This is a genomic window from Nocardia sp. NPDC057227 (assembly GCF_042669725.1).
Classification (GTDB): Bacteria; Actinomycetota; Actinomycetes; order Mycobacteriales; family Mycobacteriaceae; genus Nocardia; species Nocardia asteroides_A.
In genome coordinates, this window is sequence record NZ_JBHUXA010000003.1 from 111,454 (window position 1) to 166,754 (window position 55,301).

Annotated in this window: 57 protein-coding genes (1 of these 57 running past the window's edge); 21 read left to right on the forward strand and 36 right to left on the reverse strand. The window is 72.5% G+C overall.

From position 1 onward, the window contains the following. Positions 1-143 precede the first annotated feature (143 nt). Together ACFUJ1_RS06380 and bla are read right to left on the reverse strand one after the other, a co-directional pair. Positions 144-1,016, reverse strand: coding sequence for a TIGR03619 family F420-dependent LLM class oxidoreductase (locus ACFUJ1_RS06380; RefSeq protein ID WP_378643213.1), 873 nt, complete (start codon positions 1,014-1,016; stop codon positions 144-146). An 81-nt stretch (positions 1,017-1,097) separates the two neighbouring features. After that, entirely contained in the window at positions 1,098-2,069 is a 972-nt protein-coding gene (gene bla / locus ACFUJ1_RS06385; RefSeq protein WP_378643216.1) for a class A beta-lactamase, read from the reverse strand. Between the two features lie 168 nt (positions 2,070-2,237). On the opposite strand from bla, the gene ACFUJ1_RS06390 reads away from it, so the two are divergent. Both ACFUJ1_RS06390 and ACFUJ1_RS06395 read left to right on the forward strand, forming a co-directional pair. Further along, a complete protein-coding gene (locus tag ACFUJ1_RS06390) occupies positions 2,238-3,110 on the forward strand; it encodes a LysR family transcriptional regulator (RefSeq protein WP_378643219.1) in 873 nt (290 codons plus the stop codon). 59 nt (positions 3,111-3,169) lie between these two features. After that, on the forward strand, positions 3,170-4,072 hold the full coding sequence (locus tag ACFUJ1_RS06395) for a serine hydrolase (RefSeq protein ID WP_378643760.1): 903 nt from the start codon (positions 3,170-3,172) through the stop codon (positions 4,070-4,072). Positions 4,073-4,126: 54 nt separating this feature from the next. Here the strand turns inward: ACFUJ1_RS06395 and ACFUJ1_RS06400 are convergent, their stop codons facing one another. The 4 genes from ACFUJ1_RS06400 to ACFUJ1_RS06415 form a co-directional block, all read right to left on the reverse strand. Further along, positions 4,127-4,576: an SRPBCC family protein gene (locus tag ACFUJ1_RS06400; RefSeq protein WP_378643221.1), complete on the reverse strand. Its 450-nt coding sequence runs from the start codon at positions 4,574-4,576 to the stop codon at positions 4,127-4,129. Between the two features lie 45 nt (positions 4,577-4,621). Continuing rightward, positions 4,622-5,605, reverse strand: coding sequence for a glycine betaine ABC transporter substrate-binding protein (locus tag ACFUJ1_RS06405; RefSeq protein ID WP_378643226.1), 984 nt, complete (start codon positions 5,603-5,605; stop codon positions 4,622-4,624). 34 nt (positions 5,606-5,639) lie between these two features. After that, positions 5,640-6,626, reverse strand: coding sequence for a TauD/TfdA dioxygenase family protein (locus ACFUJ1_RS06410; protein WP_378643229.1), 987 nt, complete (start codon positions 6,624-6,626; stop codon positions 5,640-5,642). 95 nt (positions 6,627-6,721) lie between these two features. After that, positions 6,722-7,315, reverse strand: coding sequence for a TetR family transcriptional regulator (locus tag ACFUJ1_RS06415; protein WP_378643232.1), 594 nt, complete (start codon positions 7,313-7,315; stop codon positions 6,722-6,724). Between the two features lie 99 nt (positions 7,316-7,414). Here ACFUJ1_RS06415 and ACFUJ1_RS06420 point away from each other — a divergent pair, with 99 nt between their 5' ends. Further along, positions 7,415-8,077 carry a hypothetical protein gene (locus ACFUJ1_RS06420; protein WP_378643762.1) on the forward strand — a complete coding sequence of 221 codons (663 nt, stop codon included), beginning with the start codon at positions 7,415-7,417 and terminating at the stop codon, positions 8,075-8,077. Here ACFUJ1_RS06420 and ACFUJ1_RS06425 read toward each other — a convergent pair. Together ACFUJ1_RS06425 and ACFUJ1_RS06430 are read right to left on the reverse strand one after the other, a co-directional pair. Further along, the gene (locus ACFUJ1_RS06425; protein WP_378643235.1) at positions 8,062-8,985 is read right to left on the reverse strand and encodes a TIGR03564 family F420-dependent LLM class oxidoreductase; all 924 of its coding nucleotides are present in this window, start codon (positions 8,983-8,985) and stop codon (positions 8,062-8,064) included. The genes ACFUJ1_RS06420 and ACFUJ1_RS06425 overlap by 16 nt on opposite strands. 16 nt (positions 8,986-9,001) lie before the next feature. Continuing rightward, on the reverse strand, positions 9,002-9,334 hold the full coding sequence (locus ACFUJ1_RS06430) for a hypothetical protein (protein ID WP_378643237.1): 333 nt from the start codon (positions 9,332-9,334) through the stop codon (positions 9,002-9,004). A gap of 485 nt (positions 9,335-9,819) precedes the next feature. On the opposite strand from ACFUJ1_RS06430, the gene ACFUJ1_RS06435 reads away from it, so the two are divergent. The 8 genes from ACFUJ1_RS06435 to ACFUJ1_RS06470 all read left to right on the forward strand — a co-directional run bounded on the left by ACFUJ1_RS06435 (position 9,820) and on the right by ACFUJ1_RS06470 (position 18,668). After that, the gene (locus tag ACFUJ1_RS06435) at positions 9,820-10,839 is read left to right on the forward strand and encodes a helix-turn-helix domain-containing protein (RefSeq protein WP_378643239.1); all 1,020 of its coding nucleotides are present in this window, start codon (positions 9,820-9,822) and stop codon (positions 10,837-10,839) included. Continuing rightward, complete coding sequence (locus ACFUJ1_RS06440; protein WP_378643241.1) at positions 10,836-11,852, forward strand: hypothetical protein; 1,017 nt, start codon at positions 10,836-10,838, stop codon at positions 11,850-11,852. The genes ACFUJ1_RS06435 and ACFUJ1_RS06440 overlap by 4 nt, the downstream gene beginning before the upstream one ends. Positions 11,853-12,069: 217 nt before the next feature. Beyond that, entirely contained in the window at positions 12,070-13,230 is a 1,161-nt protein-coding gene (locus ACFUJ1_RS06445) for an ABC transporter substrate-binding protein (RefSeq protein ID WP_378643244.1), read from the forward strand. A 3-nt stretch (positions 13,231-13,233) separates the two neighbouring features. Further along, positions 13,234-14,334, forward strand: coding sequence for a FecCD family ABC transporter permease (locus tag ACFUJ1_RS06450; RefSeq protein WP_378643246.1), 1,101 nt, complete (start codon positions 13,234-13,236; stop codon positions 14,332-14,334). Beyond that, on the forward strand, positions 14,331-15,125 hold the full coding sequence (locus tag ACFUJ1_RS06455; protein ID WP_378643249.1) for an ABC transporter ATP-binding protein: 795 nt from the start codon (positions 14,331-14,333) through the stop codon (positions 15,123-15,125). Before ACFUJ1_RS06450 ends, ACFUJ1_RS06455 begins: the two co-directional genes overlap by 4 nt. 10 nt (positions 15,126-15,135) lie before the next feature. Continuing rightward, on the forward strand, positions 15,136-16,428 hold the full coding sequence (locus ACFUJ1_RS06460) for an NtaA/DmoA family FMN-dependent monooxygenase (RefSeq protein WP_378643252.1): 1,293 nt from the start codon (positions 15,136-15,138) through the stop codon (positions 16,426-16,428). A gap of 3 nt (positions 16,429-16,431) precedes the next feature. Then, entirely contained in the window at positions 16,432-17,778 is a 1,347-nt protein-coding gene (locus ACFUJ1_RS06465) for an NtaA/DmoA family FMN-dependent monooxygenase (protein WP_378643254.1), read from the forward strand. After that, positions 17,775-18,668 carry an amidohydrolase family protein gene (locus ACFUJ1_RS06470; protein ID WP_378643257.1) on the forward strand — a complete coding sequence of 298 codons (894 nt, stop codon included), beginning with the start codon at positions 17,775-17,777 and terminating at the stop codon, positions 18,666-18,668. Before ACFUJ1_RS06465 ends, ACFUJ1_RS06470 begins: the two co-directional genes overlap by 4 nt. A gap of 63 nt (positions 18,669-18,731) precedes the next feature. On the opposite strand, the gene ACFUJ1_RS06475 is transcribed toward ACFUJ1_RS06470, so the two are convergent. Next, entirely contained in the window at positions 18,732-19,826 is a 1,095-nt protein-coding gene (locus ACFUJ1_RS06475) for a PLP-dependent aminotransferase family protein (protein ID WP_378643260.1), read from the reverse strand. A gap of 237 nt (positions 19,827-20,063) precedes the next feature. On the opposite strand from ACFUJ1_RS06475, the gene ACFUJ1_RS06480 reads away from it, so the two are divergent. Genes ACFUJ1_RS06480 through ACFUJ1_RS06490 form a run of 3 tightly spaced genes read left to right on the forward strand, consistent with a single transcriptional unit; the run spans position 20,064 to position 22,928 of the window. After that, positions 20,064-20,936 (forward strand): helix-turn-helix domain-containing protein, encoded by an 873-nt coding sequence (locus ACFUJ1_RS06480; RefSeq protein WP_378643262.1) that lies wholly within the window; start codon positions 20,064-20,066, stop codon positions 20,934-20,936. Between the two features lie 57 nt (positions 20,937-20,993). Next, a complete protein-coding gene (locus ACFUJ1_RS06485) occupies positions 20,994-22,358 on the forward strand; it encodes an APC family permease (RefSeq protein ID WP_378643265.1) in 1,365 nt (454 codons plus the stop codon). A gap of 42 nt (positions 22,359-22,400) precedes the next feature. Then, the gene (locus ACFUJ1_RS06490) at positions 22,401-22,928 is read left to right on the forward strand and encodes a peroxynitrite isomerase (protein ID WP_378643267.1); all 528 of its coding nucleotides are present in this window, start codon (positions 22,401-22,403) and stop codon (positions 22,926-22,928) included. Here the strand turns inward: ACFUJ1_RS06490 and ACFUJ1_RS06495 are convergent. The 5 genes from ACFUJ1_RS06495 to dxr form a co-directional block, all read right to left on the reverse strand. Beyond that, complete coding sequence (locus ACFUJ1_RS06495; RefSeq protein ID WP_378643763.1) at positions 22,922-24,703, reverse strand: penicillin-binding transpeptidase domain-containing protein; 1,782 nt, start codon at positions 24,701-24,703, stop codon at positions 22,922-22,924. The two genes, ACFUJ1_RS06490 and ACFUJ1_RS06495, sit on opposite strands and share 7 nt — an antisense overlap. A gap of 74 nt (positions 24,704-24,777) precedes the next feature. Beyond that, positions 24,778-25,641 carry a GNAT family N-acetyltransferase gene (locus tag ACFUJ1_RS06500; RefSeq protein ID WP_378643269.1) on the reverse strand — a complete coding sequence of 288 codons (864 nt, stop codon included), beginning with the start codon at positions 25,639-25,641 and terminating at the stop codon, positions 24,778-24,780. A 60-nt stretch (positions 25,642-25,701) separates the two neighbouring features. Continuing rightward, positions 25,702-26,832, reverse strand: coding sequence for a flavodoxin-dependent (E)-4-hydroxy-3-methylbut-2-enyl-diphosphate synthase (ispG, locus tag ACFUJ1_RS06505; protein ID WP_378643765.1), 1,131 nt, complete (start codon positions 26,830-26,832; stop codon positions 25,702-25,704). 123 nt (positions 26,833-26,955) lie between these two features. Next, entirely contained in the window at positions 26,956-28,158 is a 1,203-nt protein-coding gene (locus ACFUJ1_RS06510; RefSeq protein ID WP_378643271.1) for a M50 family metallopeptidase, read from the reverse strand. Positions 28,159-28,248: 90 nt separating this feature from the next. After that, entirely contained in the window at positions 28,249-29,397 is a 1,149-nt protein-coding gene (gene dxr, locus ACFUJ1_RS06515) for a 1-deoxy-D-xylulose-5-phosphate reductoisomerase (protein WP_378643273.1), read from the reverse strand. A 90-nt stretch (positions 29,398-29,487) separates the two neighbouring features. Between dxr and ACFUJ1_RS06520 the strand changes: the two genes are divergently transcribed. After that, on the forward strand, positions 29,488-29,757 hold the full coding sequence (locus tag ACFUJ1_RS06520) for a DUF2631 domain-containing protein (protein WP_378643275.1): 270 nt from the start codon (positions 29,488-29,490) through the stop codon (positions 29,755-29,757). Between the two features lie 21 nt (positions 29,758-29,778). Here ACFUJ1_RS06520 and ACFUJ1_RS06525 read toward each other — a convergent pair whose 3' ends face one another. Continuing rightward, positions 29,779-30,741 (reverse strand): LysR family transcriptional regulator, encoded by a 963-nt coding sequence (locus tag ACFUJ1_RS06525; protein ID WP_378643277.1) that lies wholly within the window; start codon positions 30,739-30,741, stop codon positions 29,779-29,781. A gap of 35 nt (positions 30,742-30,776) precedes the next feature. Here ACFUJ1_RS06525 and ACFUJ1_RS06530 point away from each other — a divergent pair, with 35 nt between their 5' ends. After that, positions 30,777-31,187 (forward strand): DUF5997 family protein, encoded by a 411-nt coding sequence (locus tag ACFUJ1_RS06530; protein WP_378643279.1) that lies wholly within the window; start codon positions 30,777-30,779, stop codon positions 31,185-31,187. On the opposite strand, the gene rlmN is transcribed toward ACFUJ1_RS06530, so the two are convergent. Further along, positions 31,184-32,293 carry a 23S rRNA (adenine(2503)-C(2))-methyltransferase RlmN gene (rlmN, locus tag ACFUJ1_RS06535; protein ID WP_378643282.1) on the reverse strand — a complete coding sequence of 370 codons (1,110 nt, stop codon included), beginning with the start codon at positions 32,291-32,293 and terminating at the stop codon, positions 31,184-31,186. The two genes, ACFUJ1_RS06530 and rlmN, sit on opposite strands and share 4 nt — an antisense overlap. Before the next feature lie 57 nt (positions 32,294-32,350). Between rlmN and ACFUJ1_RS06540 the strand changes: the two genes are divergently transcribed. Further along, on the forward strand, positions 32,351-32,716 hold the full coding sequence (locus ACFUJ1_RS06540) for a lipopolysaccharide assembly LapA domain-containing protein (protein WP_378610900.1): 366 nt from the start codon (positions 32,351-32,353) through the stop codon (positions 32,714-32,716). A 4-nt stretch (positions 32,717-32,720) separates the two neighbouring features. On the opposite strand, the gene ACFUJ1_RS06545 is transcribed toward ACFUJ1_RS06540, so the two are convergent. The 5 genes from ACFUJ1_RS06545 to rpsB form a co-directional block, all read right to left on the reverse strand. After that, positions 32,721-33,683, reverse strand: coding sequence for a phosphatidate cytidylyltransferase (locus tag ACFUJ1_RS06545; protein WP_378643284.1), 963 nt, complete (start codon positions 33,681-33,683; stop codon positions 32,721-32,723). Positions 33,684-33,734: 51 nt separating this feature from the next. Then, the gene (gene frr / locus ACFUJ1_RS06550; protein ID WP_378643286.1) at positions 33,735-34,292 is read right to left on the reverse strand and encodes a ribosome recycling factor; all 558 of its coding nucleotides are present in this window, start codon (positions 34,290-34,292) and stop codon (positions 33,735-33,737) included. 64 nt (positions 34,293-34,356) lie between these two features. Next, positions 34,357-35,085, reverse strand: a complete 729-nt coding sequence (gene pyrH, locus ACFUJ1_RS06555; RefSeq protein WP_378643288.1) for a UMP kinase — start codon at positions 35,083-35,085, stop codon at positions 34,357-34,359. 195 nt (positions 35,086-35,280) lie between these two features. Further along, complete coding sequence (tsf, locus tag ACFUJ1_RS06560; RefSeq protein ID WP_378643290.1) at positions 35,281-36,108, reverse strand: translation elongation factor Ts; 828 nt, start codon at positions 36,106-36,108, stop codon at positions 35,281-35,283. A 105-nt stretch (positions 36,109-36,213) separates the two neighbouring features. Beyond that, on the reverse strand, positions 36,214-37,101 hold the full coding sequence (rpsB, locus tag ACFUJ1_RS06565; protein ID WP_378643292.1) for a 30S ribosomal protein S2: 888 nt from the start codon (positions 37,099-37,101) through the stop codon (positions 36,214-36,216). Between the two features lie 364 nt (positions 37,102-37,465). On the opposite strand from rpsB, the gene ACFUJ1_RS06570 reads away from it, so the two are divergent. Together ACFUJ1_RS06570 and ACFUJ1_RS06575 are read left to right on the forward strand one after the other, a co-directional pair. Further along, a complete protein-coding gene (locus ACFUJ1_RS06570) occupies positions 37,466-38,083 on the forward strand; it encodes a M23 family metallopeptidase (RefSeq protein ID WP_378643294.1) in 618 nt (205 codons plus the stop codon). Between the two features lie 39 nt (positions 38,084-38,122). Beyond that, complete coding sequence (locus ACFUJ1_RS06575; RefSeq protein ID WP_378643296.1) at positions 38,123-38,641, forward strand: DUF1990 family protein; 519 nt, start codon at positions 38,123-38,125, stop codon at positions 38,639-38,641. A gap of 92 nt (positions 38,642-38,733) precedes the next feature. Here the strand turns inward: ACFUJ1_RS06575 and ACFUJ1_RS06580 are convergent, their stop codons facing one another. From ACFUJ1_RS06580 to ACFUJ1_RS06645, 14 genes are all read right to left on the reverse strand, one after another. After that, positions 38,734-39,060 (reverse strand): DUF202 domain-containing protein, encoded by a 327-nt coding sequence (locus tag ACFUJ1_RS06580; RefSeq protein WP_378643298.1) that lies wholly within the window; start codon positions 39,058-39,060, stop codon positions 38,734-38,736. Further along, positions 39,057-39,407 (reverse strand): YidH family protein, encoded by a 351-nt coding sequence (locus tag ACFUJ1_RS06585; protein ID WP_378643300.1) that lies wholly within the window; start codon positions 39,405-39,407, stop codon positions 39,057-39,059. The genes ACFUJ1_RS06580 and ACFUJ1_RS06585 overlap by 4 nt, the downstream gene beginning before the upstream one ends. Before the next feature lie 92 nt (positions 39,408-39,499). Then, on the reverse strand, positions 39,500-40,423 hold the full coding sequence (locus ACFUJ1_RS06590) for a tyrosine recombinase XerC (RefSeq protein WP_378643301.1): 924 nt from the start codon (positions 40,421-40,423) through the stop codon (positions 39,500-39,502). Between the two features lie 339 nt (positions 40,424-40,762). Continuing rightward, entirely contained in the window at positions 40,763-41,719 is a 957-nt protein-coding gene (gene dprA, locus ACFUJ1_RS06595; RefSeq protein ID WP_378643303.1) for a DNA-processing protein DprA, read from the reverse strand. Then, positions 41,716-43,224 (reverse strand): YifB family Mg chelatase-like AAA ATPase, encoded by a 1,509-nt coding sequence (locus ACFUJ1_RS06600; protein WP_378643305.1) that lies wholly within the window; start codon positions 43,222-43,224, stop codon positions 41,716-41,718. Before ACFUJ1_RS06600 ends, dprA begins: the two co-directional genes overlap by 4 nt. Further along, a complete protein-coding gene (locus ACFUJ1_RS06605; RefSeq protein ID WP_378643766.1) occupies positions 43,224-43,598 on the reverse strand; it encodes a YraN family protein in 375 nt (124 codons plus the stop codon). Before ACFUJ1_RS06605 ends, ACFUJ1_RS06600 begins: the two co-directional genes overlap by 1 nt. Positions 43,599-43,764: 166 nt before the next feature. After that, the gene (locus ACFUJ1_RS06610) at positions 43,765-44,070 is read right to left on the reverse strand and encodes a DUF2469 domain-containing protein (RefSeq protein ID WP_011210678.1); all 306 of its coding nucleotides are present in this window, start codon (positions 44,068-44,070) and stop codon (positions 43,765-43,767) included. A 46-nt stretch (positions 44,071-44,116) separates the two neighbouring features. Continuing rightward, entirely contained in the window at positions 44,117-44,851 is a 735-nt protein-coding gene (locus ACFUJ1_RS06615) for a ribonuclease HII (protein ID WP_378643307.1), read from the reverse strand. Positions 44,852-44,891: 40 nt separating this feature from the next. Further along, entirely contained in the window at positions 44,892-45,671 is a 780-nt protein-coding gene (lepB, locus tag ACFUJ1_RS06620; protein ID WP_378643309.1) for a signal peptidase I, read from the reverse strand. Between the two features lie 127 nt (positions 45,672-45,798). Next, positions 45,799-46,140 (reverse strand): 50S ribosomal protein L19, encoded by a 342-nt coding sequence (gene rplS / locus ACFUJ1_RS06625; protein ID WP_378643311.1) that lies wholly within the window; start codon positions 46,138-46,140, stop codon positions 45,799-45,801. 159 nt (positions 46,141-46,299) lie between these two features. Then, the gene (locus ACFUJ1_RS06630) at positions 46,300-47,166 is read right to left on the reverse strand and encodes a hypothetical protein (protein ID WP_378643768.1); all 867 of its coding nucleotides are present in this window, start codon (positions 47,164-47,166) and stop codon (positions 46,300-46,302) included. Positions 47,167-47,185: 19 nt separating this feature from the next. Beyond that, a complete protein-coding gene (locus ACFUJ1_RS06635) occupies positions 47,186-49,570 on the reverse strand; it encodes a Tex family protein (protein ID WP_378643314.1) in 2,385 nt (794 codons plus the stop codon). A 37-nt stretch (positions 49,571-49,607) separates the two neighbouring features. Then, complete coding sequence (locus ACFUJ1_RS06640) at positions 49,608-51,233, reverse strand: AMP-binding protein (protein WP_378643317.1); 1,626 nt, start codon at positions 51,231-51,233, stop codon at positions 49,608-49,610. After that, positions 51,230-52,876, reverse strand: coding sequence for an AMP-binding protein (locus ACFUJ1_RS06645; RefSeq protein ID WP_378643320.1), 1,647 nt, complete (start codon positions 52,874-52,876; stop codon positions 51,230-51,232). Before ACFUJ1_RS06645 ends, ACFUJ1_RS06640 begins: the two co-directional genes overlap by 4 nt. A 98-nt stretch (positions 52,877-52,974) precedes the next feature. Between ACFUJ1_RS06645 and ACFUJ1_RS06650 the strand changes: the two genes are divergently transcribed. Together ACFUJ1_RS06650 and ACFUJ1_RS06655 are read left to right on the forward strand one after the other, a co-directional pair. Then, a complete protein-coding gene (locus ACFUJ1_RS06650) occupies positions 52,975-53,835 on the forward strand; it encodes a LuxR C-terminal-related transcriptional regulator (RefSeq protein ID WP_378643321.1) in 861 nt (286 codons plus the stop codon). A gap of 60 nt (positions 53,836-53,895) precedes the next feature. Beyond that, complete coding sequence (locus ACFUJ1_RS06655; RefSeq protein ID WP_378643323.1) at positions 53,896-55,053, forward strand: PQQ-binding-like beta-propeller repeat protein; 1,158 nt, start codon at positions 53,896-53,898, stop codon at positions 55,051-55,053. Positions 55,054-55,203: 150 nt separating this feature from the next. Here the strand turns inward: ACFUJ1_RS06655 and trmD are convergent, their stop codons facing one another. Beyond that, positions 55,204-55,301, reverse strand: the end of a protein-coding gene (gene trmD, locus ACFUJ1_RS06660; RefSeq protein WP_378643326.1) for a tRNA (guanosine(37)-N1)-methyltransferase TrmD. 607 nt of this gene lie beyond the right edge of the window; the window shows 98 of its 705 coding nt (coding positions 608-705); its start codon lies beyond the right edge, outside the window; its stop codon occupies positions 55,204-55,206.

Genomic DNA, 55,301 nt, shown 5'->3' on the forward strand with positions numbered 1-55,301 from the left:
GCGACCGTGCGGCGCGAAATCGACTCGCGCGGGGCCGGATCGATCAATGCGGCAACGCTGCGGGCATCGGGCACCCGGGGGGAGCGGCGAGAATTGAAATCTGCCCGATCGCTCTGTCTTGCAATCGGATTCCGGCGCGCGGCTCAGCCGGTGTGCGCGATGACCCGCTCCGCGAACCGGGACAGGCTCGCGATCTTGGCGTCCAGGCTCTCGGTGTCCGGCTCCCGGGTGTACGGATTCCGGAATCCGACGATCACGTCGGTGACACCCTTGTCCGCCAGCCGGCGCACCCCGTCGACGGTGAAGCCGTCCAGCGCGATGACGTGGATCTCGAACTCCTCGCTCGCGCCGTATTCGGTTCGCAGCGCGTCGAGTTCGAGCAGCAGGCGGTCGAGTTCGTCCGGGTCGCCGCCCGCGTGCATCCAGCCGTCGCCGCGCTGGGCGGCGCGGCGCAGCGCCGGGCGGCTGTGCCCGCCGATCAGCAGCGGGACGGGCTCGGTCGGCACCGGCGAGATCTTGATCGGCGGCAGATCGTAGAACTCGCCGTGGAATTCGAAGTAGCCGCCCGCGGTGAGGCCGCGCAGGATGTCGAGGCACTCGTCCATCCGGGCGCCGCGCCGCTCGAACGGGACGTCGAGGAGCTGGAAGTCGTCCGGCCACGGGCTGATTCCCACGCCGAGGCCGAGGCGGTTGCCGCTCAGCGCCGCCACCGACGCCGCCTGCTTGGCCACCAGCACCGGCGGGCGGATCGGCAGCTTGAGCACGAACGGGGTGAAGCGCAGCGTCGTCGTCGCCGCGGCCAGGGCGCCGGCCAGGACGAAGGTCTCGACGAAGGGCTTGTCCTCCAGGAACTCCCGGCTGCCGTCCGGGGTGTACGGGTAGGTCGCGTCGGAATCGCGGGGGTAGGCGATGCTGTCGGCGATCGCCATCGAGGTGTACCCTACGGCCTCCGCGGCCCGCGCCAGCGGGACGTAGTAGGACGGGTCGGTCATCGTCTCCGCGTAGGTGAACCGCATCGTCGGCCTCCGTTTCGATCGGCGTCGCCCCGCCATTCGATCATCGGAGACGGCGGGGCGTCCTCGATTCGCGCGACTAACTCACGCGGCGAGCGCGGTGACGACGGCGGCGGTGGCCTCGGCCAGCGCGGCGTCGGCGGGGGTGGCGGCCGGGTCGCCGGTGGTGCTGTCGGTGAGCAGGACAAGCAGCAGCGGGGTGCCGTCCGGGGACCAGAGCACGCCCGCGTCGTTGACGGTGCCGAAGTTGCCGCCGCCGGTCTTGTCCGCCGCGGTCCAGCCCGGCGGGAGGGCGGCGCGGATCCGGCGGGCGGAGGTGGTGCTCGCGGCCATCCAGTCGGTCAGGGTCCGGCGCTGGCCCTCGGGGAGGGCGCTGCCGAGCAGCAGGGCGTCGTAGCCGGTGGCCAGGGCCTCGGCGGTGGTGGTGTCGGCGAGCGTGCCGCGCTCGGCCAGGTTCAGGTCGGGCTCCCAGCGCTCGAGGTTCGTGGCGCGGTCGCCGACCGTGCGGGCGAAGGCGGTGAGCGCGGCGGGGCCGCCGATCCGGCGCAGCAGGAGGTTGCCCGCGGTGTTGTCGCTGCGGGTGAGCGCGGCCGCGCAGAGCTGCGCGTAGCTGAGTTCGGTGCCCTGCGCGGCCTGGGTGATCGGGGAGTTCACCACGATGTCGTCGGGGCGCACCTGGACGGTGTCGCTCAGGCGCAGCGCGCCTTCGGACTCCAACCGCAGGATCGCGGCGGCGGCGTAGACCTTGAAGGTGGAGCACAGGGCGATCGGTTCGCCCGCGCGGTGCGTGACGGTGCGGTCGCGGTGGCGGGCATACACCGCGAGGCGGACGGCGTGCCGGTCCTGGATCGCGGCGAGTGCGCTGTCCAGCGCCGGGTTCGCCGGGGTCGTGGCCGGAGCCGCGGGGGTCGAGGCCAGCGGTTCGGTCCCGCAGGCGGCGAGCGCGCCCGCGGCGAGGACGGTGGCCAGGAAGCCGCGGCGGCTCGGGTGGTGCGCCGGAGTGGAGCCGGAAGCGGAATCGCGCGGCACGGCGGAAACGAGGCGAGAGTCGGTCACCGGGTCAGCGAAGCATCGGACACCGGGTGCGGGCCAATACGCTGGGTCGCCGCGAGCCGGTCGGGCTGGATATCACCGCAGGTCGATGCCGCCGATCCGGCCGCTGCGCAGCGCGACGCGGGTCCCGGCGGCCGGGCCGCCCGGTATACCGCTGCTTCAATGCAGGGCATGGACCTGCTCCGCCACCTCCGGTTCTTCGTCGCGGTCGCGGACGAGGGGCACTTCGGCCGCGCCGCCGCCGCGCTGGACATGACGCAGCCGCCGCTCTCCCAGGGGCTGCGCAGGCTGGAGCGGCACCTCGGGGTCGAGCTGATCCGCCGCACGCCGCGCGGCGCGGTGCTCACCGCGGCGGGCACCGGGCTGCTCCCGCGCGCCCGGCTGCTGGTCGACGACGCCGAACTGCTCCGCGCCGAGGCCGCGCGGATCGCGCGGACCAGGGGCAGCCTGCGCTGGGGCGCGATCCCGGCGCTGCCCGCCGCCCTGGTCACCGCCTGCGTGGCGGCGCTGCGCGCGGCACCGGCGGCGCCGTCGGTGGTGACCGTGACCGGCAGCACCGTCGACCTGGTGGCACAGGTCCGCTCCGGCGCCTGCGATGCCGCCGTGCTGGAACACCCGGCGCTGGTGGACGGTGTGGTCGCGGGCCCGGTGGTGAAGCTGCCGCGCGCCGTCGCGGTCCCGCGCGACCACCGCAGCGCGGCCGCCGAGCGCCCCGGCTTCGCCATGCTGGCCGGGCTGCCGTTCCTCACCACCGCGCGGGCAGGCAACCCGCCCGCGCACGACGCCGCCCGCGACCTGCTCCGCGAACGCGGGCTCGACGTCCCGCTGCACACCGCCGACGACGACCGCGCGCTGCTCGCCGCCGTCGCGGCCGGAGCCGGCTTCGGCTTCAGCGCGCTGCCGCCTGCCGAGACGCCGGGCGTGGCCTGGCTGCGGCTCGCCCCGGACGCGACCGCGCTGCGGGTCAGGGTGATCCACCGCCCCGGCGCCGAGGACGCCGCAGCCGCCCTGGACGCCGTCCTCTTCCGCGAGCGCCTGCGATGAGCGACGACGCCCCCGAACGCGCACCCGCGGTGGCGGCTCACCGGGACCCGGCACAGCCGGTGCGCGCGGCGGCCGCGCAGCGCATTCGCGCGGTCTTCGCGGACGCCGGGTGCACCGGCTGGCTGCACGCCCGCCGCTGCGACGGCTCCGACCCCGAGGTCACCGTGCGCGGCACCGAGCGAGTGGTCACGGCCTCGGTCTACAAACTGCCGCTGGTCCTCGCCTTCTGCCGCGCGGTGGACGAGGGCAGGCTCGACCCGGCCGAACGGCTCACCGTCGACCCGGCGGAGTGCACCACCGGCCCGACCGGCCTCGCCGCCATGCACGACCCGGTGACGCTGAGCCGCCGCGACCTCGCCACCTCGATGATGACCGTCTCCGACAACGCCGCTGCCGACGTGCTGCTCGGCGAGGTCGGGATCGCCGCGCTGCACGACCTGCTGGACGAGCTCGGCCTCACCGCGACCAGGATCGTCGGCGGCACCGCCGACCTGCACCGCGCCCTGGTACGCGACACCGACACGCACAGCACCGCCGAGGCCTTCGCCGCGCTCGCCGACCTGGACGAGGCGTGGTCGGTCTCCGCCTACGACCCGGCCTTCACCAGCGCCACCACCCCCGAGGAGACGACGCGGCTGCTGCGCGCGGTCTGGGCGGGCGCGGTGCTCTCCCCCGGACAGACGGCGTTCGTGCAGCGGATCATGCGCAGGCAGGTGTGGCCGCACCGGATCGCCGCCGCCTTCCCGCACCGCGGGGTTGCGGTGGCGGGCAAGACCGGGACCATCGGCACCATCCGCAACGAGGCGGCGGTGATCGAGTTCCCCGGCGAGCACCCGGTCGCGGTCGCGGTCTTCACCCGCGCGGCGCGGGCCGACCCGGTGCTCCCGGTCGTCGACGCCGCCATCGCGGAGGCGGCCCGGATCGCCGTCACGGCGCTCCGCAGACCACTGCCCGAGCCGTGACGGCGCCCCCGGTGCGAGCCGGAGCGCCGGCGGGCCGCGGGCGTCGTGCTCCGGCTACGCCCGCTTCTCGGCGAGCGTGGCGAGCCGGTCGATCGAGGCGGTGAGCTTGTCGGCGGTGGTGGCGCGGGCGCGCACCTCGCGCTTCTCGTCGTGCAGGTTCGTCCAGTCGTAGGTGTGCGTCACGGTGGTGCGGTCCTCGCCCGCCGCGGCGAGTTCCCAGCGCCACAGCTGCCCGATCGGGTCCTTGCCCGGCTCGGCGGGCTTCCAGGCGATCAGCCTGCCCTCCTCGAACTCCACCACGTGGTTCTCCCGCACCGCGCCCGCGGTGAGGGTGGTGCTGAACACCTCGCCCACCGCGCGGACCCGGTGCCCGGGCGCGGATTCGGCCAGATTGTCGTTGCCGTCCCAGCTCGGCTGGGCGGCCGGGTCGGCGATGAGTTCGAATACCTCGGCCGCGGGCGCGGCGATCTCACGGGAGGCTCGGACGATACGGGTCTCGGTCACGGCCCCGATGCAATCACCGGTCGCGGCGGCCGACAACCATTCGGCTCACGCGGCGACGAATCCCCGGTCCCGCAGCCAGTCCCGCGCCACGTCGGCCGGGTCCTCGCCGACCACGTCGACCCGGCGGTTCAGCTCGGTGATCTCGTCGTTGGTGAGCGCGTCGGAGACCGGCGTCATGATCCGCTCGATCTGCGGGTACTTCGCGGCCAGCTCGACCGGCAGCGTGACCGCCGGGTTGTAGTGCGGGAAGAAGCCGAGGTCGTCGGTGAGCACCACCAGATCCAGCCCCTTGACCCGGCCGTCGGTGGTGTAGACCTCGCCGAACGGGCAGTCGGTGCCCGCCGCGGTGGAGTTGTAGATGATGCCGGTCTGCAGGACCGGGCGCTGCACCGAGTTCGGGTCGAAGCCGTAGGCGGCGGCCATGCCGGGGTAGCCGTCCCTGCGCACGTTGAACTCGGTGTCCACGCAGGTGCGGGCGGCCGCCGGATCGCGCTTCGCCAGCTCGGCGTACTGCGAGAGCGTGGTCACGCCGGTGCGCTCGATCACCCCGCGGGAGGCCGCGAGGGCATAGGTGTTGTCCATGGGCGCGAGCGCGACCCAGTCCATCCCGTTCTCCGCGATGTCCTCGTCGCGCACCGCGACGAACTGCTCCTGCGGGTCCTTGAGCGGGTTCTCGTGGCCGAGGTAGTTGATCCAGCCGTTGCCGGTGTACTCGTAGGTGAGGTCGACCTGCCCGGTGATCTGCGCGTCCCTGGTGCTGCGCGAGCCGACGATCGCGGTCAGGTCGCGCACGTCGGCGCCGGCCGCCTGCAGCGAGAACGCCAGGATGTAGCCGAGGATGACCTGCTCGGTGAACTCCTTGGAGCCGACCGTGAGCTCGACGCCGTCCAGCCCCTCGTCGGTGGCGATGCTCGCCGGGCCGACGTCGAAGGGAAGGGTGGAGCCGGACTGCAGACCGCAGCCGGTGCAGACGGCGACCAGCACGGCGAGTGCGCCGACCAGCGGCGCGAGAATCCTGCGTCGGCGCACGGTACTGCCCTCCGATCCGGAATGGCCTCCGAGCCTAACGGAGACCGGCGGGTTCCGGGAGGGACGACGCACCGACACCGGGCAGCAGCGGCGCGGCGACCACCGGTGAGTAGTTGTCCGGGTCGCCCGCGACGGTCGTGCTCCGCCTGCCGCGGACGTCGACCGGGATGTCGCCCGCCAGCGTCACCCGGTGCAGCCTGCGGCGGTGCTCGCCGAAATCGGCGACGCCGTAGTGCTGCGTGGCGCGGTTGTCCCAGAGCGCGACGTCGCCGTCGCGCCAGTCCCAGCGGACCGTGTTCTCCAGCCGGATGACCCGGTGCTGGAGCAGGTCGAGCAGGGCGCGCGAATCGCGCGGCGAGACGTCGAGCAGGTGCTTCACGAACTGGCCGAGCACCAGCGACTTGCGGCCGGTCTCCGGGTGGATCCGGACCACCGGGTGCCTGGTCTCGAACCGCTCGGCGGTGAACTCCTGGTAGTAGGCGTTCTCGCCGTAGCTGCTCTCGCGGCCGTGCTCGGCGTAGTCGTAGCGGTTGGTGTGCAGCGCCCAGAGCTCATCGGCCAGCACCTGGAGCGGGGCGGGCAGCGCGTCGTAGGCGGCGGTGGTCGAGGCCCAGACCGTGGTGCCGCCGTACGGCGGCAGGGTGACGGCGCGCAGCAGCGACGCCTTCGGCACCCGGTCCACGAAGGTGACGTCGGAGTGCCAGGCGTTGGCGGCGCCCTCCAGCTCCAGCAGCAGCGCGCCGCGCGACTTCACGGTCGGGTGCGGCTCGGTCGGGGTGCCGAGCCTGGCGGCGGCCTCCCACTGCGATTCCCGGTCCAGGTGGTGCTGGTCACGGAAGAAGAGCACCTGGTGCTCGGCGAGCGCCACCTGGATCGCGGTGGCGGTGGCATCGTCGAGCGCCGCGCCCAGGGTCAGCCCGCGCACCTCGGCGCCGAGCGCGCCACCGACCTTGCGGATGTCGAGTACCGGCAGGTCGTCGCGGGTCAGCGCTGCGCGGGGAAGGGGCGCCACGGCCGTCATCGGATCCTCCTCGAACTCGACATCTAGCGATCCCCCGGAATCTAGGGGCGCCGCCGAGCCCACGGAACCGTTGCGATCACCGTGCGCGAATCACGCTATCCGGCGGGTGCCGGTCCACCCGCCGCCTCGGCCGCGTTGTCGGCGGTGAGCCGGTACACCACGCGCTCCAGCGTCGGCAGGATGGTGGAGATCTCGACCGTGCCGGTGGCGAACCCCCCGATCAGCGAGAGCACCACGTTGCCGAGGACCACCACGAGGTCCTCGAGGTAGCCGGGGTTCAGGTTCTGGATGACGTCGGCGACCCACGGAACCAGCACGGTCAGCCCCTGCTCGTCGAGGAGCTGCCCGCACGGCCCCTGCCTGGCGTAGTGGTAGGCCTCCAGCATCCGGGGCTGCCGCTCCCACGGCTCGAAGACGCAGCGCAGCACCCGCATGAGCGAGTCGCGGGTGGTCTCGCCGGGCGGGGCTGGCTCGAGTTCGGCGTAGGCCTCGTCCGCCATCCAGTCCTGGATGGCGCGCACGATCAACTCGTCCCTGGTGGCGAAGAGCTTGTAGACGGTGGTCAGCGAGACGTGCGCGCGCTTGGCGACGACCCGCAGCTGGACCGCGTCGTACCCCTCCGTCTGCAGCAGCTCCAGCACCACCGTCACGATCTGCCGCTGCGCCTCGGTGTCCTGCCCTCTCGCCACGCCCTTACGGTAACTTCGTTACCTGGTAACCGTGTTACCAATCGCCGTCTCCGGGCTACGCTGCCACCAAACTGGAACAGGTTTCAGGAAGTGGTGACGATGAAGCTGGTGCACGCGCTCTGGGGCCCGGGCGACCTGCTCGGCGACCCGGCCCGCACGGGCCTGCGCTCGGCCGGGGCCACCCGGATCCAGGTGAACCTCGCCGACGCCGCGGTGGCCGGTGCGCTGCTGCGGCTCACCACCTTCGAGGAGCCGGTGGCCGCCGTGGTGGCGACGGAGGTTCCGGACGAGGCGGCGGGCGCGCGGGTATCGGCGGTGCTCACCGGTTTCGCCGGGCGGGTGGCGGGCTGGTGGGTCGAGGAGCACCTGCCGCTGCCGCCGCCCGCGGTTCCCCCCGGCGAGCGGGCGCCGGGGCTGGCGAACATCGCCTTCCTCCGCCGCCCGGCCGAGCTGCCCTACGCCGAGTGGCGCTCCGCGTGGCTGGAGCACCACACCGCGGTCGCCATCGAGACCCAGGCGACCTTCGGCTACGTACAGAACCTGGTACTCGGCCCGGCCACCGACGGCGCGCCGGAGCTCGCGGCGATCGTGGAGGAGCTCTTCCCGATCGAGGCGCTCACCGACCCGCACGCCTTCTACGGCAGCGGCGGCGACGATGCCGAGCTGCACCGCAGGTCCGGCCGGATGCTGCGCAGCGTCGCCACCTTCGGCGCCGACCGCGACCTGGACGTGGTCCCGACCAGCCGCTACCTGCTCGGCTGACCGGCCAGTTCGCTCAGCAGCGCGCGGGTGCGGTCCGCGCTCTCGCCGCGGGTGAAGAGCGCGCCGACGAAATCGGTGGCGCCCGCCGCGGCGACCTCCGCGATCCGGGCCGCCACCTGCTCCTCGCCGCCGATCAGCGCCAGGTCGACCGGGCCCGCGACACCCTCGCGATCCATCATGGCGCGGTACGAGGGCAGGTTGCCGTAGAAGCCGAAGGCCTTGCCCGCGCGGGCGCGCGCGTCCTCGACATCGTCGGTGACGCAGACCGGCAGCGCGCAGACGACGCGCGGCGCGGGCTTGCCCGCCTCGGCCGCGGCCTCGGCGATCACCGGCGCGATGTGCGAGCGGACGGTGGCCGGGCCGGTCATCCACAGCGTGGTGCCGTCGGTCTCGCGGCCGGCGAGCCGCAACATGCGCGGGCCGAGCGCGGCGAGCAGCACCGGAACCCGGCCCTCGTTCGGCACGGTGAGCGCGAGTTCGGCACGTACCGTGTCGCCCTGGAACGAGGCGGGCCGGTTGTCCAGCAGCGGAAGCAGCACCCGCAGGTACTCGGTCATGTGGTGCGCGGGCCTGCCGAAGTCGTAGCCGTACATGGTCTCGATCACCGGGCGGTGCGAGAGCCCGACGCCGAGCGTGAGCCGGTTGTCGCCGAGCGCGAGCGCGGTGGTGCGGGCCTGCTGCGCGAGTGCGGCGGGGTGCCGCGGGTAGCTGGGCACCACCGCCGTCCCGAGCTCGATGCCGGGCACCCGGCTGCCCGCGACGGCGATGGCGGTCAGCGCGTCGACGCCGAAGATGTGCGAGAGCCACGCCGAGGAGAACCCCGCCGCGGCGGCCGCCGCCAGCTCGTCGGTCAGCCGGGTGAGGGCGTCGGGGCCCGAGGTCTCGCCGAGCAAGATGCCGATTCGCACGATCCGTCTCCTCCGCTCAGGCGGGCGAGCTCGCCCGCGCCGGTTCCGCGGGCCAGCATAGGCGCGCGGCGTCGCGCTCCTGGATCCGGAGGAAGAGGCGCAGCAGCACCTGGGTGAGGTCGAGGCCGAGTTCGGCGGCGCGGAGCTGGGCCAGTTCGACGGCCATGGTGTCGTGCACTGCGGCCGGGTCGCTGAGCACCTCGTCGAGCACCATGCCGCTGACGGCCTGATCGCGGGTGAGCGGGATGTCGGGCAGCCAGTCCAGTCGCCAGGTACCGAATCCGTCGAGCCGGGCCTGTTCCGGGCTGACCGTGCTGGTGATCGTGGTCGCGGTGGTGTGCAGTGCCATGGTCCCCTCCGTTCGCGCTGCGAATGCTCGATCGCGACCGCGCCGGTGTCGGGGGGCGGGCCGATGGTTCGCGTTGTCCGAGGACGAGCGGCAGGGGGATCGAGCGGAGAGTCACCGGAAAGGCCGGGAACCTGCCTCCTGCCGCAGCGAGGTGTCCGTGGTCGGTACCTCCTCGCTGCCGGGGGCGGATTGTTTACCTATGCTACCGAGCGCCTACTTGTGCCGTCAATTGTGCTTCAAAGCTTTTCAGTGACACTTCTTAGGCTTTCACCGATACTGGAGGTTGCGGTTGTGCGTCCTCGAGGGAGTTTCCGTGCCGCTTTTCCACCGTGGTCCCGAGTCCGGGCCACCCGCGCCGAGCTGCCGCGTCCGATCAGCGATTTCGGCGCGAAGGGTCTCGCTCCGCTTCGCGGCCCCGGGTGCCCTATGCTCACGCCCCGTGACACATCGTGTGCTTCGCTGTGCTGCCCGCTCGGAGGGCTCCCGTGACTGAGCCGGGCGAATCGATCGGCGCGCTCGTGCGCCGGCTGCGGACCGAGCGCAACCTGACCCAGGCGGAGCTGGCGCAGCGGGCCGGTTGCTCGCGCAGCCTGGTGCAGCAGATCGAGAACGGCTCCCGGGTGCCCCCGCTCTCGCTGCGCGAGCGGCTCAGCCTCGCGCTCGGCGAGGAGCTGCCCGGCGCGCCCGCGGAAGCGGGCGACACCGGGCTGCACGAGCTGCGGATGCGGTTCAACGTGCTGCTCGGCAAGGATCCGCAGGTGGTCGAGCGCGCGCTGCGAATCGCGCAGAGCCTGCTGGACGCGGCCCAGGTCCGGGACGAGATCGAGCCCCTGCGCCAGCTCGCCGACCGGCAACTGGAGCGGGCGGAGGAGATCCTGACCCAGATCCCGTCCCGCAGCGCCACCGTCTGGGAGTGGAACACGGTGAGCGACCTGCTCACCCTGCTCGACCAGGCCACGGTGTCGGTGCGGGCGATCCACCCCGTCGATCTCGGCACCATCGGCGGCGACGTCGGCGACGACTACCACGCCGCCATCCTGCGGCTCGCGGACAAGACGCAGCCCCCCGCGGTCGAGGTGCGCCGGATGTACGTGCTCGACGACATCAGCGACGTCTGGACCTACGACGACAAGCTCTGGCGGCAGACCAGGGCCGGGGTGCGGAGCGTGCTGGTCAAGCGCGAGCACGCGCGCAATGCCCAGGGCATGCTGGTCGTGGACGACCGCTACGTCGCCGTCGGCGAGTACGACTACTCGCAGCAGGCCCGCGTTGCCACCCGCTTCTCGGTGCTCAAGCACGATGTCGCCTTCGCGGTCAAACGCTTCGAGAAGCTGTGGGCGCTGCACGACACGGGCACCGCCGTGGTGGTGAACGAGGTGCTGGCCGAACCGGCGCTGGCCGGGTACAAGCGGCTCTCGGACGGCGACTGCCGGATGCAGTTCCGGGAGGCGCTGGCCGAGCGCTGGGCCCGGATCGAAGGGGATCCGGACGGGATCGCGGAGTGACCGCACCCGTCCTCCTGGCCGGACCGGAGCGCCCAGCGCGGGCGATTCGCGCGGTCGGTGTGCTGCGCGAGACCGCGCCGAACGAGAAGCGCGTCGCCCTCACGCCGGACGCGGTGCGCCGCCTCGTCGGGCAGGGGCTGAGCGTCACCGTCGAGACGAATGCCGGTGCGGCGGCGGGCTTCCCGGACCGCGCCTACCTGGCCGCCGGCGCCAGGGTCGGCGCCGCCGCCGAGGTCGGCCGAGCGGACATCGTCGCGTGGGTGAAGACGCCCGGCTACGACCTGGCGAGCCTTCGGCTCAGGCCGGGCACGACGCTGATCGGATTCCAGGACCCGCACCACCGCCCGGCCGAGATCGCCGCGCTCGGGCGGGCCGGAATCCGCACCGTCACCCTCGAGTTCGCGTCGCGGGCCCCCGATGCCGCCGCGTTCGACGCGCTCACCCCGATGAGCAGGCTGGCAGGCACGGTCGCCTACGCCGAGGCCCGCACCCTGCTGCCGCCCGCGACCCTGCGGCGCCCGCTCCGCGCCCTGATCCTCGGGCACGGCGCCGCGGGCCGCGCCGCGCTGCGGGCCGTCGTCGACACCGGCGATGCGCCACCGATCGTGGTCGGGGTCCGCGGCGACACCGCCGTCGAGGCGCTCGAGGCGGGCGCCATCTCCTTCGTCACCTCCGGCGGCCCGGCCACGATCGGCGCCCTGATCCCGCAGTTCCGTCCCGACATCGTGCTCTGTGCCGCGGTGCACCGCGGCGAGCGGGCCCCGCTGCTCGTCGACCGGGCGGCGCTCGATCTACTGACCCCGGGCAGCGTGGTGGCCGATCTGGCCGCCAAGGCCGGTGGCAACTGCGTCGCCACCCGCCGCGACAGCACCTACACCCTGCCGAACGGCGTCACCGTGACGCACCGCAGCAACTACCCGGCGGCACGTCCGGCCGAGGCCAGCCGCGCGTACGCGGCGGCCGTCGCGGCGATGATCCTGCACCTCGCCGCGGGCGGCGAACCCCAACGGTGAACCAAAACTGAACGAATCCGACAGGTCCGCTGGATTGTTCCGGCGGGCGCGGCCGGGGCACACTGCACCTCGTTCGCCGGAATTCGAGGGGTCTCCGCATGTGTTGTTGTAGCCCGTTCCCGCGGCGGTCCGTCTAGCGACCGCCCCGGCGCGCCGTCGCGCGCCCGTTTCGCACCCGCGCCGCAGCGGGTCTCTCTTCGACTCCTCAGGAGCCCCCATGTCCGTACCCTCCCCTGCCCGGAAACCGTTGAGCAGGCGCGCCTTCGGCCGGATCACCGCGGTCTCCGCGCTCACCGTCGCCGGCGCGGGCGCGCTGGCCGCCTGCGCCGACGACGCCGCGGTGGCGCCGACCGCCGCGGGCGCCACCACCATCACCGACGAGACCGGGCGGGTGATCGAGCTGAATCTGCCCGTCCAGCGCGCACTCTCGGGCCTCGGCGGCAACCAGTACATCCTGGAGCTGGTGCGCGCGGTCGGCGCGCAGGACCGGGTCATCGGCGCCACCGCCAGCCAGATCACCACCGACGGCTGGAGCGGCTACTGGGACAGCTTCCGCGGCATCGACAGGAACAAGCTGATCGCGGGCACCACCGGCGGCTTCAACTACGACCGCATCCTGGAACTCCAGCCCGACGTCCTGCTCACCGGAAGCAACAGCCCGTGGCAGGAGGCGGAGGGCAAGCTGAAGCCGTTCGGCATCCAGGTGGTGGTCTTCACCGCGTGGGAGCCGAGGCACTCCACGGTCAACACCGAGCTGCTCGGCAAGCTCTTCGGCGTCGAGGACCAGGCGGCGAAGTACCGCAGCGAGGTCCCGCAGGCCATCGAGAAGCTGCTCGCCGACCGGCTGAGCGGCCTGGCCGACCAGGACAAGAAGCGGGTCTACTTCGAGGGCGCGGTCGACTACATCGCCGGAATCCCCGGCGGCTGGGACTGGGTGATCCGCTACGCGGGTGGCCGGAACATCTACTCCGACATCCTGATCAACGGCGGCGTGGGCTGGAACGAGATCACCGTCGAGCCCGCCGACATCATCTCGCGCAACCCGGATTTCATCATCAAGAACGGCGTCCAGGGGCTGCCGCAGGGCTTCTACCAGCCGTGGGGCCGGGATCGGTTCGTCAGCACCGCGGAGTCGATCGTGAACCGGCCCGGCTTCGCCGGGCTGAACGCCATCCGGGACAAGAACCTCTGGGTCACCAACAACTACCTGATCAGCTCGGCCTCCAAGTGGGTCGGCGCGCTCTATCTGGCGAGCTGGCTGTACCCGGACCGGTTCCGCGGCGTCGACCGGGAGGCGTACTTCCGCGCCTGGGTGGAGCAGTACCAGCACACCACCTACATCCCGGACACCGAGTACTACTACCACCACGGGGTCTGAGCCATGACCGAGACTCTGGAACGCCCGGCGCCCGGCCTGCTCGCCCGGTACCGCGCGCTCACCCGCACCGACACCGGGCGGCGCACGGTGATCACCGCGGGCGCCGTGCTCACGGCGCTGGTGTCGGTGTGGGCGCTCTCGGTGGGCGGGGCGCTGATCGGGCTGGACGACGCGATCTCGACGCTCTGGGCCAAGGTCACCGCGAGCCCGCCCGGCGATGCCGCCACCGCGCGGGTCCGGTTGCAGGTGTGGGAGCTCCGGGTGCCTCGGGTGCTGCTCAGCCTGGTGGCGGGTGCGGCGCTGGCGGTCGCGGGCGTGCTCTTCCAGGGGTTGCTGCGCAATCCGCTGGTCAGCCCGTACACGCTCGGGATCGCGCCGGCCGCGGCCTTCGGCGCCTCCTACGTCATCGTCTTCCTCGGCCGGGAGACGGCGGGGCCGTCGGGTGAGCTGTGGATCGTGCTCGGGGCGCTGCTGGCGGCGGTGGTGAGCTCCGGCTTCGTGCTGGCGCTCGCGGCCACCAGGAGCAGCGACCCGTCGACGCTGATCCTGCTCGGCATCGCGGTCACCCAGTTCTTCACCGCCGCCACCGCGGTGCTGCAGTTCACCGCCGACCAGGAGACGCTGGCGGTGATCGCGCAGTGGATGTGGGGCTCGGTGAACGGCGCGGTCTGGCGCGAGGTGGTGATCGTCGGGCTGCTCTTCGGGCTGACCTACCCGCTGGTGCAGCGCAGGGCGGGCGCGCTGAATGCCATCGCCTTCGCCGGTGACGACGCCGCCAAGAGCCTCGGCGTCCCGGTGACCCGCACCCGGCTCTGGCTGCTCGGCCTCGCGGTGGCGCTCACCGCGGTGACCATCAGCTTCACCGGCATCATCGGCTTCGTCGGACTGGTCGCGCCGCACATCGCGCGGCTGCTCATCGGCTCCAATCACCGCTTCCTGCTGCCCTTCTCGGCTGTCATCGGCGGGCTGCTGCTCGTGGTCGCCGACTCCGCGGGGCGCACCGTGCTCGACCCGGCGGTGGTGCCGGTCGGCATCGTGGACGCGCTCATCGGCGCCCCGGTCTTCCTCTATCTGATCCTCGCCAAACGAAGGGCGACAACATGACCCTCGACATCACCGACCTGCACTTCGGCTACGGACGCAGACGCATCCTGCACGGCGTCTCGCTGCAGGCGAGGCGCGGCGAGCTGCTCGGGCTGCTCGGGCCGAACGGCTCGGGCAAGTCGACCGTGCTGAAGAACATCGCCCGGATCCACGAGCCGACCGAGGGCAGCCTGACCTGGGAGGAGAAGACCGCGCTCGGCAAGCTGAGCCGCCGCGAGCTGGCGCGGCTGGTGGCCTACGTGCCGCAGGCCATCGACGTCTCCTTCGACCTGGAGGTGCGCGAGGCCGTCGTGCTCGGCCGCACCCCGCACTTCGGCGCGCGGCCGAGCGTCGAGGACTGGCGGCAGGTGGACCGCGCCATCGAGCTGCTCGGGCTGACCGAGCTGGTGCACCGCTCGGTCACCGAGCTCTCCGGCGGCCAGGCACAGCGGGTGCTGATCGCGCGGGCGCTGGCCCAGCAGCCGCAGATCCTGCTGCTGGACGAGCCGACCAGCGCGCTGGACATCAAGTACCAGCTGCAGACGCTGCGGCTGGCCCGCCGGGTGACCCGCACCGAGGGCGTGGCCGGGGTGATCGCCATCCACGACCTGAGCCAGGCCGCCCGCTACTGCGACCGCATCGCCTTCCTGCAGGACGGGCTGGTGCGCGCGGTCGGCACCCCGGCGGAGGTGTTCACCGCCGAGCTGATCGCCGAGATCTACGGCATCGAGGTCTCGGTGGTGCACGCCGAGGGGTCGGTGCACATCGTGCCGCGCGACCAGCTCGACGACCCCGTGATCGCCGCGGCCTGAGGAGGTTCCGATGTCCCGCCGACTCCGCCTCGGGCTGCTCACCAACGCGCCGGGCAACACCCGCCCCGGCGAGATCCCGCCCGGCGACACCCGCGGCCCTGGCAACCCGCTCGCGCACTACGCCCGGCTGGCCCGGCTCGCCGAGGCGGCGACCTTCGACCTGCTCTTCGCCGCCGACGCGCTCGGCTCCGACGCCGAGCTGGGCGCGAAACCGGAGCCGATCACGCTCTTCGCCGCGCTCGCCGCGCAGACCGAGCACATCGGGCTGGTCCCCACCGTCTCCACCACCTTCACCGCGCCGTTCAACCTGGCCAGGCAGCTGCAATCGCTCGATCACCTGAGCGGCGGCCGGGCCGGGTGGAACGCGGTCACCTCGGCGATCGGCGAGCACAACTTCGGCGATGCCCCGCTGCCCGCGCACGCCGACCGGTACCGGCAGGGGCTGGAGCACGTCTCGGTGGTGACCCGGCTCTGGGATTCCTGGCGGGACGGCAGCCAGCAGGGGCCGATCGACCACCGCGGCGAGTTCTACCGGGTGGCCGGGCCGCTGCCGCTGCCCCGCTCGCCGCAGGGCAGGCCGGTGCTCTTCCAGGCCGGGTCGTCGGCGGACGGACAGGATTTCGCGGCCCGCTTCGCCGAGGGCGTCTACACCGCGCAGCAGACGCTGGCAGGCGCGCAGCGCTTCTACCGCTCGCTGAAGGCGAAAACCGCGGCCGCGGGCCGGGATCCGGCCGGGCTGCTGGTGCTGCCGGGGGTGAGCACCACCATCGGCGGCACCGAGGCCGAGGCCCGCGCGCTGGACGCCGAGCTCTTCGAGGCCGGGTACAGCGCGCAGTCCCGGATCGGGCTGGAGCGGCACCTGGCGGGCGCCGACCTCTCCGGGCTCGGGCTGGACGACACCGTCCCGGCCGGGCTGCTGCCCCCGGTGCACGCCATCCAGGGGCGGCAGAGCCGGTACGCGCTGTTCCGCGAACTCGCCGTCGAGGAGGGCTGGACGCTGCGGCAGCTACTCGAACTGCAGCAGCGCTCGGCCGGGCACGGCCGCGCGGTCGGCAGTCCGGAGCAGGTGGCGGAGCGGCTGATCGAGTGGTTCCGCCAGGGCGGGGCGGACGGGTTCGTGATCATGCCCGGCCAGGGCCCCGGCGGGGTCGAGGCCTTCACCGAGCAGGTGGTGCCGATCCTGCGGCGGCGCGGTGTCTTCCGCACCGAGTACGAATCGACGACGTTGCGCGGCAATCTCGGGCTGCCGCCGGAGAGCGCCTACGCCGCCGTCGCGCCCGCCGATATCGCCAGGGCGGGCTGAGCCGTGCCGAAACACCTGGTGCTCAACGTCAACCTGCTCACCGCCGGGGCGCACCCGGCGGCCTGGCGCTCGCCGGGCGGCAACCCGCGCGCGCTCATCGATCCGGCGCATTTCAAGGCGGTGGCGCGGGAGGCCGAGCGCGGGCTGCTCGACGCAGTGTTCCTCTCCGACGCGGTCATGCTCAAGGGCGGCGGTGCGGGCATGCCGGTGTCGTCGCTGGACCCGGCGGTCGCGGTGACCGTGATGGCGGGCGCCACCGAGCACATCGGCTTCATCGCCAGCACCAGCGCCACCTTCCAGGAGCCGTACCACATCGCCCGCACCTTCGCCTCGCTCGACCACGTCAGCGGCGGGCGGGTCGGCTGGAACGTGGTCACCACCCGGGATCGGGGTGCGGCGGCCAACTTCGGCGGGCCGCCGGAGTCCGGCGAGCGGGTGCTGCCGCCCAGGGAACAGCGCTACGCCCGCGCCGCCGAGTCCATCGAGGTCGTCCAGGCGCTCTGGGACAGCTGGGAGGACGAGGCCCTGCTCGCCGACCCGGTCTCCGGGCGTTTCTCCGACCCCGCGCGCATCCACCCGATCGACCACCGCGGCGCGCACTTCCAGGTCGCCGGGCCACTCCAGGTGCCGCGGCCGCCGCAGGGCCGGATTCCGATCGTGCAGGCCGGCGGCTCCGAGGGCGGGCGGGAGCTGGCCGCCCGCTACGCCGACGCGGTCTTCACCGCGCAGCACCTGATCCCGCAGGCGGCGGAGTTCGCCGCCGACATCCGGCGCCGGGCCGCCCGGTACGGCCGCGACCCGCGCGGCATCAAGATCCTGCCCGGCGTCAACCCGATCATCGGCAGCACGGTGGCCGAGGCGCGGGCGCGCAAGGCCGAGCTGGACGCCCTGGTCGACGACGCGAGCCGGGTGCGCGGCTTCGCCGCCTTCCTCGGGCTCGATCCCGGGTCGCTGGAGCTGGACCGGCCGTTCCCGCCGGAGCTGGTGCCGCCGCTCGGCGATACCTACGGCTCCGAGGGGTTCACCGGGGCGCTGCGCACGCTGCTCGCCGAGCGGCCGCTCACCGTCCGGGAGCTGCTGGAACGCGGCACCTTCCACCGCGATCTGGTCGGCACGCCGGAGCAGCTGGCCGACTCGTTCCAGGAGTGGTCCGATGCGGGCGCCGCGGACGGCTTCAATCTCCAGTTCGCCCGCTACCCGGACCATCTCACCGACTTCGTCGACCACGTGCTCCCGGTGCTGCGGCGCCGCGGCCTGGTCCGCTCCGAGTACACCGACCGCACCCTGCGCGCCCGCCTCGGCCTGCCGAGACCCGCGAGCCGCTACGCACCCCAGGAGGTTTCCCGATGACCGAACTGCTCGACTTCCACGCCCACTTCCGGCCGCCGTGGTGGCGCGAGATCGCGCCGGCGAACGCGCGCACCGGCGGGCCGTTCGCCCTGCTCGACGACACCGAGGAGCTGCTGCGATTCACCCGCGAGGGCGGGGTGTCGCACCGGGTGCTCGGCGCCCCTGTCGACCTGCTCTTCGGGCCGGGCGAGGTGCCGCGCGAGCAGCTCGACCGGGTGAACGAGCACCTCGCCGGGCTGGTCGCGGCGCACGCGCCGCTGCTCGGCGGGCTCGGCACGGTGAACGCCTTCGCCGGCGCCGACGGCGCCGAGCAGGTCAGGGACGCGGTCGGGCGGCTCGGGCTGGCCGGGATCGTGATCGACTCCGCGCGCGACGGGGTCTCGGTCGGGGCGCCGGTCACCCGGCCGACCCTCGAGGCCGCCGCCGAGCTGCGCGTCCCGGTCTTCGTACACCCGGTCTTCGCCCCCGACACCGCCGCGCTGGAAGCCACCGCCGGCGCACCGGGCGTGTCGTTCGGCCGCGGCTTCACCAACGGGATCGCGCTGCTCACCCTGCTGCACCACGGCGTGACCGACGACCTCCCCAAGCTCGACCTGGTCTTCACCTCGCTCGGCACCGGCGCCCTGCTCTTCGCCGCCGACCACCTGGCAGGCAGGCAGCACCGCATCCACATCGACACCCTGCGGCTGAACCCCGCCGCGCTGCGCTACCAGATCGACGTCCTCGGCGCGGACCGCGTGGTGCTCGGCACCGACTGGCCGATCCGCACCGACGGCACCCGGCGCGACGTCACCGCCTTCTTCGACGCGGCCGAGCTCGACTCCACCGCGCGGGCGCTGGTCGGCGGCGACAATGCCCGCCGCCTCTTCGCCAGGGCCGCGGAGGGCTGAGCGCGGCGCGGAGGGGCCGAGCGATCCGGCCCCGCACCCCGCGCGGCGGCGAGGCGAGGGTGTTCAGCCCGCCCAGGCCGCGGCGATGCGCTCGACGCCGAGTTCGATATCAGCGCTGGTGGCGTTGCTGAAGCCGAGCCGGATCCGATCGGTGTGCCCGCCCGCCCCCTCGGGGTCGAAGTAGCGCCCGAGCGCGAACTCGACCCCGAGCGCCCTGGCCCGCTCGCGCAGCGCGACGAGGTCGAGCCCGGGCTCGGTGGCCCGCACCCACAGGAAGATCCCGCCCTCGGGCTCGTCGAACGCCGCCCGCTCCCCCAGCCGGGAGCGCAGCGCCGCGGTGAGCGCGCCGGACCGCTCCCGGTACAGCTCCCTGCCGTTGGCCAGCACGCCGTCGAAGAAGCCCGGTTCGGCGAGCACACCGGCCAGCGCCGTCTGGGTGAGCAGCGAACTGTGCTGGTCCACGTTGGCCCGCAGCCGGGTGAGCACCGGGAGCACCCACTCCGGCGCGACGATCCACCCCGACCGCAGCCCCGGCCCGAGCGTCTTGGAGAAGGTGTTCACCCGGACCACGGCGTCGCTCGCCAGCGGCAGATCCGGCAGCGCCGCCCCGGCGAACCGCAGCGAGCGGTACGGGTTGTCGGAGACCACCACGAAGCCGTACCGCTCGGCGAGCGCCACCGCCCGCGCCCGGTCGGCGGCGGCGAGCGTCGCGCCGGTGGGGTTCTGGAAGTCCGGGATGAGGTAGAGCAGCTTGATCCGCAGCCCGTCGCGCAGCCGCTGCTCGAGCGCGTCCAGGTCGAGCCCGGCCGCCGAACTCGGCACCCCGACGACCTGCGCCCCGTACTGCGCGAGCACCCGCAGCGCGACCGGGAAGGTCGGGTTCTCCACCGCGACGACGTCGCCGGGGTCGAGCAGCGCGGCGAAGAGCAGGCTGAGCCCGTGCAGCGCGCCGTTGGTGACCAGCACCCGGTCGGGGGTCGTCCCCTCGTGGTCGGCGATCCACGCGCGCAGCGGCTCGATGCCGGTCGCCACCGAGTACTGCAGCGCGGTGGCACCGGTCAGAGCGGTGGTGAAGGCATCGGCCAATTCCTTGGTAGGCAGGGCCTCGGCGGCGGGCGCCCCGCCGACCAATCGAACAGCTCCCGGCGGGAGCGGCACGACCGGACCGAACCCACCGGCCGGTTCGTTTGTTGCGGAACGGGAGAGGATAGCGCTGCTGGTCACGGCATATAACGCTAGAGCGGGCGACCGCGCGGGAACCCGGTTTGGATCGGCCGGATGCCAAGTCGCCGACACGTCGCGCGACCCGTGAACGGCGGCGCCGCCCGAGCGGTACCGTTGAGGTCTGCCCGCGCCGGATCCGTCCCGTGCGCGGGCCCGCACGGAAGGGGTGGCATGGCAGGCAAGCGCACGGTGCTCACCGTCGGGCTGCGCCGGCTGGCGGCGATGCTGCTCGAGATGCGGGAGGACGCGCGGCTCGGCAAGGAAGAGGTCAGCAGCCGCACCGGCATCAACATCACCACGCTGTACCGGATCGAGACGGCGCAGGCGCGGCCGCAGCGGCGCACGCTGATGGCGATGCTCGACCTGTACGACGTCGACGACAAGCAGCGCGAGGAAGCGATCGAGCTGCTCACCACGGCGCTCAAGCCGGGCATGGCGCGGGCCTACGAGGGCAGCGTCTCCGAGGTCTACGCGGCCTACATCAACTTCGAGTCCGAGGCGCTCTCGGCGCGGCACTACCAGACCTCGACGGTGCCGGGGCTGCTGCAGACCTACGAGTACGCCAACGCCGTCATCGACACCTCCATGCCGAAGCTCGAGGCGTCCATGATGGAGAGCAGGGCCAAGGCCAGGATGGACCGGGGGGTCAACCTCACCAAGGACGAGCCGCTGGAGCTCTGGGTGGTGATGGACGAGGCGGCCATCCGCCGGGTGGTCGGCGGCCCGGTCACCATGCGCGGCCAGCTGGAGCGGCTGCTGCAGGAGATCAAGCGCAAGAACGTGATCCTGCAGATCCTGCCCTTCGACGCGGGCGCGCACCCGGGCATGGCGGGCGCCTTCACGCTGCTCGACTTCCCGAACCCGGCCGATCCCGAGCTGGTCTACGTCGAGGGATTGGCGGGCGACGAACTGATCGAGGGGCACACCGAGATCCGCCGCTTCGGCGTCATCTTCGACCAGCTGCGCGCCATGGCGCTGAGCCCGCGCGACTCCGCGGCCATGATCGCCGCCGCCGCGGCGGAACTCGCCGAGATCGGCGACTGAAACCGCGGCGGATTGGGTAATTCCCTCTGCACCACCGAGTGCTGAAGGAGGTGCGCCATGGCCGAGGTGACCGCCGACAGCGCCACCGAACCCGAGCTGAAACGCGTCATGGGTCCGGGGCTGCTGCTCCTGTTCGTGGTGGGCGACATCCTGGGCACCGGGATCTACGCGCTCACCGGCAAGGTCGCCAACGAGGTGGGCGGCGCCGTCTGGGTGCCGTTCCTCGTCGCCTTCCTGGTCGCGCTGATCACCGGATTCAGCTACCTGGAGCTCGTCACCAAGTACCCGCAGGCCGCGGGCGCCGCGCTGTACACGCACAAGGCGTTCGGCATCCACTTCGTCACCTTCATGGTCGCCTTCGCGGTGATGAGCTCCGGCATCACCTCGGCGTCGACGGCGGCCCGCGCCTTCGCCGCCAACTTCGCCGAGGCGTTCGACCTCGGCATCGGCGACGGCATCGGCATCACGCTGGTCGCGCTCTCCTTCATCCTCGTGATCGCCGCGATCAACCTGCGCGGGGTGAGCGAGGGCGTCAAGCTGAACGTGGTGCTCACCTGCATCGAGCTGACCGGGCTGCTCATCGTGATCGCCGTCGGGCTGTGGGCGCTCGGCTACGGCAACGGCGACTTCGGCCGGGTCACCGAGTTCGAGACCGGCGACCGCTCCGCGCTCGGCGGCGTCATCGCCGCCACCACGCTCGCCTTCTACGCCATGGTCGGCTTCGAGGACTCGGTGAACATGGCCGAGGAGTGCAAGCAGCCGAGCAAGATCTTCCCCAAGGTGCTGCTCGGCGGGCTGCTGCTGACCGGCCTCATCTACGTGCTGGTCTCGATCACCGCGGTGGCGCTGGTGGAGCCGAGCGAGCTCGGCGCGGGCGACACCCCGCTGCTGAAGGTGGTCGAGATCGGCGCCCCCGGCTTCCCCACCGGCATCTTCGCCTTCATCACCATGTTCGCCGTAGCCAACTCGGCGCTCATCAACATGCTCATGGCCAGCAGGCTGCTCTACGGCATGGCGCGCCAGGACGTGCTACCGCGCGCCTTCGCGGCGGTGCACCCGCGCAGGCGCACCCCGCACATCTCGATCGTCTTCACCACCGTGCTCGGGCTGGCGCTCATCCTCTTCGTCGGCCAGGTCCCCGAACTCGGCGGCACCACCGCGCTGCTGCTGCTCGCGGTCTTCACCATCGTCAACATCGCGGTACTGGTCCTGCGCCGCGACCCGGTCGAGCACAAGCACTTCCGCACCCCGACCATCCTGCCCATCATCGGCGCGCTCACCTGCGGTTTCCTGGTCACCCCCTTCACCGACCGGAACCCGGAGCAATACCTCATCGCGGGCATCCTGCTCGGCGTCGGCGCCCTGCTGTGGGCGGTCAACCAACTCGCGCTGCGCAGGCAGGCGAAGCCGGTCGCGCCGTAGGCCCGGCGGGCAACCGGAAGTCGAGTGGCCTGCCGCCGTGGAGTGAGCCCGGGCGGGGGCTACCCTCGACCGGTGGCAGCCCCCACCCCAGCCCCGCACCCCGCCCTCACCGCACTGACCCCGCTACTCGGTGTCTGGCGCGGCAAGGGCCACGGCGAGTACCCGACCATCGACTCCTTCGACTATCTGGAGGAGGTGGAGTTCGGGCACATCGGCCGCCCGTTCCTCACCTACCGGCAGCGCACGCGGGCCGCCGACGACGGCCGCCCGCTGCATGCCGAGACCGGCTACCTGCGCTGTCCGGCGCCGGACCGGGTGGAGCTGATCCTGGCCCACCCCACCGGCATCACCGAGATCTACGAGGGCACGCTCGACACCGGAGACGGCGCGATCCGGCTGGAACTCCGGACCACCGGAATCGGGCTCAGCAGCACCGCGAAATCGGTGACCGCGATGGGCCGCTCGTTCACCGTCCGGGACGACGCGCTGGACTACTCGGTGCGCATGGCCGCCGTCGGCGAGCCGCTGACGCACCACCTCGCCGCCACCCTGCACCGCGCCGATCAGTAGTCCGGCGGCAGGGCCGTGAACATGTCCCTGGTCACCGCGACCGCATTGTCCGAACTGCCGCCCTTGACCAGCAGGGTGGCGAAGGCGAGATCGCCGCGGTACCCGACGAACCACGAGTGCGAGCCGCCGTCCACCTCGGCCTCGCCGGTCTTGCCGTAGACCTCGCCCTGGTCGACGATCCGCTCGGCGGTACCGCCGGTCACCACCTTGCGCATCATGGTGCGCAGCCCGTCGATCGCCGCCGGTGCCGGGTCGGGGCGCTCGCCGTCGACCTCGGTGGTGCGGCCACCGATCAACCACGGTGTCGGCGCCCGCCCGGTGGCGACGGTGGCAGCCATCAGCGCCATGCCGAACGGGCTCACCACCACCCGGCCCTGGCCGATGCCGTCCTCGGTGCGCTGCACCAACTCCTCGGCGGGCGGCACCGAGCCGGAGAAGGTCGGCAGCCCGGGGACGGTGTAGGTCGCGCCGACCCCGAGCGAGGCGGCGGCGCTGTGCAGCGCGTCGCCGGGCAGCTCGCTGGCGAGCTTGGCGAACGAGGTGTTGCAGGAGCGCTCGTACGCGGTGGCCATCGGCACGCTGCCGACGGAGAAGAGGTCGTAGTTCGGAATCGTGCGCTCGCCGATGGTGATCCGGCTCGGGCAGGGCAGCACGGTGTCCGGATCGGCGAGGCCGGCGGTCATGGCGGCGGTCGCGGTCACCGTCTTGAAGATCGAACCGGGCGGGTACTGGCCGATGGTCGCCATCGGGCCGTCCCGGTCGGTGGCCTCGTTCTGCGCGACCGCCAGGATCGCGCCGGTGGACGGCCGGATCACCACCATCATGGTCTGCTCGTCGCGGCGCACGTCCACCGCGCGCTGCGCCGCGTTCTGCACGAACCGGTCGACGCTCAGCGCGAAAGACGGCGCGGGCTGCGCGGCCACCTCGGTGAGCACGTCGGTGTCGGCGCCGTTGGCGTTCACCGTGACGACGCTCCAGCCTGCCCTGCCGTCCACCTCGGTGATCACCGTCTGCCGCACCTGGGTCATCAGGTCGGGGGCGAACTTCCGATCGGTCGGCACCATGTCCCACTCCGGGACGAGCGTGACGCCGGGCAGCCCGATGAGCTCGTTCGTGACCTGGTCCGCCTCCACCTCGTTCAGCGCGATCACGGTGTGCGGGCCGCGCGCGGCGCGGGCGGCGGCGAGGATCTTCGGCGGGGTCAGCTCGGTGTCGAAGCGGTGCAGCGCGCGGGCCAGCGTGGTGGCGGTGCTGCCCGGGTCGGCGGCGGCGCCGGTGTCGAAGGTGACCCGGGAGACCCGGCCCGGCACCAGCACGTCGCTGCCGGAGGACTCGTTCACCCTCGCCTTCGGCGCGGGGTCGGCGCGCAGCACCATGGACTGGGTGTCGCCGAGCCGGGGGTGGATGTCGGCGGAGGTCCAGCGCACCGCCCAGCGACCGTCGATCTTGCCCATCTGCAGCTGGCCGGTGTAGCTCCAGACCCGGTTCTTCGGCAGCTTCCACTCGTAGGTGTACTCCACCGTCGCGGTGTCGCCGCTGACCCTGGCCTGCCCCGTGGTCGCCGCCAGGCTCTCGGCCTGGAGGTTCTTCCACGCGGATTCCAGTGCGGGCCCGGCCTTCTCGGGGAGGCCGGTGAGTTCGGCGGCGTCGTCGGTGCGACGTTCGGCGAAGGCCTCGACGAAGGCGTCGGCGGCGGGGATCGGGCCCTGCGGGCCCGCCGAGCAGCCGACGGCGGCCAGCACCGTGCAGACCGTCGCCGCGAACGTGGTGACCATCCGGATCGACACGGCCCGATGGTAACCGGCGATCGACCGGCAAACCCCGATGGCGCACCGGGGAGTTCGGCCGCTCAGTCCAGCAGAACGGTGGCGAAGGTGGCGATCTGCTGGAAGCCGACCTTCCGGTACGCGCGGCGCGCGGCGCCGTTGTAGTCGTTGACGTAGAGGCTGGCGGTGCGGCCGGAGGCGACCACCGCGTTGGCGACCGCGGCGGTGCCGGTGGCGCCGTGCCCCTTCCCGCGGTGCTCCGGGTGCACCCAGACGCCCTGGATCTGCCCGGTGCGCCGGGAGAGCGCGCCGACCTCGGCCTTGAAGACGACCTCGCCGTCGTCGAATCGGGCCCAGGCCCGGCCGGATTCGATCAGCCCGGCGATCCGCCTGCGGTAGCCGCGGCCGCCGTCGCCCGCCCTCGGGTCGACGCCGACCTCCTCGATGAACATGGCGATGGCGGCCTCGAGGTAGCGGTCCAGCTCGTCCGGGCGCACCTTGCGCACCTCCGGGTCCGCGGTGATCACGGCGTACCCGGCCAGGGCGAGCAGCGGCTGCACGCCGCGCACCTCGCGCTCCGGACCCCAGTGCCCGGCCAGCGCCTCCCAGAGCGGCAGCGCCAGCTCGCGGCGGCCGACCACCGAGGAGCACATGCGCGGGAAGCGCAGCGCGCGCTCGGCGAAGGCCTTCACCGAGGCGGCGTCACCGCGCAGCGGCACCAGGTTCGCGCCGGAGAAGCACAGCGAATCGTCGGGGTCACCCCGGCTCCACAGCTCGCCGTAGCCGTACCTGGCATCCAGGCCGTACTCCTGCAATCGGGCCGCGACCATGCACGACGCGACCGGATCGGTATCGAGGACGCGCAGCACCTGCGCGAGATCCCGGTTCGCGAGCTGTCGCGCGGCCGGGTGCCGCGCCCGACGCGCCGGCTCCAGCAGACTCCGCACAACGCCAAGCCTGCCACGAACCGGGCCGGAGCGGTACAGCAAGTACCGAACCTTGATCTTCTACCCGACGGTAACCACCGGATCGCCGGATTCGGCTTCGCCCATCTGCTCGGCGATCCGCATGGCCTCTTCGATGAGCGTCTCGACGATCTGCGCCTCGGGGACGGTCTTGATGACCTCGCCCTTGACGAAGATCTGGCCCCTGCCGTTGCCGGAGGCGACACCGAGATCGGCCTCGCGCGCCTCGCCGGGCCCGTTCACGACGCAGCCCATGACGGCGACGCGCAGCGGCACCTCCATGCCCTCCAGCCCGGCGCTCACCTCGTTGGCGAGGGTGTAGACGTCGACCTGGGCCCGCCCGCAGGACGGGCAGGAGACGATCTCCAGCTTGCGCGGCCGCAGGTTCAGCGACTGCAGGATCTGCCCGCCGACCTTGATCTCCTCGGCGGGCGGCGCGGAGAGCGAGACCCGGATGGTGTCGCCGATCCCCTCGCTGAGCAGCGCGCCGAAGGCCACCGCCGACTTGATGGTGCCCTGGAACGCGGGCCCGGCCTCGGTGACCCCGAGGTGCAGCGGGTAGTCGCTCTGCGCGGCCAGCTGCCGGTACGCCTCCACCATGATCACCGGGTCGTTGTGCTTGACCGAGATCTTGATGTCGCCGAAGCCGTGCTCCTCGAAGAGCCCGGCTTCCCAGAGCGCCGACTCCACCAGCGCCTCCGGCGTGGCCTTGCCGTACTTCGCCAGCATCCGCTGGTCGAGCGAGCCCGCGTTGACGCCGATCCGGATCGGGATGCCCGCGGCCCCGGCCGCCTTGGCGACCTCCGCGACCCGGCCGTCGAACTCCTTGATGTTGCCGGGGTTCACCCGGACCGCGGCGCACCCGGCATCGATCGCGGCGAAGATGTAGCGCGGCTGGAAATGGATATCGGCGATCACCGGGATCTGCGACTTCTTCGCGATGGTCGCCAGCGCGTCGGCGTCCTCCTGGCGCGGGCACGCGACCCGGACGATGTCGCAGCCGGAGGCGGTGAGCTCCGCGATCTGCTGCAGCGTCGCGTTGATGTCGTGCGTCTTGGTGGTCGTCATGGACTGCACCGAGATCGGATGATCGCTGCCGACGCCCACACCGCCGACCATGAGCTGGCGGGTCTTGCGCCGGGGTGCGAGGACGGCCGCCGGTGCGGCGGGCATCCCCAATCCGATGGTGGTCACTGTCGGCTGCCTTCTTCCTCAGGTGCGTGGTCGAGCCGTTGCGCCATCGAGCTTAGTCGCGCTTCGCGAGTGTGCCCGGTGTGAGGCCGCCGACAGCCGCGATCAGGGGAACAGCTTGACCGGGTTCACGATGTCGGCGGTGAGCGTGAGCACCATGTACGCGCCGCCGAGCACCACCGCCGCGTAGGTGAGCGGCAGCAGTTTCAGGTAGTCGACCGGGCCGCCGGGGGCCAGCCCGCGCCAGGCGCGCAGCGAGTTGCGCGCCTTCTCGTAGAGCACGACGGCCATGTGCCCGCCGTCCAGCGGAAGCAGCGGGAGCAGGTTGAAGGCGCCGAGGAAGAAGTTCAGGCTGGCCAGGACCAGGATGAAGATGCCCCAGAGCCCGCGCTCGGCGGTCTCGCCGCCGATCCGGCTGGCGCCGTACACGCTGACCGGGGTCTCCGGGTCGCGCTCGCCACCGGTCACCGCGGTCCACAGCGCCGACACCTTGGCAGGCATCTGGGCCAGCGATTCCAGGGTGCGCACGAACATGTCGCCGGTGAAGGCGAGCGAGGCGGGAACGGCACCGAGCACGCCGTACTTCTGCGGCGGCTCGGCGCCGAAGGAACCGACGCCGACGGCGCTGACCTCGCGCGGGTTCTGGCCCTTGTCGTCGTAGCGCACGGTGCGCTCCGGCGTCACCGGAACGGTGAGCGTCGCGCCGTCCCGCTCGATCGTGTAGTCGAAGGTGCCGGTCTGCTTCTGGGTCTCGCGCTGGAAGTCCTTCCAGGTGCTCACCGCCACGCCGTTCACCGCGGTCACCACGTCGCCGCGCCGCAGCCCGGCGCGCTGTGCCGGGCCGGTGCCCGCGCACTCCTGCAGGGTGCCGTCCGGGTTGGCGGTGGCGACGCAGTTCATCGCGCCGAGCTTGGTCTCGACCGGGTCCAGCTGCGGCAGCCCCCAGCCGATCGCGAGCACCACCACGAGCAGGAAGCCGAGCAGGAAGTTCATCGCGATGCCGCCGAACATCACCACCATGCGCTTCCAGGTGGCCTGCCGGTACATGGCCCGGTCCAGATCCTCCGGCGGCACCTCGTCCAGCGCGGTCATCCCGACGATGTCGCAGAAGCCGCCGAGCGGGAGCGCCTTGAGGCCGTACTCGGTCTCGCCGCGCTGGAAGGAGAAGACCTTCGGGCCGAAGCCGATGTAGTAGCGCCGCACCTTCATGCCGGTCGCCTGGGCCGCCCACATGTGGCCGCACTCGTGCAGCGCGACCGAGATCGTGATGCCGAGGGCGAACAGGGCGAAGCCCAACGCGAACACCATCTGAACTCCAGTCCTCCTGCGAATTCCGACCCCCGGCGCCGGACGCCTGTGGTCAACAGTAGCGGTGCGGGACCGTACCAGCCCGGGCGATCAGGCCGATCGCCCGCGCACCGCGGCGGCGGCGAAGGAGCGCGCCCACCCGTCGGCGGCAAGCACCTCGGCCAGCGAGCCCGGCTCGGCCCGCCACTCGTCCGCGCCATCGACCGCCTCGGTGACGATCCGCACGATCTCCGGGAAGCGGATCGCGCCGTCCAGGAAGGCCTGCACCGCGACCTCGTTGGCGGCGTTGTAGACCGCCGTGACACTGCCGCCGAGCGTGCCCGCCCGGCGGGCCAGCTCGACCGCGGGGAAGACCGCGTCGTCCACCGGCTCGAAGGTCCAGGTGGCGGCGGTGCCGAAGTCGCAGGCGGCGGCGGCACCGGGGATCCGGTCCGGCCAGCCGAGCGCGAGCGCGATCGGCAGCTTCATGTCCGGCGGGCTGGCCTGCGCGAGCGTCGAGCCGTCGGTGAAGGTGACCATGGAGTGCACGATGGACTGCGGGTGCACGGTGACGTCGATCCGGTCGTACGGGATGCCGAAGAGCAGGTGCGTCTCGATCAGCTCCAGCCCCTTGTTCACCAGCGAGGCCGAGTTCAGCGTGTTCATCAACCCCATGGCCCAGGTCGGGTGCGCCTTGGCCTCGGCCGGGTTGACGTCCTCCAGCATCTCGGTGGTCCAGCCGCGGAACGGCCCGCCGGAGGCGGTGAGCACCAGCCGGTCCACCTCGTCGGCGCGGCCGCCGCGCAGGCACTGGGCGAGCGCCGAGTGCTCGGAGTCGACCGGGACGATCTGCCCGGGCGCGGCCGCGCGGGTCACCAGCGAACCGCCCGCGACCAGCGACTCCTTGTTCGCCAGCGCGAGCCGGGTGCCGGATTCCAGCGTCGCCAGCGTCGGCTCCAGGCCGAGCGAGCCGACCAGCGCGTTCAGCACCACGTCGGCCTCGGTGCGGCGGACCAGCTCGGTCGCCGCGGCGGGGCCCGCCAGCTCCAGGTCGAGCTCGTGCGCCGCGCGCGGATCGGCCACCGCGACATTGCGGGTCCCGGTCGCGGCCATCTGCGCGGCCAGCAGCTCGGGGTTCCCGCCGCGGGCGGCGAGCCCGACCACCTCGAACCGGTCGGGGTTGGCGGCGATCACCTCCAGCGCCTGGGTTCCGATGGATCCGGTGCTGCCCAGCAGCAGGACTCTCACGATGTCGGACACCGCCCCATTGTGGCAGCCCTGCTGGCTACGACATGCGGTCGTATGTCACGATATCGGGCAGTAGCCGTATCCCCGCCAGAAGGAGCGATCGTGGCCGCCACGGAACTCGAACCCGCCGACAGCGAGCGCGCGGTCGTGCACCGCGTCGACACCGCCGACGTGCCATCGGCCGCCTGGGGCTGGAGCGGGGAATCGCCGAAGACCTTCCGCATCGCGGGCTGGTTCGTCGCGCTCGCCCTGCTCGCCATGATCATCGGAAACCACAACGGCAGGGTCGAGGACATCTTCCTGGTCGGTTTCGCGCTCTCCATCGCGGGCCTGTTCGTCTACGACGCGATCCTCCGGCGTCGGCCCAGGTAGTTCCCGGCTGGAGCGCCGCGCTCAGCGGGTGCGGCGGCGGCCCTGCTTCGGCGCGGATGCGCGCGGGGCGCCGCGCTTGGCCGCGGCTTTCTTCGGCTGCGCGCGATTCGACTTCGCGGGCTCGGCCCGGGCCGACGGCGTGCGGGCTGTCTTCGCCGGCTCGGCGCGGGCCGATGGCGAGCGGGTGCTGCGCGCGGTCCGGCCGCGCACCACACCGACGAACTCCTCGACCGGCTCGGTGGTCGCCGCGCTCGGCCAGGCCAGCGCCACCTCGGTGCCGGGCAGGTCGGTGACGGTCCGGTAGACCAGGTCGCGCCTGGCGTGCAGCCGCGCGATGGAGTGCGGCAGCACCGCGACGCCGACCCCGGCGGCCACCAACTCCAGGATTCCCGCCGCGCCGTCGATATCGTCCCCGTCGTGCCGCTGCCAACCGGCCAGATCCGCCTCGGCGATCTCGTCGTACGCCGCCACCGGATGCTCTTTCGGCACCACGGCGACCGCCAGCTCCCGGTACAGCGAAATCACGCTCAGCCCGTCCCGATCCACCGGCAGCCGGACGAAACACATGTCGACCTCCCCCGCACGCAGCGCCCGCTCCTGCTCGGCCTGCGCCAGCGGCACCGTGGTCAGCGGGACCTCGGGGAACCGCTCGGCCCAGATCCGCTCCCACTTCGACACCGTCACCCCGGGCGCGAACCCGACCCGCAGCGCCGCGGCCTCGGGCTCGGCGACCGGCTGCGCGGTATGCGCGAGCACCGCCCGCGCCTGTTCCCGGAGCGCCGCCCCCGCCGCGGTCAGCTCGGTCGGCTGCGCACCCGGCACGAAGAGCCGCTCCCCCAGCTCCTGCTCCAGCTCGATCACCGTGCGGCTGAGCCGCTGCCTGGCGATGCCGAGCGCCCGCGCGGCGCGCGCGAAGTGCAGTTCGTCGGCGACCGCGACGAACTGCCGCAGCCGCTCGGGGTCGATCGAATCGGGGCTGCTCACCCGGGTGACAGTAGTGCACCGCCCCGGCGGATAGGATGCTCGGCGTGCCGAACCCGCAGACCATGAAACCGCTCACGGCCGCCGCCAAGCTGGGCATCTACCTGCCCGCCGCGCCGGAGGAGTTCCGCACGCACCCGATCACCCGCGAGGAGCTGACCGCGCTGCGCGAGGATCCGCCGGAGTGGCTGCGCGAGCTGCGCCGCACCGGCCCGTTCCCGCGCGACGTCGTCGCCCGCAAGCTCGGCGTCAGCAACAGCGGGCTGGCCCGCGCCGAGGTCTCCGACCACCTCACCGCCACCGAGATCGAGGCGCTGCTCGCCGACCCGCCCGCGTGGCTGCTGCGCGAGCGCGAGAACCTGCGCACCGTCGAGGCCGAGGCCACCAGGATCGACGAGGAGCGCGAGCGCAAGCGGGCGGCGAGCAACCGCCCGCAGAAGAACTACTAGTTCTCCGCGGCCAGCTGCCCGCAGGCGGCCGCGATCTCCTGGCCGCGGGTGTCGCGCACCGTGCACGGCACGCCCTGCTCGTTCACCCGGCGCACGAACTCCCGCTCCACCGGCTTCGGGCTGGCGTCCCACTCGCTGCCCGGGGTCGGGTTGAGCGGGATCAGGTTGACGTGCACGCGCGAGCCGAGCGCCCTGTGCAGCTTCTTGCCGAGCAGGTCCGCGCGCCACGGCTGGTCGTTCACGTCCCGGATGAGCGCGTACTCGATCGAGATCCGGCGGCCGGTGGTGTCGGCGTAGTAGCGCGCGGCCTCCAGCACCTCCGCGACCGGCCAGCGGTTGTTCACCGGAACCAGGGTGTCGCGCAGCTCGTCGTCGGGGGTGTGCAGCGAGACGGCCAGCGTCACCGAGAGCCCCTCGTCGGCCAGCTTGCGGATGGCGGGGGCCAGCCCGACCGTGGAGACGACGACATTGCGCTGCGAGATGCCGAACCCGTCCGGCGCGGGCGCGGTGATCCGGCGGACCGCGGCGACCACCCGCTTGTAGTTGGCCAGCGGCTCGCCCATCCCCATGAAGACGATGTTGGAGAGCCGCCCCTGGCCGCCCGCCACGTCGCCGTCGCGCAGCGCGGCCGCGGCGGCGCGCACCTGGTCGACGATCTCGGCGGTGGAGAGGTTGCGGTCCAGCCCGCCCTGGCCGGTGGCGCAGAAGGGGCAGGCCATGCCGCAGCCTGCCTGGCTGGAGATGCAGAGCGTGTTGCGGTCGGGGTAGCGCATGAGCACGCTCTCCACCAGCGTGCCGTCGCCCGCGCGCCAGAGCGTCTTGCGGGTGCTGCCGTCGTCGCAGGCGACGTGTTTGACCACGCTCAGCAGCGGCGGGAAGAGCGCTTCGGCGACCCGCTCGCGCATCGGGGCCGGCAGGTCGGTCATCTGGCTCGGGTCGGCCTGCAGCCGGGCGTAGTACTGCCTGGCGATCTGGTCGGCCCGAAACTTGGGCAGCCCGAGTTCGGCCACGGCGGCGCGCCTGCCCTCCGCGTCGAGATCGGCGAGATGCGTGCGCGGCATCCCGCGGCGCGGGGCATCGAAAACGAGCGGAAGGGAGGCGACCATAGTTCTGCCAGTGTCCCATCCGCGCGTAATCGCGCTGGTAGCGGGTATCCATGCGCCATGACCACTACGCCGGCACCCGAGCCGAATCCGCTGTCCGAGGCGACCGCCGATCCGCTCGGCGACGCCACGGGCACGCAACCTCGTGAAGTCTCCGCGCCGGTGCAGCGCAAGAAGGTCTCGGTCTCCTCGAAGACCGGCTACGCCTGGAGCGGCCTCGTCGCGGGCGCCGTCATCCTCATCGTGCTGCTGATCTTCATCCTGCAGAACCTGGACCAGGTGCCGGTGAGCCTCTTCTTCTGGGACTTCACCCTGCCGCTCGGCGTCACCGTGCTGCTCAGCGTGATCATCGGGGCGCTGCTGATGTCGCTGGTCGGCGGGCTCCGCATCCTGCAGCTGCGCCGCTTGGCGAAGCACCCGCGCTGACCCGCTACAGCAGCGCGGAGAGCACCAGCCAGGCGACGAACGCCGACGGCAGCATGGAGTCCAGCCGGTCCATGATGCCGCCGTGCCCGGGCAGCAGCGTGCCCATGTCCTTGATCCCGAGTTCCCGCTTGATCTGCGATTCGATCAGGTCGCCGATGGTGGCGACGGTGACCAGCCCGACGCCGAGCACGACGCCGATCATGGAGTTGGCCTCCAGCAGCAGCGTCACCGTGAGCAGGCCGCCGATCACCGAGAAGAGCAGCGAGCCGCCGAACCCCTCCCAGGACTTCTTCGGGCTGATCGACGGCACCATCGGGTGCCGCCCGAACAGCACGCCCGCGACGTAGCCGCCGACATCCGAGCACACCACCAGGATCATGAAGGTGAGCACCCGCAGGTTGCCGTCCGGCTCCAGCAGCAGCAGCACCGAGAACGAGGCGAGCAGCGGGATCCAGGAGAGCGTGAAGACGGTGATCGCCGTGTCCCGCAGGAAGTTTCGCGGGGCGACGCTCAGGCCGTGATCGAACAGCCGCCACACCATGCAGACCAGCACCGTGCCGGCGAAGGCGCCCGCGACCCCGTTCGCGCCGAACGGCCAGCCGAGCCAGAACACCGCCTGCCCGCCCACGATGAGCGGGACGCGCGGCACCAGGACGTCGGCCTCGCGCAGCCGCTTCGCCACCTCCCAGGTCGCGATGCCGATCGCGGTGCCCGCGACCAGGATGAAGACCTTCGGGACGAAGAGCAGAATGGCGATCAGCGAGAGCCCGAGCCCGAGCCCGACGCCGAGCGCCGCCGGTAGGTTCCGGCCCGCCCGCGAGCTGCGCGCCGCCGCCGGAGCGGGCTCCGGCGGCGCGGCAGCCGGGGTCGGCGCGAAGACCGCCCCGGCAGGCGGAGGTTCTGTGCCCGGCGGCGTCGGCTCCTCGGCCGCAGCGGCTTTCTCGACCACGATCGTCCCGTCGCTCAACTCATCGTTCCCGTTCGTTCCCCGACCCCGTGGCGGACCCGCGATCGGATCTCAGACCTCGAGCAGTTCGGCTTCCTTGTGCTTGACCAGATCATCGACCTGGGCCACGTACCTGGCGGTGGCCTTGTCCAGTTCCTTCTCGGCCCGGCCCACCTCGTCCTCGCCCGCCTCGCCATCCTTCTGGATGCGGCCGAGTTCGTCCATCGCCTTGCGCCGGACATTGCGGATGGCGACCTTCGCGTCCTCCCCCTTGCCCCTGGCCTGCTTCGCCAGCTCGCGGCGGCGCTCCTCGGTCAGCTGCGGGATGGAGATGCGGATGATGTCCCCGTTGTTGGTGGGGTTGACACCGAGATCGGAGTTGCGGATGGCGGTCTCGATCGGACCCATCTGACCCTTCTCGTAGGGCTTGATCACGACCATGCGCGGCTCCGGCACCGTGATGCTCGACATCTGGGTGATCGGCGTCAGGCTGCCGTAGTAGTCGACGACGATCCGGTTGAACATGCCGGGGTTGGCACGCCCGGTGCGGATGCTGCCGAGATCGTCCTTCGCCACCGAGACGGCCTTCTCCATCTTCTCCTCGGCGTCGAAGAGCGCTTCTTCAATCACGACCGTTTCCTCCACAGCATCGTCATTCCGGTTCCGCGGGCGAGTGCCGCGCGGGGTCGCGGTCTCAGGACCTGACCAATGTGCCGATCTTCTCACCGGCAACGGCCCGGGCGATATTGCCCTCGATCAGAAGATTGAACACCAGCATCGGCATCTGGTTGTCCATACACAGGCTGAAGGCCGTCGCGTCGGCGACCTTGAGCCCGCGCTCGATGACTTCCCGGTGCGTGATCTCGGTGTACAGCACGGCGTCGGCATCCAGCCGCGGATCGGCGCTGAAGACCCCGTCCACCGCCTTCGCCATGAGCACCACGTCGGCGCCGATCTCCAGCGCGCGCTGCGCCGCCGTCGTGTCGGTGGAGAAGTACGGCATGCCCATCCCGGCGCCGAAGATCACCACCCGGCCCTTCTCCAGGTGCCGCTTGGCGCGCAGCGGCAGGTAGGGCTCGGCGACCTGCCCCATGGTGATCGCGGTCTGCACCCGGGTGTCCACCCCCTGCTTCTGCAGGAAGTCCTGCAGCGCAAGGCTGTTCATCACGGTGCCGAGCATGCCCATGTAGTCCGAGCGGGCGCGCTCCATGCCGCGCTCCTCGAGCTCGGCGCCGCGGAAGAAGTTGCCGCCGCCGATCACCACGGCGACCTGCACGCCGGTGGCGACGACCTCCGCGATCTGCTCCGCGACGGTCAGCACCACGTCCGGGTCGAGCCCGACCCGGCCGCCGCCGAACATCTCGCCGCCCAATTTGAGCAGCACCCGGTCGTAGCCTCGGCGAGCGATCCCGGGGTCCGTCATCGGTGCTGATCTCCTTTGGAGCTGGTTCCGGCGGGCCGGAACGTACTGGCTGCGGGCGCTCCGGGCGCGCCGACGTACCCGCTCGAGCGGGGAGGGCGACACACGGATGCCCCTATCCTGCCTCATGCCCCGCGCGGGACGCCGAAGGCCCCCCGGTGAACACCGGGGGGCCTTCGGGTGCCTGGTGCGGCGGGGTCAGTTGGCGCCGACCTCGAACCGGGCGAACCGGGTCACGGTGACGCCGGCGTCGTCCAGCAGCGCCTTGACGGTCTTCTTCGAATCGGTGACGGAGGCCTGCTCGAGCAGCACCACGTCCTTGAAGAAGCCGTTCACGCGGCCCTCGGTGATCTTGGGCAGCGCCGCCTCCGGCTTGCCCTCCTCGCGCGCGGTCTGCTCGGCGATGCGGCGCTCGTTCTCCACCAGATCGGCCGGGACCTCGTCGCGGGTCACGTACTTGGCCTTGAGCGCGGCCACCTGCATGGCGGCGGCGCGCGCGGCCTCGGCGGCGGTGTCGCCCTCGCCCTTGTACTCGATCAGCACGCCGACGGCGGGCGGCAGATCCGAGGCCCGCTTGTGCAGGTAGGTGGCGACCGGGCCGTCCAGCGCGACGACCCGGCGCAGCTCCAGCTTCTCGCCGATCTTGGCGGCGAGCGCCTGCAGCGCACTGTCGGCGGTCTCGCCGTCGCCCAGGTCCACCGCCTTCAGCGCCTCCAGGTCGGCGGGCTTGGCCGCGGCGGCCGCGGAGACGATCTTGTCGGCCAGCGCCTGGAACTCGGCGTTCTTCGCGACGAAGTCGGTCTCCGAGTTGATCTCGATCAGGACGCCGCCCTTGGCGGCGACCAGGCCCTCGGCGGTGGTGCGCTCGGCACGCTTGCCCACGTCCTTGGCGCCCTTGATCCGGAGCAGCTCGACGGCCTTGTCGAAATCGCCCTCGGTCTCGACCAGGGCGTTCTTGCAGTCCATCATTCCGGAGCCGGTGAGCTCGCGGAGCCGCTTCACGTCGGCAGCGGTGTAGTTCGCCATCGGTGGCGAGCCTCCTTCGAGAAAGGGTGTGAATACCGGTCAGCGGTGGTCACGGTGGCAGTGCGCCGTGACCACCGCTGGAACAGCAGGTAACGAACCGGTCGATCAGGCCTCGGCGGGAGCCTCGGCCGGAGTCTCGACCGGTGCCTCGGCGGGGGCCTCCGCCACGGCCTCGGCCGGAGCGGCCTCCGCCGGAGCAGCCTCCGCCTCGGCGGCGGGGGCGGCCTGCGCGAGCAGCTCCTGCTCCCACTCGGCCAGCGGCTCGCCCGCGCCCGCCTCGGGCTTGTCGTCACTCGCGGAGCCACCGGCCCGCGCCTGCACACCCTCCGCGACCGCGGAGGCGACGACCTTGGTCAGCAGCGCGGCGGAGCGGATCGCGTCGTCGTTGCCCGGGATCGGGTAATCGACCAGGTCGGGATCGCAGTTGGTATCCAGGATCGCGATGACCGGGATGTTCAGCTTGCGCGCCTCGCCGACGGCGATGTGCTCCTTGTTGGTGTCGACGACCCAGATGGCCGACGGCACCTTCGCCATGTCGCGGATACCACCGAGGGTCCGGTCCAGCTTGTTCATCTCACGCGTGAGCATGAGGATTTCCTTCTTGGTGCGACCCTCGAAGCCACCGGTCTGCTCCATCGCCTCGAGCTCCTTGAGGCGCTGCAGACGCTTGTGCACGGTGGAGAAGTTGGTCAGCATGCCGCCGAGCCAGCGCTGGTTCACGTAGGGCATGCCCACGCGGGTGGCCTCGGCCGCGATCGATTCCTGCGCCTGCTTCTTGGTACCGACGAAGAGCACGGTGCCGCCGTGGGCGACCGTCTCCTTGACGAACTCGTACGCCTTGTCGATGTAGGTCAGCGTCTGCTGCAGGTCGATGATGTAGATGCCGTTGCGGTCGGTGAAGATGAACCGCTTCATCTTCGGATTCCAGCGCCGGGTCTGGTGTCCGAAGTGTGCGCCGCTGTCGAGCAGCTGCTTCATGGTTACGACAGCCATAGCCCTCGTATCTCACTTTCGTTGCCGGTTGCCGCAACGGGTCGGTGACCCGCTGCCCTGGCGTCATCGAATCGCCGGCCCGCCGGTGAGGGCGGGACCAGCCGACGATTCCCCGTCTTCGACGGACACCGATCGAGGCGAGCGATCAACCTGCGAAGAGGAAGCTCTGTTCGAACAGCGCCGAGGCGACGGGCACGATGGCGCGCGAAGTCGGTCGGTGCGATGCACGGACCGCTCGGCCAGTCTACGTCGGGGAACGTCCGGGAAGAAATCGCCCCCGGTGGTTTATCCCCAGGTAGCGGGTTGTCCACAGTCGCGCGGTGGGGTCTCGCGGGGGTCGGGCGGTTTCGGCAGGCTCGGTTCCATGCCTTCCTCCACCGCCCGAACCCTGCTGTTCTCCGTGGTCGTAGCCCTCGCGGCAGCACCCGTCGCCGGTGCCGCGCCGCCCGGCACATCTCCACCCACCGCACCTGCCGGTGCCGTTCCGAGCGCTGCCGCGCGTGCCGATGCCGCTGCCGCCGGGAGGCCGGGCACGCTCACCACCGAGCCACGCTTCGACTGGCCACTACGGCCGCGGCCCGTGGTCCTGCGCCGTTTCGACAACCCGGCGCACGACTGGCTGCCCGGTCACCGCGGCGTCGACCTCGGCGGGGTGCCGGGCGGCCCGGTGCTTGCCCCCGGCGACGGCATCGTGGTCTTCGCTGGCACCGTGGCGGGCAAACCGGTGGTCTCGCTCCGGCACGAAGGTGGCCTCCGCACCACCTACGAGCCGGTCGAGGCCGACGTCGCCGCCGGCGCCAGGATCACCCGCGGCTCCCCCATCGGCACCCTCACCACCGGCCACGAGGGCTGCCCAGTTCCCGTCTGCCTGCACTGGGGCGCCCGCCGCGACCCGACGATCCGCAACCGGCCGCAGTACGTCGACCCACTCGGACTCCTCCGCCTCGCCCCCCTGCGGCTGAAACCCCTGGTAGCGCCGTGAACCCTTCCCGCACCCGCGGCGGGCGGGCATGATCGCCCCATGCCCGACTCTCCCTTCACCTACCCCGATGTCGGCGCCACCCGTGGCCCGCTCCCCGCCGGCTACGACCACCTCGAGGTGCGCCGCGCCATCGCCAAGGGCGAGGACGAGTTCCGCCGCCTCGGCGACGCCGTGCTCGCCTACCGCATGCAGCGCGGCCTCGGCATCTTCCGCAGCGCCGACACCCCCGCCGCGCAGCCGGGCAGCCTCGTCATCGTCCGCCTCGGCGTCGGCCCCCTCGGCATCCCCGCCCCCTGCCGCGTCGTCTACGTCCTCGACGAGGGCGACCGCCGCGGCTTCGCCTACGGCACCCTCCCCGGCCACCCGGAATCCGGCGAAGAACTCTTCGCCGTCGAATACGACCGCCCCACCGACACCGTCTACGGCATCGTCACCGCCTTCTCCCGCCCCGCCGCCTGGTACACCCGCCTCGCCGGCCCCGTCGGCCGCCTCGCCCAGCGCACCGCGGCCGCGGCCTACCTGGCGACGCTTCGGCGCACCCCGGTCGGGTGGAAGTAGGGCCGCAGCCACTAACCCTCGCCGCGCACGCCGTGCGCTCCGCCCGACCGAGGTGCCGCAGAGCCACACCGCCGGGAAACAGCGCAGCCGGACTATCGAGCCGGAGCGATCAGTGTGATCAGCACAGCCAGGCAGCCGACCACGGCGACCACACCGGTCGCGAGCGCGATCGATCGAGCGGCCCCGCCGAACCGGCCGCGCCGGAGGTCTCGACCCCGGCGGAATCCGGCGACCGCCAGTACGCCCATGGCGACCGCCGCCGCGCAGGGCACGACCGCCGCCGGCGCCCAGCCCCGGTGCAGGGCCGCATTCGCGAGCAGGAGCGCGAGGGCGGCCGCGCCGATCGCTGTTCGCCGCCACGCCAGTACCGTGCGCTCGATCGCCAGCCCGGTATCGCCCTCGCCCGCGGCGTCGTTCATTCGACCAGCACCGCGATGGCGGCGATGAGGGAGATGAAGGCGATGCCGAACGCCAGGATCGGCACCATCACCGTCTCCGGCAGTGCCCGGCCTGCGTGCATCGCCCGCGTGACCCGGCGCCAGCGCAGCAGCGCGCCCACTGCCAGCACGACGGCGAGCGCGACGCAACTGACCGCGATCGCTCGCCGGAATCCGGTCACCAGGAACGGCTGGACCAGGGTGTGCACGGCGACGCCGCCCGCGAGTAGGCCGAGCGAAGTGCGGATCCAGGCCAGGAACGTGCGCTCGTTGGCGAGGGTGAACCGGTAGTCGACTCCCGGTCCCGGCTCGTTCTCGACCTCGTCCACCGCACTCCCTTCATCGCCCGGACGCCCGGACGCCCGGACGCCCGGACGCCCGGACGCTATCGCGCAATCTTGCCGCGGTGCGTGGAACGCGCTCATGCCCGCGGATGCGCCTGATCGTGCACCTTGCGCAGCCGCTCGATCGACACGTGGGTGTAGAGCTGCGTGGTCGCCAGGCTGGTGTGGCCGAGCAACTCCTGCACCACCCGCAGATCCGCGCCTCCTTCGAGCAGATGGGTCGCGGCGGAGTGTCGCAGTCCGTGCGGTGCGACGTCCGGTGCGCCGGGGATGGCGGAGACCACCTCGTGCACAACGGTCCGAGCCTGCCGCTGGTCCAGCCGCTTTCCGCGCCGCCCCAGCAGCAGTGCCCGCCCGGAGGACGGGACCGCGAGGGCGGGGCGCCCGAAGCGCAGCCAGTCGTCCAGCGCGGCGTCGGCGGGCTTGCCGAAGGGGGCGGACCGCTCCTTGTTCCCCTTGCCGAGCACACGGAGCACGCGGCGTTCGCGGTCGAGGTCGTCGATGTCGAGCCCGCACAGTTCGCCGACCCGGATGCCGGTGGCGTAGAGCAGCTCCACGATCAGCCGATCGCGCAGCGCCATCGGATCGCGTTGCGCCGCCCCCGATTCGGCGGCGTCCATCGCGGCGGCGGCGTGCTCGGTGTTCAGCACCGCGGGCAGGGTGCGCGGCCGCTTCGGGGAGGCGAGCCGCAGTCCCGGGTCGGCGGTGAGCCGTCCCGTGGCTGTGAGCCACGCGGTGAACGTCCGGGCCGATGATGCTCGGCGCGCCATCGTGGTTCGCGCGACCCCCGACGACGACTGCTCCGCGAGCCAGGATCTGAGCAGCGCCAGATCCAGCTCCCGCACGGCGGAATCCGCGGCCCGAGCCACCAGGTGCGCGAGCAGCGACCGCGCGTCCCCCACGTACGCCCGCACGGTGTGCGCGGAGCGATTGCGCCCCAGCGAAAGGTGCCGCTCGTACTCGGCCAACAGCGCGCACAGATCGTCGGGCAGAGCCTCCATCCCCCTACCGTGGCGTGTCACTCGCGCGTCCGCAAGAACCCGCGCCGCCCAGCCGCACGACCCCCACTACTCGCGGGCGCACGGCGGGAATGGGCGCCGGCGTGCCGCGCGTGTGGCGCGTGCGTGCGGCGCGGGCGTGCGGCGCAGGCGTGCCGCGCGTGCGGGGGGCGCAGGCGTGCCGCGCGTGCGGGGGGCGCAGGCGTGCCGCGCGTGCGGGTGGCGCAGGCGGGTGGCGCCGAAGACCACACTGTCCCCGCCGCGCAACCGCCACTGCTCGCGGGTGCGCGGCGGGGAGCGGGTGCGGTGTCCCGCGGACCCCCCGACGAGACTGCGGGCCACTCAGTTGCGCTGCGTTCGGCGCCGGCCGGAGCCCTGCGACCCGACATCGTCGAGGCGCAGGGGGCCGGCTTCGCTCATCACCTCCTCCACATCGGTGACGAGGACGGCTTCCCCTTCGCGGATCATGCGGTGACAGCCGACCGAGAGGGCCGAGGTGATCGGCCCGGGGACGGCGAGGGTCGGCCTGCCGAGGCGGCGACCCCACTTCACCGTGTTGCGGGCACCGCTGCGGACTCCCGCCTCGGTGACGAGGACGGCGTCGGCGAGACCGGCGATCAGGCGGTTGCGGGCGAGGAAGTGGTGGCGGTGGGCGGTGATGCCCGGCGGGTATTCGCTGACGACCAGCCCGGTCTCCGCGATCTCGGCGAGCAGGCGGTCGTGCTGCAGCGGGTAGGGACGGTCGATGCCGCAGCCGAGGACGGCGACGGTGGTGCCGCCGACGGCGAGCGCGGCGCGGTGCGCGATCGCGTCGATGCCGTAGGCCGCGCCGGAGACGACGGTCCAGCCGCGCGCCGCGAGATCGCCGGCCAGCTCGCTGGTGGCGTGCGCGCCGTAGCCGCTGGCGCAGCGGGTGCCGACCACGGCGACGGCCCGCTCGGTGCACGCGGTCAGCGACGCCGCGCCGCGCACCCACAGCGCGAGCGGCGCCGAGCCGTCGGGGTCGTCGACCAGCCGGGTGAGTCCGAGCATGCGCCAGGCGGGCCATTCGGGGTCGTCGGGCGTCACCACGCGACCGCCGAGCCGGACGATCGCGGCGAGGTCGTCAGCGACCCGGTCGGTAGCCCGGCGGGCCTCGGTCGGGCCGCGCAGCGCGTCGGGCAGGTCGCGTTCCCGCACGGCCCGCGCCGCCTCGATGACGCCGACGGCGTCGATGAGCGCGGCGAGCGGGGCGCACGGGCCGAGGACGACCCGGGAGAGGTAGACCCAGGCGAGCATCCGCTCCTCGGGGGTACTCACGCCGTGCCCCACTGCCGGAAGCGCAGCGCGGCGAGGACGTCGTGCTCGGTGGGCCTGTCGCTGCGGCGCAGATCGCACAGCGTCCACGCGACCCGGAGCGCGCGGTCGGCGCCGCGCGCCGAGACCCGGCCCACTCGCATCGCCCGCTGCACCGGGGCCAGCGTCTCGGCGGGCAGCGCCGAACGGCGGCGCAGCACGTGGCCGGGCACCTCGGCGTTGGTCGACCACCCGTCGGCGCGCCAGCGCGCGGCCGCGCGCTCGCGGGCCTCGACGACCCGTGCCCTGACCTCCGCGCTGGACTCCGCGGGCCCGGCGCCGAAGGGGGCGCTCTGCTCGCCGTTCATCCGGACCCAGAGGTCGATGCGGTCGATCAGCGGGCCGGAGAGTTTGCCGAGGTAGCGCCTGCGCGCGGCGGGCGTGCACCGGCAGTCGACATCCCGCGCCGGGGCGCACGGGCACGGGTTGGCGGCGAGGACCAGCTGGAACCGGGCGGGGTAGCGCGCGACGCCGTCGCGCCGGGCCACCCTGATCTCGCCCTCCTCGAGCGGGAGCCGCAGCGACTCCAGCACCCGTCCGCTGACCTCGGCGCACTCGTCGAGGAAGAGCACCCCGCGATGTGCCCGCGAGACCGCGCCGGGGCGCGCCATGCCGGAGCCGCCGCCGATCATGGCGGTCACGGAGGTCGAGTGGTGCGGTGCGACGAACGGCGGGGTGGTGAGCAGCGGCCGATCGCCGGCGAGGTCGCCCGCCAGCGAGTGGATGGCGGTGACCTCGAGCGCCTCGGAGTCGGTGAGCGGGGGCAGCAGGCTCGGGAGGCGCTGGGCCAGCATGGTCTTGCCGATGCCGGGCGGCCCGGTGAGCAGCAGGTGGTGCCCGCCCGCCGCGGCCACCTCGAGGGCGTGCCTCGCCTCCTGCTGGCCGGTCACCTCGCCCAGATCGCCGCCGGCGAACACCTGGCCGGGGCGGGTGCCGTCGGGTTCGGCGAGCACGCCGTCGCCGCGCAGCCAGGCGAGCAGGGTGCGCAGGTCGGGGGCGCCGAGGACCTCGATGCCGTCGACGAGCCCGGCTTCGCCGAGGGCGGGCTGGGGCACCACCACCGTCGGTACCCCGGCCATCCGGGCCGCGAGCACGGCGGGCAGGATGCCGCGCACGGGGCGCACCCGGCCGTCCAGGGCGAGCTCGCCGAGCAGCACGGTTTTCGCGAGCCGGTCGCCGGGGATGCTGCCGCCCGCGTGCAGCACCGCGATGGCGAGCGCCAAGTCGTAGACGCTGCCGAGCTTGGGCAGGGTGGCCGGGGAGAGCGCCAGGATGACGCGGCCGTCCGGCCACTTCTCGCCGGAGTTGACGACCGCGGCGCGGATGCGGTCGCGGGATTCCTGCAGCGCCGCGTCGGGCAGCCCGACCAGGTGCACCGAGGGCAGCCCCTGGCCGATATCGGCCTCCACCTCGACCAGCTGCCCGTCGACCCCGGCGACGGCGACGGAGTGCGCGCGTCCGAGTGCCATCAGAACACCGACTGCAGGTGGTCGACGACGGGCTGGTGGCCGCGCTGCAGCAGCACCGAAACCACGTCGAAGCGGAGCCGCCGCCACGGCCGCTCCTGCTCGGCCAGCCAGAGCAGGGCCAGCCGCCGGATGCGCTGCCGCTTGGCGAAGGTGACCGCCTCGGCGGGGACGCCGAAGCCGAGCCCGGTGCGGGTCTTCACCTCGACGAAGGCGGTGAGCTCCGGCGTGCGGACGATGAGGTCGAGCTCGCCGTAGCGGCAGCGCCAGTTGCGGGCGACGATCTCCATGCCCGCGGTTTCCAGGTAGCGGGCGGCGAGTTCCTCGCCGTACGCGCCGAGGGTGCGGCGATCCGCGCCGTTGGCCGGGCGCGGCACCGCGGCCGCGATGGCCGCGAGCGAGTGCGGGGAGAGCGGACTGTCACCTGCCAGAGTTTCGTTGGTCACGCCGGCAAGCCTGACGTGACCGCCGCCCCTTCCCGCCGCGCCGACCTGGGGAAACAGATTCCCTGTGGATCAGCGCGCCCCTGTGGACAACCGCGCGCTACTCGGGCAGCCGCAGGTCGGGTTTCTCCAGCTCCTCGATGTTCACGTCCTTGAACGTGATCACGCGGACGTGTTTGACGAAGCGCGCGGGACGGTACATGTCCCAGACCCAGGCGTCGCTCATCCGCACCTCGAAGTACACCTCGCCATCGGCGTTCTGCGGCCGTAGCTCGACCGAATTGGCCAGGTAGAAGCGCCGCTCCGTCTCCACCACGTACGAGAACTGACCGACGATGTCCTTGTACTCGCGGTACAGCGAGAGCTCCATCTCGGTTTCGTACTTCTCGAGGTCCTCGGCACTCATCGGGTGGGACGTCCTCCTTCTCGCCGCAGTGCGTCGTCGGGGGTAATCATCGCGCATGCGCGGGCGCGGCAGCCATCCGGAGGCCCTCCGCGGCCACCGGGGGCGGCGCTTCGCCGAGTTCGCGCACGTTCTTCCAGCTCCGCCGGTGTTCGCTGCACGGCCCGAGGCGCCGTAGCGCCTCGAGGTGCTCGGGGGTGTTGTAGCCCTTGTGCGCGGCGAAGCCGTAGCCGGGGAAGCGGCCGTCCAGCCCGGTCATGATCCGATCGCGGGTGACCTTGGCCAGGATGCTGGCGGCGGCGATGCAGGCGGCGGCCGCGTCGCCGCCGATCACCGGCAGCGAGGGCACCGTGATGCCAGGCACCCGGAACCCGTCGGTGAGCACGTACCCCGGGGTGTGCGCCAGCCCGGCGACGGCCCGGCGCATGCCCTCGATATTGGCGACGTGGATGCCGATGGCGTCCACCTCCCAGGCGGGCACGGTGACCACCGTCCAGCTCAGCGCGAGCCGGGTGATCACCGGGTACAGCTCGTCGCGGGCGGCCTCGGTGAGCTTCTTGGAGTCGTCGAGGCCGGCCAGCCGGTCGTAGGCCTTCGGCGGGAGCAGGCAGGCGGCGACCACGAGCGGGCCCGCGCAGGGGCCGCGTCCCGCCTCGTCGACGCCGGCCACCGGGCCGAGGCCGCTGCGGATCAGCGCGGCCTCCAGCGTGCGCAGCCCGCCTGCCGGACGCATGACGACGCGCGGCGGCCACTTCCCGGATCGGATCACTGAACTCTGCACCATGTCGATTATGCTGCGGCCACCGACATTTCGGCCGGCCGGCTCACTCCGCCTGCGGATCCTCCGCGCGCACCGGCCCCATCCGGCCGGGCGGCCAGATCTTGAAGACGGTCTTGCCGCGCACATTGTCGACCGGCACCGTGCCCTGCAGCTCGTCGCCGACGTGCGCGCGCGAATCCGCCGACTCGTTGCGGTTGTCGCCCATCACCCACAGGTGCCCCTCCGGCACGGTGACCGGCCCGAACACCCGGCCGGCCGGGTAGACGGCGTTGGCCTGGCCCTGGCGCCACGGGAAGTCGTCCTTGACGTACGGCTCGGCCAGCGGCTTGCCGTCCACGGTGACCCTGCCCTGCGCGTCGCAGCACTGCACGGTCTGGCCGCCGACCGCGATCACCCGCTTCACCAGGTCGTTCTCGTCCGGCGGGACCAGCCCGAACCAGGAGAAGAAGTTCTGCACGCCGCGCACAACCGCGTTGTCCGAGCGGATCGACCGGTAGCTGGTGTTCCAGCTCGGCGGGCCGACGAAGACGACGACGTCGCCCGGCTCCGGATCGGAGGTGAAGTAGCTGATCTTCTGCACGTAGATGCGGTCGCCGATGGCCAGCGTTGGATCCATCGACTGCGACGGGATGACGTACGGGCGCCCCACGAAGGAGACCATGAGCGCGGCGATCACGGCCGCGATGACGATCAGGACCGGCAGCTCCTGCCAGAACGGCCGCTGCTTGCGCTGCTGTTGCTTGCGCCGCGACGCCCGGCCACCCGCCCCCGACCTGCCCTCGCCCGCTCCGGACACGCCCACCGACCCGCTTTCGTCTGCCACGCCGAACAGAGTAGCCGTCGCCCGCGAGCCGGCCGCACACACTTCGGCCCGGCACCGCGAACGAATCGGGTGCCGGGCCGAAGGAGATTTCAGCGCGGAGCGCGCGAGCGCGCCCCGGCGGGGAAGCTCAGCGCTTCTCCTTGATCTTGGCGGCCTTGCCGCGCAGGTCGCGCAGGTAGTACAGCTTGGCCCGGCGGACATCGCCGCGGGTGACCACGTCGAGGTGGTCGATGTTGGGGCTGTGCACCGGGAAGGTGCGCTCCACGCCGACACCGAACGACACCTTGCGCACGGTGAAGGTCTCCCGGATGCCGCCGCCCTGACGGCGGATCACGACGCCCTTGAAGACCTGGATGCGCTCCTTGGAGCCCTCGATGACCTTCACGTGCACGTTCAGCGTATCGCCCGGGCGGAAGGCCGGGACGTCGCTGCGCAGCGACTTCTCGTCGACGAAGTCAAGGGTGTTCATTTTCGTCCTTAACGGTTCATGGTGGAACAGAGGACCCTGGCGGCACTGGCGTGCTCGGCCGGTTCGTGCTCGGTACAAGGGATGCCGGAGCCGGGAAACGGCCCGGGGCAACCCGAACAGTGTGCCAGACGAGCTGGTCCGCGCTGAAATCGGGGCCGATCAGCTCTTCCCCGCGGGCTCGCTCGGCTGGAGGTGCCGGTGCTGCGCGGCGGGCGCGGGCACCACCTTGCGGGCCAGCTCCTCCTCGGCCGCGGTGCGCACGTGGTCGACGTCGGGCTTCCCGGCCACCAGGTCCTGCACGAAGATCTTGGCCCGGATGACCGGGCGCCGGTAGCGCCGCTCGCGCACGACGGCGCGGGCCATCAGCCTGCGCCGCCGGTCCGCGTAGCGCCAGCGCGCCCACGGCGCGCCCGGCCTGCTCAGCCGCAGCGCCCCGACCACGAGCAGCGGCAGGAAGAACATGCCGAAGAGCCCGGTCCAGATCTTGCCCTTGGCGATCACGATCGCCGCGAGCACCAGGTTCACCAGCGCGAAGACCGCGACGACCACCCGGACGGCGATGCCGGGATCGGCGCGGAAGTCGTTGATCTCCAGCAGCCACAGCGGGTGGAAGCCGAGCAGCAGCAGCCCGGTGACGGCGATCGCGACGAACACCGCGTCCACCGAGGTGCGCCCCTGCTTCTCCCAGTACACGTCGCGCAGGTAGAAGATCAGCGCGAACTCGTCCAGCACCAGCGCCGCGCCCACCCCGAAGGCGGCGGCGAGCAGGGCCGCGGTGGAGCGGCTCGAGGTCTCGGTGGTGGCCACCATGCCGATCCCGGAGGCCAGCACCAGCACCACGCCGAACACCATGTGGTGGATGTGGGTGTCGCCCGCCCTGATGTTCCCCGGCCACCAGCGCACCTTGGCCCGGATCATCCGGACGCTGACCCGGATGATCACGAACCCGACGATGAAGCCGAGCAGGAAGCACAGCAGCGGCAACCGGCCCTGCGCGATCACGTCCTGGTCGAGCCACCGCCGCAACACCGCGCTCCCTCTCGGTCTACTTGCCGAGCCCCGCTCGGCGCAGGGCGTCGGCCATGGCGCCGTTCGCCGGAGCGGGGCGGCGCTGCTGCTGCTGGCCGCCCTGTTTGCCCTGGCCGCGCCCGTCGCCCTGCGGCTTTCCCTGTCCATTCTGCCTGGGTTTGCCGCCGCCGCCCCGGTTGCGATCGCGCTGACCGCCGCGCTCCTCGCGCCCGGCCGGTTTGCCCGGCTCGTCGTCCAGCCGGAGCGAGAGCCCGATGCGCTGCCTGGCCACGTCGACCTCGAGCACCTTGACCTTCACCACATCGCCGGACTTCACCACGCTGCGCGGATCGTCGACGAAGCTGCGCGACATGGCCGAGACGTGCACCAGGCCGTCCTGATGCACCCCGACGTCGACGAAGGCGCCGAAAGCGGCGACATTGGTGACCACGCCCTCCAGCACCATGCCCGGTTCCAGGTCGGCGACCTTCTCCACGCCGGCGGCGAACTCGGCGGTCTTGAACTCCGGGCGCGGGTCGCGGCCCGGCTTCTCCAGCTCGGCGATGATGTCGGTGACCGTCGGGACGCCGAAGCGCTCGTCGGTGAAGTCGACCGGCTTCAGCGCGCGCAGCACGGCCGGGTTGCCGATGACCTCGGCGATGCCGCTGCCGGTCGAGTCCAGGATGCGGCGGACCACCGGGTACGCCTCCGGGTGCACAGCGGAGGTGTCGAGCGGGTCGGCGCCGCCGCGGATGCGGAGGAAGCCCGCGCACTGCTCGAACGCCTTCGGGCCGAGCCGGGGCACCTCCTTGAGCGCGGTGCGGCTGTGGAACGGGCCGTTCTGGTCGCGGTGCGCGACGATGCTCTCGGCGACCGTTCCGCTGATGCCGGAGACCCGGGCGAGCAGCGGCACCGACGCGGTGTTCACGTCGACGCCGACCGCGTTCACCGCGTCCTCGACCACGACGCCGAGCGAGCGGGCCAGCAGCGTCTCGGAGATGTCGTGCTGGTACTGCCCGACCCCGATCGACTTCGGATCGATCTTCACCAGCTCGGCCAGCGGATCCTGCAGCCTGCGCGCGATGGAGACGGCCCCGCGCAGCGAGACGTCCATGTCCGGCAGCTCCTGCGAGGCGTAGGCCGAGGCGGAGTAGACCGAGGCGCCCGCCTCGGAGACCACGATCTTGGTCGGCTTGTTCTCCGGGATCCGGGAGATCAGCTCGACGGCGAGCGCGTCGGTCTCGCGGGAGGCCGTGCCGTTGCCGATCGCGATCAGCTCGACACCGAACCGGGCGACCAGCGCGGCCAGCACGGCCAGCGACTTCTCGGTCTGCCCCTGCGGCTTGTGCGGGTAGACGACCTCGGTGGCGACGGCCTTGCCGGTCGCGTCGACCACGGCCACCTTGACCCCGGTGCGGTACCCCGGATCCAGCCCCATGGTGGTGCGGGTGCCCGCGGGGGCGGCGAGCAGCAGGTCGCGCAGGTTGGCGGCGAAGATGTCGACCGCGTCCTTCTCGGCGGCCTGCCGCAGCCGCATCCTGGTGTCGATGCCGAGGCTCACCTGGAGTTTGGTGCGCCAGGCCCAGCGCACGGTGTCGAGCAGCCAGCCGTCGGCGGCGCGGCCGCGGTCGGCGATATCGAAGCGGGTGGCGATCCGGCCCTCGTAGACGGTGCGCTCGCCGGGCTGCGGCTCCTCGGTATCCGGCTCCAGCTTCAGCGCGAGGATCTCCTCCTTCTCGCCGCGGAGCAGCGCGAGAATGCGGTGCGACGGCAGCGATTCGAAGGCCTCGGCGAACTCGAAGTAGTCGGCGAACTTGGCGCCCGCCTCCTCTTTGCCCGGGCGAACGGCCGCGCTGACCCGGCCGCGCTTCCACATGAGCTCGCGCAGCTCGCCGACCAGGTCGGCATCCTCGGCGAAGCGCTCGACCAGGATGGCGCGGGCGCCGTCCAGCTGCTCGGCGGTGTAGCCGGCCGGGTCGGTGGCCGGATCGCCGATCAGGGCGTCGGCGACCGGCTCGTGCCCGGCCTCGCGCGCGATCTGCGCCTTGGTGCGCCGCTTCGGCTTGTACGGGAGGTAGATGTCCTCCAGCCTGGCCTTGGTGTCGGCGAGGAGCAGCTGCCGGTGCAGCTCGTCGTCGAGTTTGCCCTGGCCACGAATGGATTCCACGACGGCGGCGCGGCGCTCGTCCAGCTCACGCAGGTAGTGCAGCCGCTCCTCCAGCGTGCGCAGCTGCGCGTCGTCCAGCCCCTCGGTGACCTCCTTGCGGTACCTGGCGACGAAGGGGACGGTGGCGCCGCCGTCGAGCAGCTCGACGGTGGCGCGCACCTGACTCTCCCGGACGCCGAGTTCCTCGGCGATTCGGCGGTCGACGCTGGGCACACCGGTGCTGGGCGGAGCGGAACTCTCGGGCACTGTCGTCACGAGGCGCCACCCTACCGGCGACCACCGACGCCGCGGGTCAGGCGTCCTTGCGGCCGAGCAGTTCCCCTGCCAGCTCCCGCATTTCGGCCTTGCGGACCTTCCCGGTGACGGTCATCGGGAACTCCTCGACCAGGTGCACGTAGCGCGGGATCTTGTAGTGCGCCAGCTTGCCGGTGCAGAACTCGCGCAACCGCGCGGCGTCCAGCGGGGCCGCGCCGGGGCGCAGCCGGAGCCACGCCATCAGCTCCTCGCCGTAGGTGGCGTCCGGCACCCCGATCACCTGCGCGTCCAGCACGTCCGGGTGCGCGTAGAGGAACTCCTCGATCTCGCGCGGGTAGATGTTCTCGCCGCCGCGGATCACCATGTCCTTGATCCGGCCGGTCACCGCGAGGTAGCCGGCGCCGTCCATGACGGCGATGTCGCCGGTGTGCATCCAGCGCGCGGCGTCGACGGCCGCCGCGGTCTTGGCCGGTTCGCCCCAGTACCCGAGCATCACCGAGTAGCCGCGGGTGCAGAGCTCGCCGGGCTCACCGCGCGGCAGCGTCCGCCCGGTCGCCGGGTCGACGATCTTGACCTCCAGGTGCGGCCCGACCCGGCCGACGGTCTCGGTGCGCCGCTCCAGGCTGTCGTCGCGGCGGGTCTGGGTGGAGACCGGCGAGGTCTCGGTCATGCCGTAGCAGATGGCGACCTCCGCCATGTTCATCCGGTCGATGACCCGCTTCATCACCTCGACCGGGCAGGGCGAGCCCGCCATGATGCCGGTGCGCAGCGTGGCCAGGTCGTGCTCGGCGCCGGCGTCGAGCACGGCGAGCATGGCGATGAACATGGTCGGCACGCCGTAGAGCGAGGTGCAGCGCTCGGCGGCGACCGCGGCCAGGCTCGCCTCCGGGTCGAAGGCGGGCGCCGGGATGACGACGGCGGCGCCGTGCGTCGTGCTCGCCAGATTGCCCATCACCATGCCGAAGCAGTGGTAGAAGGGCACCGGGACGCAGATCCGGTCGTGCTCGGTGTAGCCGCACAGCTCACCGACGAACCAGCCGTTGTTCAGGATGTTGTGGTGGCTGAGCGTGGCGCCCTTGGGGAATCCCGTCGTCCCCGAGGTGTACTGGATATTGATCGGGTCGTCGGCGGAGAGCTCCGCGGCGACGGCGGCGAGCCGGGCGGCGTCCGCTTCGGTGGCAGCCAGCGCTTCCCACTCCGGCGAGCCAAGGACCAGCACCGATTCCAGTTCCGGGACCGCGGCGCGCACCTCGCCGACCATCGCGACGTAGTCCGAGGTCTTGAAGGACTCGGCGGTGACCAGCGTCCGCACCCCGGCCTGGCGGAGCACGAACTCCAGCTCGGAGGTGCGGTAGGCCGGGTTGATGGTGACCAGGATCGCGCCGATCTTCGCGGTGGCGTACTGCACAAGGAACCACTCCGCGCAGTTCGGCGCCCAGATCCCGACCCGGTCGCCGGTGCGGACGCCGTGCTCGAGCAGCCCGGTGCCGATGGCGTCGACCGCCGCGACCAGTTCCCGGTAGCTCCAGCGGCGACCGGTGGGGCGGTCGACCAGGGCTTCGCGCTCCGGGTGCGCGGCGGCGACGCGATCGAGGTTGCCGCCGACGGTGTCGCCGAGCAGCGGGGTGTCGGCGCGGCCGCTGTCGTAGGCGGGGGCGCTCACCGGGCGCCGCCCCGGCGGAGCAGGTAGCGCTGCACCTTGCCGCTGGGGGTCTTGGGCAGCGTGTCCACGAAGTGCACCCGGCGCGGGTAGGCGTGCGCGGCGAACTTCTGCTTCACCAGCTGCCGCAGCTCGGCGGCGAGCTCGTCGTCGCCGGTCGCCTCCCTGCCAAGTACGACGAAGGCCTCCAGCACCTCGCCGCGCAGCTCGTCCGGCATCCCGACCACCGCGGCCTCGGCGACCCCCGGATGCAGCAGCAGCACGCTCTCCACCTCGAACGGGCCGATCCGGTAGCCGGCCATGATGATCACATCGTCGTCCCTGGCCGAGAAGCGGAAGAAACCGTCGGCGTCCTGCGAGCCCACGTCGCCGGTGAGGTACCAGCGGCCGTCGGCGGTGAAGCGCTGCGCGGTGCGCTCGGGGGCGTCCAGGTAGCCGGTGAACCAGAGCAGCGGGCTGTTCCCGGTATCGATGGCGACCCGGCCGAGCTCGCCGGTCGGCGCCTCGGCGTCGGCGTCGTCGGCGAGCACCGCGCAGTGCCAGCCGGGCAGCTGCCTGCCCATCGAGCCGGGCGGGACGGTCGCGTCCAGCGCCTCGTGCCAGGCGTTGCCGATGACCATGCCGTGCTCGGTCTGGCCGTAGTGGTCGCGGACCTGGACGCCGAGCGCCGCGGCCGACCACTCCACCACCTCAGGGGTGAGCGGCTCGCCCGCCGACGAGGCGCGGCGCAGCGTGCCGCCCTCCGGCGCGGGCTCGGCGCGCAGCGCCCGGTAGACGGTGGGCGCGGCGGCGAAATTGGTGACACCGAAGCGCTCCAGCACCTGCCAGGTGAGCGCGGGCGAGAACGGCGCGTGCAGCAGCAGGGTGCGGATCCCGGACGCCAGCGGGGCCAGGATCGCGTAGTACAGCCCGTACGCCCAGCCCGGGTCGGCGCCGTTCCAGAAGACGTCGTCCGGCCGGACGTCGAGCGCGAACTCCTGGTACGCGTGGAACGAGGCCAGTGCGCGCAGCGGGATCGGCACGCCCTTCGGGGTCCCGGTGGTGCCGCTGGTGAAGAGCTGGACCAGCGCGCCGTCGCCGCCGACGGTCACCGCGGCGGCCAGCGGGTCGGCGGCCGAGTGCCCGGCGAGCAGCTCCTCGAAGCGCAGCGCGCCCGGTTGCTCGCCACCCGCGACGATCACCCCCCACGGCGCGACGGCCGGGATGTCGTCGCCGGGGAGCAGCTTCGCGGCCTGGTCGGCGTCGGCGATGACCCAGCAGGCATCGGCGGCCGTGAGCCGGAAGGCGATGGCGGGCGGGGCGAAGGCGGTGAACAGCGGCACGTGCACCGCCCCGCGCCGCCAGATGCCGAGCAGCGCCACCACCAGGTCGGCCGACTTCGCCATGAGCGTGGCCACCCGGTCGCCGGGGCCGACGCCCAGCTCGCCGAGCGCGGCGGCGAACCGCTCGGAGCGCTCGCGCAGTTCGCCGTAGGTGAGGTCGGTGTGGCTCAGGTCGGACTCGACCACGGTAACCGCGACCCGGTCGGCCGGGTGCCGGTCGCAGAGCAGCACCGCCGCGGTGGCGGCCGGGCTGTCGTAGGTCTCCAGCAGCGTGCGTACCCGCTGGTCCGGGTCGCTGTCGAGCACCGTCGTCTCGGTCGCCATGTGGTCCTCCCTCGTGCGGCTCCGGCCCAGCACCGGAGTCCGCCTAGAATGTGGGACACGTCACGTTCCGCACTACCCCCGAAAAGGGGTGACCCGACATGAGCCCCGATCGCGTGCCCGGCGAGCACCTGCTCCGCCCGCGCGACGGCGACGCACTGCGCGCGGCACTGCGGCTGGTGGCGCGGGAAGCCGGGGTGCCGGTGGCGTTCGGCGGCGAGATCGCACGGGACGCGCTGCTGCTCTCCGAGTTCGTCGGCACCACCACGAACGCGCTGCGCGGGCTCACGGTGCTGCGCAGGTCCGGCCTCGGCGGGCAGGTGATGGCGAGCGGCTCCCCCGCCTCGGTGGCCGACTACCGCAGCGCCTCGTCCATCACGCACGACTACGACCGGCCGGTGCTCGGCGAGGGCATCCGCTCGGTGCTCGCGGTGCCGGTGCTGGTCGACCGGCAATCCCGCGCGGTGCTGTATGCCGCGAACCGCGGCGGCTCCCCGCTCGGCGGCCGCACCGCCGAGCTGCTGATCGGCGCGGCCGGGCAGCTGGCCCGCGAGATCACCGTGCGCGACGAGGTGGACCGGCGGCTGCGGCTGCTCCGGCTCGCCGAACCGGCGCCCGCGGGCGCGGAGAGCGAGGAGCTGCGCGACATCCACGCCGAGCTCAGGGAGATCGCGGCCACCGTTCCCGACCCCGCGCTGCGCGCCCGTCTCGACACCGTCGGCGGCCGGATCACCCGTGTGCTCGCGGGGGCGCCCGCCGCCGATGCGCCCCGGCTCTCCCGCCGCGAGCTCGACGTGCTCGCGCAGGTCGCGCTCGGCTGCACCAACCAGGAGGTGGCGGCGCGGCTCTCGCTCGGCCCGGAGACGGTGAAGAGCTACCTGCGCAGCGCCATGAGCAGGCTCGACGCGCACACCAGGGTCGAGGCGGTTGCCAGGGCCAGACGGGCTCGGCTGCTGCCGTAGGACCCTGTCGGTGCCCCGTGCAAAGATCGTCGCCGACAACTACTTCGGGGGGAGTTCGGCATGGGGTGGAATCGAGCGGTACGGGCGCTGGCGGCGTTCGGGCTGGTCCTGGTGTTGGCGGCGTGCGGGGGGCCGGCGGCGTCCCGGCCGCCGGGCGCGCTGGAGCTGTCCGGGATCCACCCGGTCGAGCTCGGCGCCTTCGATGACGCGGGGGTGACCGAGTCCGGCATCTACACCGTGCGCGGCGACACGATTCTCGGCTGGAGCCCGGACGGCGAGCAGCGGTGGGCGATTCAGCGAGCCGGGAGTGCGCCGGATCCGCGGCGCACCACACCGGTGCTGTTCCACGACGTGCTGCTGGTGCGCTGGCAGGACTCCCCCGGCTACGTGGCCTACTCCGCCGAGACCGGCGCGGAGCTGTGGAGCACCGCCGCCGACGGGTGGTGGGAGAGCGGCGTCGAGGACGGCAGCGTCGTGCTCCGCGATCCGGCGACGAACCGGCCGCGCTGGACCGCCGATCCGGCGCAGTGGGGCTGCGCGGCGCCGTTCACCGAGGACAACCTCTCCGTCCTGCTGACGCGGGAGGTCGCGCTGCTGCGCTGCCCCACCCGCTTCGCCCCGGACGGTGCCGACCTCGACCTCGCCGTGGCCGCGTTCGACCGCCTGACCGGGGCCGAGCTGTGGCACCGGACGCTCACCGGCACCGATACCTTCGTGGTCGATTCGGCCGACATGACCGTGAAGTCCGGCGGCGAGCGGGTGTTCCTCGCCCTGCGCAGCGGCGACGAGCTCGGCCGTCAGCCGGTCGGCGAGCAGTCCCGCTACCGCTTCGCCCGTCCCGGCGGCACCGCGCTGATCATGGACAGCACCACCCTGGCGAAGAACACCGAGATGCGGTTCGTCGAGCCGGACGGCGGGGTGCGCTGGACGGCGCCGCTCGCCGCCGACGAGGAGATCCTGCTGAGCGTCGGGTCGCCGGACGGCGTGCTGCTGGCGACGCTGCGGCCGCGCAGCGGCGGGCGCGACGACGGGTCACTGCTCGCCTATGACGTAGGCACCGGCGAGCGCACCCACGTCGCGGGGGCGAAGCCGACATCGCGCGGCGAGGAACCGCTGCTCACCATGCCGGTCGCGCAGACCGCGCGGCTACAGCCCGCGCCGTGGGGCGTGCTCGTTCCCGGCGCGGACGGCCGGGCCGCGGTGATTCCGTCCGGCTGAACGGGCGTGCCGAGTCGGGGTGGTTCCGTCCGGCTGAACGGGCGAGCCGAGTCGGGGTGGTTCCGTCCGGCAGAGCGGTCAGGCCGAATTGGAGTGATCCCGTCCCCCAGCGGTCAGGCCGGGTTGGAGTGATCCCGTCCCGCAGAGCGGTCAGGCCGGGTCGGGAACGCCGTCGTCACCGGGCAGCAGGTCCGGGCGGCGGGCGCGGGTGCGCTCCAGCGCCTGCTCGTGCCGCCAGGCCGCGATCT

Bases quoted from the DNA above. Each gene is read 5' to 3' on its own strand.
- ACFUJ1_RS06455 (WP_378643249.1), top strand. From the start codon at position 14,331: ATGACCCTCGACATCACCGACCTGCACTTCGGCTACGGACGCAGACGC.
- rlmN (WP_378643282.1), bottom strand. From the start codon at position 32,293: ATGGTCGCCTCCCTTCCGCTCGTTTTCGATGCCCCGCGCCGCGGGATG.
- ACFUJ1_RS06390 (WP_378643219.1), top strand. From the start codon at position 2,238: ATGGACCTGCTCCGCCACCTCCGGTTCTTCGTCGCGGTCGCGGACGAG.
- ACFUJ1_RS06460 (WP_378643252.1), top strand. From the start codon at position 15,136: ATGTCCCGCCGACTCCGCCTCGGGCTGCTCACCAACGCGCCGGGCAAC.
- ACFUJ1_RS06380 (WP_378643213.1), bottom strand. From the start codon at position 1,016: ATGCGGTTCACCTACGCGGAGACGATGACCGACCCGTCCTACTACGTC.
- ACFUJ1_RS06470 (WP_378643257.1), top strand. From the start codon at position 17,775: ATGACCGAACTGCTCGACTTCCACGCCCACTTCCGGCCGCCGTGGTGG.
- rpsB (WP_378643292.1), bottom strand. From the start codon at position 37,101: ATGGCTGTCGTAACCATGAAGCAGCTGCTCGACAGCGGCGCACACTTC.
- ACFUJ1_RS06650 (WP_378643321.1), top strand. From the start codon at position 52,975: ATGAGCCCCGATCGCGTGCCCGGCGAGCACCTGCTCCGCCCGCGCGAC.
- ispG (WP_378643765.1), bottom strand. From the start codon at position 26,832: ATGCCCGCCGCACCGGCGGCCGTCCTCGCACCCCGGCGCAAGACCCGC.
- ACFUJ1_RS06420 (WP_378643762.1), top strand. From the start codon at position 7,415: ATGAAGCTGGTGCACGCGCTCTGGGGCCCGGGCGACCTGCTCGGCGAC.
- ACFUJ1_RS06540 (WP_378610900.1), top strand. From the start codon at position 32,351: ATGACCACTACGCCGGCACCCGAGCCGAATCCGCTGTCCGAGGCGACC.
- ACFUJ1_RS06580 (WP_378643298.1), bottom strand. From the start codon at position 39,060: ATGAACGACGCCGCGGGCGAGGGCGATACCGGGCTGGCGATCGAGCGC.
- ACFUJ1_RS06600 (WP_378643305.1), bottom strand. From the start codon at position 43,224: ATGGCACTCGGACGCGCGCACTCCGTCGCCGTCGCCGGGGTCGACGGG.
- ACFUJ1_RS06485 (WP_378643265.1), top strand. From the start codon at position 20,994: ATGGCCGAGGTGACCGCCGACAGCGCCACCGAACCCGAGCTGAAACGC.
- tsf (WP_378643290.1), bottom strand. From the start codon at position 36,108: ATGGCGAACTACACCGCTGCCGACGTGAAGCGGCTCCGCGAGCTCACC.
- ACFUJ1_RS06610 (WP_011210678.1), bottom strand. From the start codon at position 44,070: ATGAGTGCCGAGGACCTCGAGAAGTACGAAACCGAGATGGAGCTCTCG.
- ACFUJ1_RS06655 (WP_378643323.1), top strand. From the start codon at position 53,896: ATGGGGTGGAATCGAGCGGTACGGGCGCTGGCGGCGTTCGGGCTGGTC.
- ACFUJ1_RS06615 (WP_378643307.1), bottom strand. From the start codon at position 44,851: ATGGTGCAGAGTTCAGTGATCCGATCCGGGAAGTGGCCGCCGCGCGTC.
- ACFUJ1_RS06450 (WP_378643246.1), top strand. From the start codon at position 13,234: ATGACCGAGACTCTGGAACGCCCGGCGCCCGGCCTGCTCGCCCGGTAC.
- ACFUJ1_RS06445 (WP_378643244.1), top strand. From the start codon at position 12,070: ATGTCCGTACCCTCCCCTGCCCGGAAACCGTTGAGCAGGCGCGCCTTC.
- rplS (WP_378643311.1), bottom strand. From the start codon at position 46,140: ATGAACACCCTTGACTTCGTCGACGAGAAGTCGCTGCGCAGCGACGTC.
- ACFUJ1_RS06480 (WP_378643262.1), top strand. From the start codon at position 20,064: ATGGCAGGCAAGCGCACGGTGCTCACCGTCGGGCTGCGCCGGCTGGCG.
- ACFUJ1_RS06575 (WP_378643296.1), top strand. From the start codon at position 38,123: ATGCCCGACTCTCCCTTCACCTACCCCGATGTCGGCGCCACCCGTGGC.
- ACFUJ1_RS06645 (WP_378643320.1), bottom strand. From the start codon at position 52,876: ATGGCGACCGAGACGACGGTGCTCGACAGCGACCCGGACCAGCGGGTA.
- ACFUJ1_RS06410 (WP_378643229.1), bottom strand. From the start codon at position 6,626: ATGACGGCCGTGGCGCCCCTTCCCCGCGCAGCGCTGACCCGCGACGAC.
- ACFUJ1_RS06430 (WP_378643237.1), bottom strand. From the start codon at position 9,334: ATGGCACTGCACACCACCGCGACCACGATCACCAGCACGGTCAGCCCG.
- ACFUJ1_RS06510 (WP_378643271.1), bottom strand. From the start codon at position 28,158: ATGGTGTTCGCGTTGGGCTTCGCCCTGTTCGCCCTCGGCATCACGATC.
- ACFUJ1_RS06570 (WP_378643294.1), top strand. From the start codon at position 37,466: ATGCCTTCCTCCACCGCCCGAACCCTGCTGTTCTCCGTGGTCGTAGCC.
- ACFUJ1_RS06530 (WP_378643279.1), top strand. From the start codon at position 30,777: ATGCTCGGCGTGCCGAACCCGCAGACCATGAAACCGCTCACGGCCGCC.
- pyrH (WP_378643288.1), bottom strand. From the start codon at position 35,085: ATGACGGACCCCGGGATCGCTCGCCGAGGCTACGACCGGGTGCTGCTC.
- ACFUJ1_RS06590 (WP_378643301.1), bottom strand. From the start codon at position 40,423: ATGGAGGCTCTGCCCGACGATCTGTGCGCGCTGTTGGCCGAGTACGAG.
- ACFUJ1_RS06495 (WP_378643763.1), bottom strand. From the start codon at position 24,703: ATGGTCACCACGTTCGCGGCGACGGTCTGCACGGTGCTGGCCGCCGTC.